The sequence below is a fragment of the Candidatus Omnitrophota bacterium genome, assembly GCA_023227985.1.
Lineage (GTDB): Bacteria > Omnitrophota > Gorgyraeia > Gygaellales > Profunditerraquicolaceae > JALOCB01.
Map to the genome: position 1 here is coordinate 1 of JALOCB010000001.1, position 57,671 is coordinate 57,671.

The 57,671-nt window shown below is 48.9% G+C and carries 51 protein-coding genes and 4 tRNA genes (1 of these 55 running past the window's edge); 6 read left to right on the forward strand and 49 right to left on the reverse strand.

Going from position 1 to position 57,671, the window contains the following annotated elements; translation table 11 throughout:
* The 45 genes from M0R35_00005 to M0R35_00225 form a co-directional block, all read right to left on the reverse strand.
* On the reverse strand, positions 1-373 hold a 373-nt coding region (locus M0R35_00005; GenBank protein ID MCK9594053.1), incomplete at its 3' end, for a GTP-binding protein.
* 205 nt (positions 374-578) lie between these two features.
* Positions 579-1,766, reverse strand: coding sequence for a KamA family radical SAM protein (locus M0R35_00010; GenBank protein MCK9594054.1), 1,188 nt, complete (start codon positions 1,764-1,766; stop codon positions 579-581).
* Positions 1,759-2,766: an ATP-grasp domain-containing protein gene (locus M0R35_00015; protein MCK9594055.1), complete on the reverse strand. Its 1,008-nt coding sequence runs from the start codon at positions 2,764-2,766 to the stop codon at positions 1,759-1,761. Before M0R35_00015 ends, M0R35_00010 begins: the two co-directional genes overlap by 8 nt.
* Positions 2,766-3,755 (reverse strand): ATP-grasp domain-containing protein, encoded by a 990-nt coding sequence (locus M0R35_00020; protein ID MCK9594056.1) that lies wholly within the window; start codon positions 3,753-3,755, stop codon positions 2,766-2,768. The genes M0R35_00015 and M0R35_00020 overlap by 1 nt, the downstream gene beginning before the upstream one ends.
* Positions 3,756-3,974: 219 nt before the next feature.
* Entirely contained in the window at positions 3,975-4,715 is a 741-nt protein-coding gene (locus M0R35_00025; GenBank protein MCK9594057.1) for a UPF0280 family protein, read from the reverse strand.
* A gap of 10 nt (positions 4,716-4,725) precedes the next feature.
* A complete protein-coding gene (locus M0R35_00030; protein MCK9594058.1) occupies positions 4,726-5,352 on the reverse strand; it encodes an HAD family phosphatase in 627 nt (208 codons plus the stop codon).
* Positions 5,353-6,318: a PAC2 family protein gene (locus M0R35_00035; GenBank protein ID MCK9594059.1), complete on the reverse strand. Its 966-nt coding sequence runs from the start codon at positions 6,316-6,318 to the stop codon at positions 5,353-5,355.
* Between the two features lie 34 nt (positions 6,319-6,352).
* Complete coding sequence (locus M0R35_00040; protein MCK9594060.1) at positions 6,353-7,504, reverse strand: M20 family metallopeptidase; 1,152 nt, start codon at positions 7,502-7,504, stop codon at positions 6,353-6,355.
* A gap of 15 nt (positions 7,505-7,519) precedes the next feature.
* Positions 7,520-7,729 carry a zinc ribbon domain-containing protein gene (locus tag M0R35_00045; GenBank protein ID MCK9594061.1) on the reverse strand — a complete coding sequence of 70 codons (210 nt, stop codon included), beginning with the start codon at positions 7,727-7,729 and terminating at the stop codon, positions 7,520-7,522.
* Positions 7,730-7,808: 79 nt separating this feature from the next.
* Positions 7,809-10,637 carry a BamA/TamA family outer membrane protein gene (locus M0R35_00050; protein ID MCK9594062.1) on the reverse strand — a complete coding sequence of 943 codons (2,829 nt, stop codon included), beginning with the start codon at positions 10,635-10,637 and terminating at the stop codon, positions 7,809-7,811.
* A complete protein-coding gene (locus tag M0R35_00055; GenBank protein MCK9594063.1) occupies positions 10,612-11,271 on the reverse strand; it encodes an endonuclease III domain-containing protein in 660 nt (219 codons plus the stop codon). Before M0R35_00055 ends, M0R35_00050 begins: the two co-directional genes overlap by 26 nt.
* Positions 11,268-13,259: a PilZ domain-containing protein gene (locus M0R35_00060; GenBank protein MCK9594064.1), complete on the reverse strand. Its 1,992-nt coding sequence runs from the start codon at positions 13,257-13,259 to the stop codon at positions 11,268-11,270. The genes M0R35_00055 and M0R35_00060 overlap by 4 nt, the downstream gene beginning before the upstream one ends.
* Before the next feature lies 1 nt (position 13,260).
* Positions 13,261-13,476, reverse strand: coding sequence for a DUF3858 domain-containing protein (locus M0R35_00065; GenBank protein ID MCK9594065.1), 216 nt, complete (start codon positions 13,474-13,476; stop codon positions 13,261-13,263).
* Complete coding sequence (locus M0R35_00070) at positions 13,470-15,479, reverse strand: DUF3857 domain-containing protein (protein MCK9594066.1); 2,010 nt, start codon at positions 15,477-15,479, stop codon at positions 13,470-13,472. Before M0R35_00070 ends, M0R35_00065 begins: the two co-directional genes overlap by 7 nt.
* Before the next feature lie 149 nt (positions 15,480-15,628).
* A complete protein-coding gene (locus M0R35_00075; protein ID MCK9594067.1) occupies positions 15,629-16,447 on the reverse strand; it encodes an exonuclease domain-containing protein in 819 nt (272 codons plus the stop codon).
* Entirely contained in the window at positions 16,440-17,339 is a 900-nt protein-coding gene (locus M0R35_00080) for a phosphatidylglycerol lysyltransferase domain-containing protein (GenBank protein MCK9594068.1), read from the reverse strand. The genes M0R35_00075 and M0R35_00080 overlap by 8 nt, the downstream gene beginning before the upstream one ends.
* A gap of 3 nt (positions 17,340-17,342) precedes the next feature.
* Entirely contained in the window at positions 17,343-17,801 is a 459-nt protein-coding gene (locus M0R35_00085) for a YkgJ family cysteine cluster protein (protein ID MCK9594069.1), read from the reverse strand.
* A 1-nt stretch (position 17,802) separates the two neighbouring features.
* Entirely contained in the window at positions 17,803-18,123 is a 321-nt protein-coding gene (gene metG, locus M0R35_00090) for a methionine--tRNA ligase subunit beta (GenBank protein ID MCK9594070.1), read from the reverse strand.
* Between the two features lie 94 nt (positions 18,124-18,217).
* Positions 18,218-19,162: a response regulator gene (locus M0R35_00095; GenBank protein ID MCK9594071.1), complete on the reverse strand. Its 945-nt coding sequence runs from the start codon at positions 19,160-19,162 to the stop codon at positions 18,218-18,220.
* Positions 19,163-19,172: 10 nt separating this feature from the next.
* A complete protein-coding gene (locus tag M0R35_00100) occupies positions 19,173-19,781 on the reverse strand; it encodes a chemotaxis protein CheC (GenBank protein MCK9594072.1) in 609 nt (202 codons plus the stop codon).
* 269 nt (positions 19,782-20,050) lie between these two features.
* Positions 20,051-20,126, reverse strand: a tRNA-Asp gene (locus M0R35_00105).
* A gap of 74 nt (positions 20,127-20,200) precedes the next feature.
* Positions 20,201-20,274, reverse strand: a tRNA-Val gene (locus M0R35_00110).
* A gap of 51 nt (positions 20,275-20,325) precedes the next feature.
* Positions 20,326-20,784 carry a V-type ATP synthase subunit K gene (locus tag M0R35_00115; protein MCK9594073.1) on the reverse strand — a complete coding sequence of 153 codons (459 nt, stop codon included), beginning with the start codon at positions 20,782-20,784 and terminating at the stop codon, positions 20,326-20,328.
* Positions 20,785-20,931: 147 nt separating this feature from the next.
* Positions 20,932-22,692: a hypothetical protein gene (locus M0R35_00120; GenBank protein ID MCK9594074.1), complete on the reverse strand. Its 1,761-nt coding sequence runs from the start codon at positions 22,690-22,692 to the stop codon at positions 20,932-20,934.
* Positions 22,689-23,306 carry a V-type ATP synthase subunit D gene (locus M0R35_00125; GenBank protein MCK9594075.1) on the reverse strand — a complete coding sequence of 206 codons (618 nt, stop codon included), beginning with the start codon at positions 23,304-23,306 and terminating at the stop codon, positions 22,689-22,691. Before M0R35_00125 ends, M0R35_00120 begins: the two co-directional genes overlap by 4 nt.
* 6 nt (positions 23,307-23,312) lie before the next feature.
* Positions 23,313-24,608, reverse strand: coding sequence for a V-type ATP synthase subunit B (locus M0R35_00130; protein MCK9594076.1), 1,296 nt, complete (start codon positions 24,606-24,608; stop codon positions 23,313-23,315).
* Positions 24,601-26,355 (reverse strand): V-type ATP synthase subunit A, encoded by a 1,755-nt coding sequence (locus M0R35_00135; GenBank protein ID MCK9594077.1) that lies wholly within the window; start codon positions 26,353-26,355, stop codon positions 24,601-24,603. The genes M0R35_00130 and M0R35_00135 overlap by 8 nt, the downstream gene beginning before the upstream one ends.
* A 21-nt stretch (positions 26,356-26,376) precedes the next feature.
* A complete protein-coding gene (locus M0R35_00140; protein ID MCK9594078.1) occupies positions 26,377-26,916 on the reverse strand; it encodes a DUF2764 domain-containing protein in 540 nt (179 codons plus the stop codon).
* 2 nt (positions 26,917-26,918) lie between these two features.
* Positions 26,919-27,524, reverse strand: a complete 606-nt coding sequence (locus M0R35_00145) for a DivIVA domain-containing protein (GenBank protein ID MCK9594079.1) — start codon at positions 27,522-27,524, stop codon at positions 26,919-26,921.
* 18 nt (positions 27,525-27,542) lie between these two features.
* On the reverse strand, positions 27,543-28,226 hold the full coding sequence (gene pyrF, locus M0R35_00150) for an orotidine-5'-phosphate decarboxylase (GenBank protein ID MCK9594080.1): 684 nt from the start codon (positions 28,224-28,226) through the stop codon (positions 27,543-27,545).
* On the reverse strand, positions 28,223-29,137 hold the full coding sequence (locus tag M0R35_00155) for a dihydroorotate dehydrogenase (protein MCK9594081.1): 915 nt from the start codon (positions 29,135-29,137) through the stop codon (positions 28,223-28,225). Before M0R35_00155 ends, pyrF begins: the two co-directional genes overlap by 4 nt.
* Positions 29,138-29,152: 15 nt before the next feature.
* Positions 29,153-30,301, reverse strand: a complete 1,149-nt coding sequence (locus tag M0R35_00160) for a glycosyltransferase (protein MCK9594082.1) — start codon at positions 30,299-30,301, stop codon at positions 29,153-29,155.
* A 73-nt stretch (positions 30,302-30,374) separates the two neighbouring features.
* Positions 30,375-31,175 carry a dihydroorotate dehydrogenase electron transfer subunit gene (locus M0R35_00165; protein MCK9594083.1) on the reverse strand — a complete coding sequence of 267 codons (801 nt, stop codon included), beginning with the start codon at positions 31,173-31,175 and terminating at the stop codon, positions 30,375-30,377.
* The gene (locus M0R35_00170) at positions 31,138-31,842 is read right to left on the reverse strand and encodes an isoprenylcysteine carboxylmethyltransferase family protein (GenBank protein ID MCK9594084.1); all 705 of its coding nucleotides are present in this window, start codon (positions 31,840-31,842) and stop codon (positions 31,138-31,140) included. The genes M0R35_00165 and M0R35_00170 overlap by 38 nt, the downstream gene beginning before the upstream one ends.
* Positions 31,842-32,642, reverse strand: a complete 801-nt coding sequence (mutM, locus tag M0R35_00175; GenBank protein MCK9594085.1) for a bifunctional DNA-formamidopyrimidine glycosylase/DNA-(apurinic or apyrimidinic site) lyase — start codon at positions 32,640-32,642, stop codon at positions 31,842-31,844. Before mutM ends, M0R35_00170 begins: the two co-directional genes overlap by 1 nt.
* A 17-nt stretch (positions 32,643-32,659) precedes the next feature.
* Positions 32,660-33,055: a secondary thiamine-phosphate synthase enzyme YjbQ gene (locus M0R35_00180; GenBank protein ID MCK9594086.1), complete on the reverse strand. Its 396-nt coding sequence runs from the start codon at positions 33,053-33,055 to the stop codon at positions 32,660-32,662.
* Positions 33,056-33,060: 5 nt separating this feature from the next.
* Complete coding sequence (carB, locus tag M0R35_00185; protein MCK9594087.1) at positions 33,061-36,330, reverse strand: carbamoyl-phosphate synthase large subunit; 3,270 nt, start codon at positions 36,328-36,330, stop codon at positions 33,061-33,063.
* Positions 36,330-37,418 (reverse strand): glutamine-hydrolyzing carbamoyl-phosphate synthase small subunit, encoded by a 1,089-nt coding sequence (carA, locus tag M0R35_00190; protein ID MCK9594088.1) that lies wholly within the window; start codon positions 37,416-37,418, stop codon positions 36,330-36,332. The genes carB and carA overlap by 1 nt, the downstream gene beginning before the upstream one ends.
* A 3-nt stretch (positions 37,419-37,421) precedes the next feature.
* Positions 37,422-37,880 (reverse strand): TIGR00725 family protein, encoded by a 459-nt coding sequence (locus M0R35_00195; protein ID MCK9594089.1) that lies wholly within the window; start codon positions 37,878-37,880, stop codon positions 37,422-37,424.
* Between the two features lie 68 nt (positions 37,881-37,948).
* Positions 37,949-38,020, reverse strand: a tRNA-Arg gene (locus M0R35_00200).
* An 80-nt stretch (positions 38,021-38,100) separates the two neighbouring features.
* Entirely contained in the window at positions 38,101-39,348 is a 1,248-nt protein-coding gene (locus M0R35_00205) for an endonuclease Q family protein (GenBank protein MCK9594090.1), read from the reverse strand.
* Entirely contained in the window at positions 39,345-40,625 is a 1,281-nt protein-coding gene (locus tag M0R35_00210) for a dihydroorotase (GenBank protein ID MCK9594091.1), read from the reverse strand. Before M0R35_00210 ends, M0R35_00205 begins: the two co-directional genes overlap by 4 nt.
* Positions 40,609-41,565, reverse strand: a complete 957-nt coding sequence (locus M0R35_00215; GenBank protein ID MCK9594092.1) for an aspartate carbamoyltransferase catalytic subunit — start codon at positions 41,563-41,565, stop codon at positions 40,609-40,611. Before M0R35_00215 ends, M0R35_00210 begins: the two co-directional genes overlap by 17 nt.
* The gene (gene pyrR, locus M0R35_00220) at positions 41,558-42,100 is read right to left on the reverse strand and encodes a bifunctional pyr operon transcriptional regulator/uracil phosphoribosyltransferase PyrR (protein ID MCK9594093.1); all 543 of its coding nucleotides are present in this window, start codon (positions 42,098-42,100) and stop codon (positions 41,558-41,560) included. Before pyrR ends, M0R35_00215 begins: the two co-directional genes overlap by 8 nt.
* A gap of 320 nt (positions 42,101-42,420) precedes the next feature.
* Positions 42,421-48,378, reverse strand: a complete 5,958-nt coding sequence (locus M0R35_00225; protein ID MCK9594094.1) for a hypothetical protein — start codon at positions 48,376-48,378, stop codon at positions 42,421-42,423.
* 315 nt (positions 48,379-48,693) lie between these two features.
* Here M0R35_00225 and M0R35_00230 point away from each other — a divergent pair, with 315 nt between their 5' ends.
* From M0R35_00230 to M0R35_00255, 6 genes are read left to right on the forward strand one after another with little or no spacing between them, the layout of a single operon-like run.
* Positions 48,694-49,095, forward strand: coding sequence for a prepilin-type N-terminal cleavage/methylation domain-containing protein (locus M0R35_00230; protein MCK9594095.1), 402 nt, complete (start codon positions 48,694-48,696; stop codon positions 49,093-49,095).
* Positions 49,089-50,456, forward strand: coding sequence for a hypothetical protein (locus tag M0R35_00235; GenBank protein ID MCK9594096.1), 1,368 nt, complete (start codon positions 49,089-49,091; stop codon positions 50,454-50,456). The genes M0R35_00230 and M0R35_00235 overlap by 7 nt, the downstream gene beginning before the upstream one ends.
* Positions 50,457-50,470: 14 nt before the next feature.
* Positions 50,471-51,232, forward strand: coding sequence for a hypothetical protein (locus M0R35_00240; protein ID MCK9594097.1), 762 nt, complete (start codon positions 50,471-50,473; stop codon positions 51,230-51,232).
* Positions 51,232-52,029: a prepilin-type N-terminal cleavage/methylation domain-containing protein gene (locus M0R35_00245; GenBank protein MCK9594098.1), complete on the forward strand. Its 798-nt coding sequence runs from the start codon at positions 51,232-51,234 to the stop codon at positions 52,027-52,029. The genes M0R35_00240 and M0R35_00245 overlap by 1 nt, the downstream gene beginning before the upstream one ends.
* The gene (locus tag M0R35_00250; GenBank protein MCK9594099.1) at positions 52,026-52,562 is read left to right on the forward strand and encodes a type II secretion system GspH family protein; all 537 of its coding nucleotides are present in this window, start codon (positions 52,026-52,028) and stop codon (positions 52,560-52,562) included. The genes M0R35_00245 and M0R35_00250 overlap by 4 nt, the downstream gene beginning before the upstream one ends.
* Complete coding sequence (locus M0R35_00255; GenBank protein ID MCK9594100.1) at positions 52,559-52,861, forward strand: hypothetical protein; 303 nt, start codon at positions 52,559-52,561, stop codon at positions 52,859-52,861. Before M0R35_00250 ends, M0R35_00255 begins: the two co-directional genes overlap by 4 nt.
* Before the next feature lie 65 nt (positions 52,862-52,926).
* Here M0R35_00255 and rsmI read toward each other — a convergent pair whose 3' ends face one another.
* The 4 genes from rsmI to gyrA all read right to left on the reverse strand — a co-directional run.
* Positions 52,927-53,580, reverse strand: a complete 654-nt coding sequence (gene rsmI, locus M0R35_00260) for a 16S rRNA (cytidine(1402)-2'-O)-methyltransferase (GenBank protein MCK9594101.1) — start codon at positions 53,578-53,580, stop codon at positions 52,927-52,929.
* Between the two features lie 10 nt (positions 53,581-53,590).
* Complete coding sequence (glmS, locus tag M0R35_00265; protein MCK9594102.1) at positions 53,591-55,429, reverse strand: glutamine--fructose-6-phosphate transaminase (isomerizing); 1,839 nt, start codon at positions 55,427-55,429, stop codon at positions 53,591-53,593.
* 115 nt (positions 55,430-55,544) lie between these two features.
* Positions 55,545-55,619 (reverse strand) — tRNA-Glu (locus M0R35_00270).
* A gap of 8 nt (positions 55,620-55,627) precedes the next feature.
* A protein-coding gene (gene gyrA, locus M0R35_00275) for a DNA gyrase subunit A (protein MCK9594103.1) crosses the window boundary here: on the reverse strand, positions 55,628-57,671 show its 3' portion. It continues 392 nt past the right edge of the window; only the last 2,044 of its 2,436 coding nucleotides appear in the window; its start codon lies off the right edge, out of view — the gene reads right to left on this strand; the stop codon is at positions 55,628-55,630.

Genomic DNA, 57,671 nt, shown 5'->3' on the forward strand with positions numbered 1-57,671 from the left:
GCAATCCGATATCTTCGAGGAGCGCCCAGGCTTTTTCCGTGCCGACATCAACCCCGGCGGCGGCGTCAATGACCACTATGGCGTTATCCACAGCGCGCACCCCGGAAAGGACCTCGGAGTAGAAATCGGAAAACCCGGGGGTATCCACTATCTGTATCCGGGTATTCTGATAATCACAGTACATGAAACTCGCGCTGATGGAAGATTTTCGCTCTATTTCATCCCAGTTATAGTCGCTGACGGTATTGCCTTCGGCGATAACGCCCTTGCGCGAAGTAGCCCCGCAGCGAAAAAGCAAAGACTCAGCCAGGCTGGTCTTACCGGATTGGGCGTGCCCCAGAAGAATAAGGCTCCTTTTGTTTTTGGCATCCATTATCCACTCCTTTTACCGCGCAGGCTACAGCGCAGCTTTCTGTAATTTCCCTTTTTCAAGCCGGATTAAATCTTTTTTAGATTTAACTGGTTAGATATTAGGGCAGATTTATATAAGCAGAAACTGGATTATCAAAAATTGTCTATCCGGGCAAACATGGATGATTTTATTATAAGTAGGATTTACAGGATGGTCAAGGAAAAAACTATTCCAGATAGGTGTAAACGGTGCCTTCGTAATTACGCAGGACGTATTTCCCCTTGGCCTGGGAAAGGATGTAATTCGGGCTGATCGGGATCTTACCGCCGCCGCCCGGCGCATCAATTACATAAGTAGGCACGCCGTATCCCGAGGTGTGGCCGCGCAGTTTTTCGATTATATTGATCCCCGCGCTTACCGGCGTGCGGAAATGCTGCGTTCCCCGGACAAGGTCGCACTGATAAATGTAATAAGGTCTGACCCTGATCCGCAGAAGATCATGCATTAGTTTACGCATAGTGCTGGGCCGGTCGTTTATCCCCTGCAGCAAGACTGTCTGGCTGCCCAACGGGATACCCGACTCCGAGAGCATATCGCAGGCTATCCTTGTCCGGCGGGTTATCTCTTTGGGATGGTTGAAATGTATGCTCATCCAGACCGGGGCGGACTTCTTAAGCGTGGCGATAAGCCCTTCAGTGATCCTCTGCGGCAAAGTTACCGGGACCCTGGTCCCTAACCGCAGGAATTCCAAATGCGGTATAGCCCTAAGTTTCCGCAATAATTCCCCAAGCACTTCGTCTTCCAGGGTAAGAGGGTCTCCCCCGGAAATAAGAACGTCGCGGACTTTTTTATTAGAACGGATGTATTCTATCGCTTTATCCCACCGGGACCCGGAGTTATCCGGCTGCTCTTCATTTCCAACCAGCCTTCTGCGGGTGCAATGGCGACAGTACATAGCGCAGGCATCGGTAGCCAAAAGCAATACGCGGTCAGGATACCGGTGCACCAAATGAGGCGCCGGCGAATCGTTGTCTTCCCCGCAGGGATCGGTCATTTCATAAGGCCCGATCTTGAATTCACTGGCCGTAGGGATACACTGCCTGCGGATAGGACAATTGGGATCATCCGGGTCGATCAAAGTAGCCCAATAAGGAGTAACGGCCATAGCCATGCGGCCCTTGGCGTTCTTTAAACCTTCTTCTTCGGCAGGAGTAAGACGGATGACCTGGCTGATCTGCTCCAGGCGGGTGATCCGGTTCTTCATCTGCCAATGCCAGTCTTCCCAATCCAAAGGATTAACATCCTTATAAAGGCTGATCTGCTGGTAATCCCGGGATTTCCTGCCTGGGCGAGTTACGGGAAGAATATTCTCGGTTTGCATCTTCTGATTCTCAGTTACCGCAGCATTACCCATTATTCACCTTCCTCCTTTGAAAGGCGCTCATTAATATGGAATCGATTATATCCTCGTATTTCATCCCCGCGGCATAGGCCATTATCGGAAAATTGGATTCCTTGGGATTCAACCCCGGCAGCGGATTTATCTCCAGGACATATGGTATATTATCTTTGCTCAACCGGATATCCGTGCGCGAAATGTCATAACACCCTACGGCCCGGTGGGTCTTTAAAGCGGCCTCTTTTACCAGACTCTCCGTCTCGCTGTCTAAACGGGCAGGGCAATGGAACGTTGGGGTAAGCCCCTGAGAATCGTCGCCCTGGAACTCCTTCATCCTCCAGGAATAGAAAAATTCTCCGGAACGCGCACAACTGGAAAAATCTATTTCCAGGATAGGCAGGATCAAAGCCTTTCCGTTCTCCAGGATCCCCACAGTCAACTCCTTGCCCTCAATGAATTCCTCAACCAACACTTCCTGATGATAAATACTGCTAAGCTCTCTTACCTTGGCGTAAAGATCGATTTCATTATTCACCACGTTAGACCTGCCTATCCCTTTAGCCGAGCCCTCCAGGTTGGGTTTTAAGATAAGCGGGAATTTTAACTGGGGATCCAGGATTTCGTCGCCCTTGCTGAAAACCTGAAAAAGCGGCGTGGGGATATTATCCGCCTTTAGTATCTTCTTGGTCATCGCCTTGTTCAAGGCCAGGGCCAGGGAAAACGTATCCGAGCCAGTATAAGGGATATTTAAATATTCAAGTATCGCCGGGATCTCCGATTCGCGGAATTTACCGTGTTTGCCCTCGGCGATATTAAAGACCATATCTACCCGGTTATGCATGAAAAAATCCATCAGGTTAGGCCGGTCCGCATCCACGGATTCAACCGTATGCCCCCGGGAACGCAAAGCGTTCCTGATCGCATTAACGGTCTCTTCCGAATCGAACTCAGAGAAATAATCCAGCGGCTTCGTATTATCGTCTTTCTTAAGATTATACGTGAGTGCGATCTTCATCAATTTGTTTTATACCTCGAGATTGCGGCTTTCAGTATCCGGCCGATGATCGCCTCATAAGAAATCCCTATATTCTTAGCGACCAGCATAAAAACATCTTCGGTAGATAGAGACGGCAGCGGGTTGATCTCCAGCACATACGGCACGCCTTTCTCATCGACCCGAAAATCCACCCTGCCGAAATCGCGGCATTCGATCGCGTTATAGGTTTTGATCGCCTGCTCCATTATCTTTTTCTTCAAGCTGTCGCTTATGGCCGCCGGGCAGACATACTCCAATTTATCGTCATGAATATGGCCGAAGGTATAAAATTTATCTTTCAGGTTAAGTTGCCCGTCGATCTTGATCTGCACGATCGGCAGGACCTCAGGAGGGTCGTTACCAACGATCGCCACGGTGAACTCTTCGCCGCGAATAAACTCCTCGACCAGAGCCGGTTGCTTATAGGTCGAGATCACATGCTCGACCTGTTTCATCAGCTCTCCCCTATTTTCCACCCGGGATGTCTCGGAAAGCCCCTTGGAAGAGCCCTCAAAACGCGGCTTGACAAAAAGAGGGAATTTCATATGGTTAAGGCCGTTAAGGGAATCGCCTGATTTTATCTCCATGAACTTCGGGGTATTGATCCCGTCGGCGATAAAGACCTTCTTGGCCATGATCTTGTCCAAAGACACAGCCAGGCTTAAAGCATCCGCCCCGACAAAGGGGATCCCGGCCATCTCCAGGAGCATAGGCACCTGAGACTCGCGGTTCCGGCCGATAAGCCCTTCGGATATATTAAAGACGATATCCACATCCAGCTTATCCATATTCCCCATAAGACGGGATGCATTGCCTATCTTTTTTACCTGAAAACCGTTGGCTTCGATAGCCTTGGCGATTATCTTAACAGTGGAAGGATGGTCGAACTCGGCGTTAGCGTCCGGCGGGTCATTTTTCTTGAATTCGTAATCTGTCTTTAAATCGTAAGTGAGTCCGACTTTTTTCATATGGTTTATATAAAAAAAGGCTCTGTTGAAAAAGAGCCTTTGACCTTATTCTGTTTTTTCAACTGCCTGCCTTTCCTCCTCAATTCCGGATGATTTCTTTCAGCTTCATTATAATTTTTATCATAACTGCTGTTTTTGTCAAGGGTTTTCTCTCGTCGATAAATACGCTTTTTAAAATAATTTTTTTAAAATTACCGCCGGAGCGCGATCTTCCGGGGGTTAACGGGACAATTCAACCTGTCCCCAGGTGGCCAGAGTATCGCTTAAAATTATCATTATCCCCCGGACCCCTTTTATAGAACTGCCGAAGGCGATAGCGCGGCCGATGTCATCCCGGGATTTTACCATATTACAGACGGCGGTAGCCAAGGCATCCGCCAATACCGCGCTGTCCGCGATGACCACCGCGCTGTCCGCGTTGCCGAAACTTACCGAATGCCCGATAGTCGCCGAAGAAGTGCAGATCCCCAGAGGAGACCGTTCCGGCTGTATCTTCACGTTTATTTTATTAAGCCTTTTGTTTTTACCCGCGTATAAACCGACCTTGACCGGGCGGGTACTCTTCATAAATATATCGCCGCCGTTCTCGATGATCACATCGCGGAAACCTTTAGCCAGCAGGTCCCGGCCCAAGAACTGGGCGATCGCCCCGGCGACAGAAGCCATCGGCCCGACATTCGCCTTTGCCGACTGAACAGCCATTTCTTTAATTATCCGGTGGCTGGTCGATTCCACGGCTATCGGTTTAAGAGCCGCAATAAACCTGCGGTCTTTATAATTGACATACTCTTCGATCTTATCCCGGTAAAAGATTATCTTTGATTCAATAAATCTTTTATCCGCCGGCTTATCGGTCAATATTAAAAGGTCCGTGTCCTTGACCGCTACGCGGATCTTGAACAAATCGCCGGCATTAACCCTGCCGCGGTAATATCGTTTCTTATATCCTTCTGTCTTCATAACGGTATTCTCAGCGGCCGGAATTAACGCCGCAATCAGCCAGGTCTTGGAGCAATTGGCTGTACCCTTTGAACACAAATGCGCGGATCCCTATCCTGCCGGCCGCTTCGATCATCTCCGGACGGTCATCCGCGTAAAAAGCTTCTGTCGGATCAACCCTTAGAATGCTCAGCGTTTTTCGGTAGATCATCGGGTCAGGCTTGACCAAACCCAGCTCATATGAAAGCAGGATTTGGTGAAAATGATCGAAAACAGGGAATTCGGATCTCAGGTATTCAAAATGCAGCTGGTTTGTGTTTGAAAGGAGGGCTACGATATAATTAGGATACAGCCGCCTGATCAATTCATAGACCCGGCGGTTATCAGGCTTAAAAAAGAATACCCCATTCCAGATATCTTTAAACTGCTCAAAACCCATCTCGAGGCAGAGCGCCGCCTTGACCTGGACGAAGAATTCTTCCGGCGGGATACTGCCTTCCTCAAAAGGCCGGATCAATTGCGGCCGGGAAAAGATCCCGTAGATATCGCCTACGCTCTTGTTCGCGCATCCGGAGAGCTTTTCTGCGGATACGCGGGGATCCAGATCGATAAGTACATTGCCCAGATCAAAGATCACCGCTTTTATTTTGCCCGCCACCTAATTATTCTTTCCTTTTGTCTTTTTAAAAAGATCCAGGAATCTGTCTTCGTATTCCTTATAAACGCTCCACTTGTCCAATTCGCTTTTTAACTCATTGGCCTTTGAAATATCCAAATCGGCCTGGGTGAAGAGTTTTTCGATCTTTTCTTTTATCGACTGCGGCAGTTTGGTCAGCTGGCTGAGAGACTTTTTGATCTTTTCTATTTCATCATCGCCTATAGGACCCGGGGCAGGGGCCAATTTCAGATGGTCAAAAAGGCTGTTGATCTGCGCCTCCATGGCACGGGCCTGAGTGATCAACTCAGACAGATCCAGCTTTATATTCAATATCTTATTTAACGCATCCAAAACCGCGTACGCGGCCTTAGGGTTCTCGATCTGTATCGTATATAAAGGGATCTCGCCTAAAAGACAGAACCCGCCCAGCCCTTCTTGTTTAGCCATACCCAGAAAAAGGCCGTTCAAGCCGCTGATCTGCCCTTCGCGCAAAAGGTTTATGTCGGATTTCTTAAGTTCAGCGATGATCTTCTGCTCGGTAGCTGTGAACCAAACGTTCGCCGGATGATTATGGTCTACAGGCTGAGGCATTGCCGCGAAACCTATTACCTTTTTTATTTTAAAACTTTTCGCAAGGGCGATTATTCTCTTGCAGTATTCTTCGGCCTTAGCCAGATCAGGCTGGGCGTCGCTGAGCATAAACACCAGGTCGCCTTTGCCGGATTTATCTTTGTGGTAATAAAACCTGCTGAAAGGCAGCGCGGGAATATCAATCACGCCTTCGCGGATAACGCTTTCGGTCAGGTAAAAGAACTCTCCCGAAGGGATCTCGGCAAATTCTTCCGCTTTTAATTTATCGATCAGATATGATACAGCTTTAAAAGCCACCTCACCCATACCAGGCCAGCCCACAATAAGGCAGGGATTTTTCAATCTTGGTCTTTTTTTTATCTTTATTCCTTCCATACATCCCTCTTGTTTCAAGACCCGGTCTTCTAACCTATTTGCCCGCATTGGTTTTCAAGACCGGGTCTTGGTATCGTTGTAAAAAATTCACCAGCACATCCGCTCCGCGGTAAAGATTTTCCACCCTGACGTATTCATCAGCCATATGCGCCTGGCCTTCCGAGCCAAAACCCGTGGCAATGGCCGGGATACCTTTATCCTGAAAAAAAGTTATTACTGTGGCGCCTTCAGACCCGCGGATCATCGGCTTTATATTCATCCGGTTCATCGCCCCGGCCAGGGATTCCACGAGTTTATGCTCCCGCGGGATAAAATAAGGCCTCTGGATACCTTCAACCTCTATTTCAAAATCACGGGTATATTTACGGACAGTCTTTTTTACGCGTTTTAGGATATCCTCGCCGTATTCCCCGGGTAAAAAACGGAAATCCAGCTCGAACTCGCACCAATCCGCCACAACATTCACCTTATCCCCGCCTTTAATGGTCCCGATATTCAGCGTCGGAGGATGAAGATATTTATTCTTTTTCTTCGCGAAACCCAGCTTCTTCAGCCCGGCAATGATCTCCAGGGACTTATCAATGGCGTTAACCCCCAGCCAGGGGTAAGCCCCGTGCGCCTTCCGGCCTTTTACCTTGACCTTAAGATGCATCAGGCCTTTTTGGGTGATCACGATCTCAAAATCATCGGCATCAAGGACGACTGCCGCGTCCGGCTTTAATATACCCTTCTTCAACAGCGGGATAAGCCCGAGCTCTGAGCCGCTTTCCTCATCAGCGGTAGCGGCAAAGATCAACTCATAATCCAGGCGGATGTTATTTTCAACGATTATATTTATCGCCTCCAGGCCGCAGGCGAGATTGCACTTGCAATCGGTAGTTCCCAAGCCGTACATTCTGGGCCCAACAATTTTGGCCCTGAACGGATCAAAACTCCAGCTTTTGCCGACAGGAACAGTATCCAGATGCGGGGTGATCAAAAGCGACCGGCCGCCCTTTTTCCCTGGAAGGCGCCCGATGATATTGCCCCTTCCCTTCGCGAAGGCATATTCCGTTGTCCTGACCCCCAGTTTATTTAGATACCCGCGGACAAAAGCCGCCACAGAGAGTTCATTGCCCGGAGGATTCTGGGAATCCCGCCTGATCAGGTCCTGCATAAGTTCAAGCAAACGTTTTTTATTAGCCATTTATTTACGCCTTAATCAGTGCCCGCAAGAAGAGCAGTTATGCGAAGAGCATCCCCCGCATTTCGATGAAGAGCTGCCCGAATCTGAACTAAAAGCGAAAACGGAGAATAACTTCTTCGGTTTTCCATGGCGGCATTTAGGGCAAACCACTTCCTCGCCTGCCCTACGGACCAGATACTCGAATTTATTCCCGCATTTTACGCATTCAAACTCATAAAGAGGCATGGTTGTATCCTTAAATATGCCCGGGCGTCTCCGGGGAAACTATTATACCAGAAGAAACTATAAAATCCAGACTGTTTACTTAAAACGCCTGGCTTATCCCGAACCAGAGATGCGGGTCTTCTTTGGGGTCATTTATGGCCCTGGCGAAATCTATTCTCAAAACGGCTTTTTCCAGGAACCCGACCATGTCAAAGTGCAGCCTCAGGCCTACTCCTGCGTCTTTCTTGAAATCCGCGCTATCAAAATCAGAATACCAGGCCTTGCCTGCATCAAAAAAAGCCACAGCCTGGACCTTATCCAGGGAAAAGATATTCCCAGGAGAATACATCTTAATATCCGTGGAAAGCGGGAGGCGGTATTCAAGGCTGGAAAGGAACATCTGCGAGCCTTCTATAGTTTTCATCCCATAACCCCGCAGCCCTTCAGCCCCGCCTAACTGGAATAATTTCTTATCCGCCGGTCCGCCGCAACCCAGCTTTATTTTACTGGCGGCAGTATGCTGATATTTCGGAAAGATCAACCGGTAATTATCCAATTCCGCGCTGCTGCGCCAGAAATCCTCAGTCCCTCCCAGAAAATGTCCGGCGAATTCCTGAGTAGGAATAACCTTCCAGCCGCGAACCGGATCGGCATACGGGCCATACCTGCCGAATGTCCCGGTTACCCCGGCAATAGCCTCTTCTCTTTTACGGTAATGGAGGTTATTAATTTCTTCTTTGCCGTTGAAACTGGCGGTGCTTTCCAGTTTTTGGTCCCGGACCAGGTATATAGTGAAATGATCGTTGGAATCGAACACCCCGTAACTTGCCGGCCAGAGCTCTTTACGCAGGTACAGTTTACCTCCGGAGACGTCGTTGCCCGCTTTGCTTGATTCATAGTCGAAAATCTCGAAACCCACGGCTGTCTGCTGGTTGAATAAATGGGGGAATTCATAGCCCAGGGTGGAATCAAAGGCCTTTCCGTTAAAATCATATACCGAACTGAGCCTGACCAGGCCGTCAAAAGGTTTTTGCGCCGAAGCCCCTAACCCAAGTGAAGAGCCGCCAACCTGCGGCCCGGCGACCAGGTTATAAGAATCCTGAGGCAACAATACCGGCAACTCATACACGAATAAATAAAGCGGCACCAGCTTAAAATGCGTTTTTTTGGGCCAGGAGTTATTTGTCCGGTCAAGATCAAGGGTAATAAGATCATCCGGGTCAATCTGCACTGACTTTATTTTATTTTCCCGAAGAGGAATAAAAAAATACTTATTTTTACCGTCCCAGTCATAATCCTTACTGCTGCCATCTGCGAATGTGACCCGCGCGGCCACAGGCATCTGGATCTGGCCCCGGTTCTCCAAGGTAACTTTATCCGGCCGCACTTCCTTTACCGCGTAATCGCAGATCTTGCTGGTCTTCAGCCACTGCTCAAAGAACCAATTTAAATCCCGGCCTGATTCCTCATTACAAATACGGATGAATTCCTTAAGGCTTATATTCTTAAACCTGAATTCCGAAGCATACCTGCCGATCACCCGGTTAAACACAGCTTCGCCTATCTGGCCTTTGAGCATATCCAGAATGGCCGAACCCTTGCCGTAGGTCAGGGCAAATATCGAAGAAGGCTCCTGAAAACTGGACAGCTCACCGATCACCGGCCGGTCAAGCCCGGATTTAGCCATAAAAATATAGCGCAGCGCTGTAGAGTCCCGGAAAGAGAAATTGGGGATGAACGGTTTAATTAATTTAGGAAGGTCCAGGACCTGGGCGTTCTTTCCGTACCGGGATTCCAGATACTCCAGGACCCAGTAGGAATTCATCCCCTCATCCATGAACATCTCACGGTATTCGTCGGAGCCGATGATGTTATAAAACCACTGGTGGCTGGTCTCGTGGGAGATAAGAAAATCGAAATAACGGTCAAGGAACCGCGGCAGTTTGTACACCCGGGTATCGATGAATATGAAAGCGGAAGACTGATCACCGCCGTAACCCAGATAATTAGGGACGATGCTGAACTGGCTGTAAGGATACTCCCCGAAACGCCGAGAATTGAATCGCATCAGGTCGCGGGCGTTTTCCGCCGCGTCCCGGGCTCTTGTTTCATCCCCTTTGAGATAATAAGAATTGATCCTGATCCCCTGATCATCAAGCGAGTGAACCAGGAAATCCGGGGAAATCCCGACGGCGAAATCCCTGACCGGAGCCTCTGTTTCAAAATACAGGCTCTTTGTCCCGTCAGCATTGAGCTGTTCGTTATTAAGAACGCCGGTCGCGGCAACCACCTCTTTCTGAGGCAGGGTCAGTTTCAGGCTGTAATATGCCGCGTCGCTGAAATAAGGATGGTGGTAAATATAAAAAGGGTAGTTGTGCCAACCCTGGTTGTCATGAACGCTCAACAAGGGATACCACCGGTTCAGGCTGATGATCTTCCTATGCCAGCCGAACCTTCCGTAGCTGTGCGGGATATCCACGTTAAAAACCAGGTTTATCTCGCAAGATTCTCCGGGATCCACCTGGCGGACTAATTCGACCTTAAGGATAGTCTGATCTTGGCCGAATTCCGAGAACTTAAGCGAATCCTGGCCTGAGAATGCCTTTTCGACCCGCAGGTCCCCTGACTGGAACCCCTCGGGAAAAGGATTAACCTTGAAATATCCGGCGTAACGATACAGAAAACTTATATCCGACTGCGTATATTCCCTGTGAGGGTAGATATGAAAGCAGGCCTCGTTCAAGGGGATATCGCTATTATTCACGAAGACCACTTTCTGCCGAGCTTTTATTTTGTGCGCGGCGGTATCGATAACGGCATCTATTTCATAGCGGGGGAATTCCCCGGCGAGGAGATAACGGGAAGGCAGTGCCAGGATAAGAAATACGAAAAACAAAACAACTTTAACTTTTATCGCGGATCCTGTCATTTTCTTTCAACGGGCATATACGGCACTTCGGATTGTTCTTAAAACAGAATTCCTTGGCCAGCCTGACGATCAGCGCGTGGTATTCCTTGAATAATCCGACATCTGCGGGGAGATTGCGCATAAATATCCCCTGAACAGAATGATACTCCGGGTCCGCGGCGATGATCTTATGCCGGGAAAAGATTCTTTTGGTATAAGCATCTACCACAAAAACCGGTTTAGCCAAAGCGTAAAGCAGGATCGAATCCGCAGTCTCCGGACCGATCCCTTTCACCGAAAGCAGCTGTTCACGCAGTATGGATGTTCTTACCGCGGCCATCCTTTTCACGCTGGCCTTGTAGTCCCTGATGAAAAAAGCCAGGAAATTTTTGATCCGGAGGGCCTTAAGGTTGTAATATCCCGACGGCCGGATAAATTGCGCCAGCCTTTTATCGCAAAGACCGTAAAGTTTCGCGGGGGACAGGACTTTATTCTTCTTAAGGCTTCTTATCGCCTTTTCTACATTTGTCCAACTGGTATTCTGGGTAAGAATAGCTCCTATCATCACCTCAAACGCGGAGTCCGCCGGCCACCAGTATTGCGGCCCAAAACGAGCGAATAATCTTTTGTAAATATCCTTAAATCCCAGCTTCATTCCTTGATTTCCAAGGGATTGTAATGATAATAAGCGAATATCGTATATGCGGTCCCGGATACGGAGCCTGTGGCTTTGCCTTTAGGAGTGGACCAGCCGTGGCCCGTGTCCACAAAATCACAACTGGCATAAGGAAGACACCCCTCCCCCTGGCCTGAAGGCGAAGGGCTGTTTATTATCATATTGCATAACTGCGACAGGTATTCATCCGCTTTTTCCTGGTAAAATTTGGCTTTGGCGGCCATATCCTTCTTATGGTAATATTCACTCATTATCCTGAAGGATATGACCATCTGCGCGGTCCATTCCGAGGAGACTACGCCTCCGCGGGCCAGATGCCGTTGCGGGGCGAAATCGAATCCTTTTATTTTCACATTCCCGCCGCCTATTCGGGGATAAAAAACCTCTACCGCGCAATTAGTCTCGGCGAATTCCATTATTTTATCCGGATTCAACCCTAATTCGCTTAATTTCTCCGGGCCTATGGCGGCTATAGACCAGGCATACGTGTCCGTGGCAATAGTAGAGTCTCCTTTGCCGCGCATGATCGGGATATCCTGCTGGTTATAGGTATTCCGGATCAACCAGTTCAGCATTTTATCCCTGGCGTCCAAATAAACCTGCTTTCCGGTCGCCTTATAAAGCATATTGAAGAACGCGTATCCGTCAAGATTATGCTCGGTGGCGTACCAAGTTACATCCGGCCCTCCGCGGATACCCCCGTCCTTATCTTCAGCCTGCAAGGCCATTATCGGCTGAGCAATCTCTTCGGCCAAATGCAGGTATTTCGGGTCCCCGGTTTTATGCCCGTACTGCAGGACCGCGATCCCCAGCCAGATATTCGGCCCGCAGTGCAGGATATATTCAGCGGGAGTGCCGTCGCTTACATAATAAGCGTTATAAAACATCCCCCCCTGCCTTTTAGCCTTTTTGACGAAAAAATCCATGAGCTTATTAGACCGCTCAAAATCGGAAAAATTAGTATATGCCTGCAAGGCCAGGGACTGGTCGTATATGAACGCCCAGTTAGCCAATTCATTGTCTCCCTCGAAACTCATCACCATTCCGGTACGCTGATTCTGATGGACAGTAAGCCAGCGGTACATCTTGTCGAAATTGGCTTTTTCCAGGACTACCTTGCGTTCATCCAAGCGCAGAAGTTCTTCGGTAACCTTATTTTCTTTATGCTGGAGGCCAAGCAATTCTTCCTGGAACGCGGATTTTTCTTTGGCCAATTTCTCTACTGTCGCGTTCAACTCCTTGAGCCGGTCCTTATTCTTCGCATCCTCGAGCCTGGCCCTTTCCTCCTCCTGTTGAACCTTAAGCTCGCCCTGCCTGGCCTTCTCCTCCAATAAGGCTTTTTCCTCATCAATGTTCTGAAGCCGTAGCTGCAGCGCCCCTATTTTCAGATGAAGATCTTCTTTTTCCCGGCTTATATCTTTTATTTTCTGCTTGGCTATACTGGATTCCTGAAGGATATTGACTAATTGCTGGACCAAAGCCTTATTTCCTTTTACCAACTGCATATTTACATATCCGCCAATAACAAAACCTGCGATCAGGACGGATATTATAGTCAGTATAAAAGGCAGGAATAGCTTCTTGGCCCGCGCGTATTGAATGATCTTTGCCTGGGCTAGCGGGTTTATTTTTTCATAACTCAATCCGATGAAAAAACGCAGGCGGTCTTCCGGGTCTTCCTTGACCCAGGCGATCCTGGCCTGCGCGTCGACTGCCGGGCGGTTCAATGGCATACGTATGCGCAATAACACGGCATAATTGCCTGTCTTTAAAAGCCCCCGGACATGGCTGTCGAGATTGCCCGAGTCCAAAAGGATACCACCCTTGCTTATATTGTGCGTAAAACCCTGTATCCAGTCGGACAAGAACTGCAGGCCGTCGATACTGACCAGCCTGAATTGCACGGGGAATACCGAATCAAGCCTTATATATTGCCTGCGTTCGGCGGATAATATCTTTTTTGCCACGTTATTTGATCCTTTCCAGGATTATCCGCTGTTTGATCTTCTTGGAAAGCTCTTCCAGGGATTTCTTGAAAGCGGGATATTCTTCTTCAGATATAATATTCTCCTTCAACTCCAGTTCCTGGCGGAGATTAATTATATTCCCCGCATATTTATAGCGGACGCTGAATTTAAGCCAAGGGTTGTCCTCATTTATATCCGGCGGCATATATTCTACCACAAAACCCGCCGGGACGATATATTTAGCTCCGCGCCTTTGATATCCAGCATATCCAGATCAAGCGGATAATTTCGCTTATCGCGGGAAACTATCCCCGTATTCACATCTACCAGTTGAGGCATTATCCTTAACCGGCCGGCGCAGGTAAAATATTCAGGGCCGTGGAACCGGTAACTTAATTCCACGGTTTTATCCAGGTCATCAAGGTTTTTTATATCGTAATCCTTAAGGGTCGCACCTATGGATATGCCCTGTATCTTCTTCTCGATCTCCGCGCGGATCAATTCGGGGAGAGTATAAAGAAGCCAGTAACGCTGGAACTGATCATACACACCCCGGGTACGGATAGTTTTCTGCGCGTCGATACTTTCATCGTTGTTGACCTTTATGCTTACAGCCTGCTTAACCGTGTTATCCTCCGCAGGGGCCAACGGCGTGTTCAATATTTTATACCCATCCTCGCCGCATAATAAAACTTTTCTCGCCTGATCACCCAGGGGGATATCGCCGAATGAACAGACCTGGGCGGTGGTATCAAAAAAAACCGTTTTGCCGTTCACCTCGGCGCAGGCTATGCAGTGGTTGAAGATCATATTAGGCAGATCCTCATTCAGGTCGTAATATTCCTTTGTCCCGATCAACACCGGCCAGGCGCGTATTCCCGCCTGCCTTAACATCCCCGCGAGAAGAATCGCCTGGTCTTTACAATCCCCGTATTTATTTTTAAAGATATCCGCCGCCCGGTGAGGCTCATATCCAGCCTTTCCGTATTCCACGGCCACATAGCGTATCTGCCGGGCGCAAAAATTATAGACAGCCCGGGCCCGCGCTTCTTCTGATCCCAGGTTTTCAGTCAATTCCTTCACCTTTAACCGTATCGCGTCATCCGCGGCCATTTTATCCTTAGCCAGCGGCCACCACCAATTATAGACTTCATCCCAGCTGTCAAAGGTAGAGATAAACAACGCCGGGTTTATCCTGGTCGACGGGATCATATCGGCTTCCGGAATGATCTGCGGTATATTCTCAAAATGCCAGCTATAAACCCTGCTGGATTTGGTTTCCTTTATGACCGGCTTTAGCTCAGCCCCGAAGTTATTATATTTTTCATTAAGATACTTCAAGTGCAGCCGCCTGTCCAAGGGCAGCTCTACGGTGAAATCAGCGCTGGCGATCGGCTCTGAGGACTGCACGGGGTAAATTTCGGCAAAATGTTTTTTGTCAACCAATTCATTACTGTATATTTTTACCTTGTATTCGATGCAGGCCCCCTTGGTCACTCCGGGAAAGGATATGATAAAAACACGGGCATTGCTGTAAAGCGGAAAGTTAAGATATTTACTGACGTCGCGGATATGCCTTGTACCCACATTGACTACTCTGCCATCGGGGGCTATGGTCCTGGCAAAATCCAACTCGACTTTCTCATAAGTAGAGTCATACTCGACAGGGGCTTCGGAAAACTCATTCTTGCCCCGGTCATTAAGGACCTTGACCACATAATGGAAAGTAGAAACCTGCCGGTTATCCGGCAGTATCCTGATCTTTTCATCGCAAAACAATATCTGAGCTCCGGCCTGGGGATACTTTTCCGCAACAGGCGCTTTTTCTATAATATCGGCTGTTTGAGGACTGATCTGCCGTATTTTTTTCGAAACGCCGGATTTTTCGATCAAGCCGGTCCGCTCGGCCGCTTCTTTGGCGAACTTCCCGGCTTTTATCTGCCCGTATATCTCCAGCGCCTTATCGAACAAATTGAGTTTTTCACAAGTAAGGCCGTGGTAATAACGGGTTTCGTCATCCGGGCTGTTATCGCGGCTGAAAAAATCAAGCGCCTCGGTAAAACTGCCCAGGCGGTAACTGGCTATCCCCCTTAATTTCATCGCTCCGGAAAGATCCGTCGATTTTAATTCTTCAACAGCCTGATGGAACTTTCCGCGGTCAAAATAAAGCCCGGCCAGTTCCAAACGCAGCGCCCCGTCATCCGGGCTCCTCTCGATCATTCCGCGATATATATCCACCGCAGCCCGATAATCCGTCTGAGATCTATTGGCGAGAAACCGCGCCTGACTCCCGGGACCATTGCCGCAACCGGCGACCATCAAAACTGCCGATAAAACTAAAAATAAATTACCGCGCATAATATATCCGCCTATTCTATTCTAATATCCAAGATGTTATCGATCCGGAATGTCCGCTCTTCGCTCTTTAAACAACAGAACCCCACCAGATAATTGCATCTTCCGTCCTGTTTGATTTGCCTGGGGATCACCCGGCGTTCGGTTGTTCCGGCATTCACGGAAGAAAGGTATTTGATCTTCAGTGTTGCTGACCCGGCGATAGCTTCTTTTATCAAAGTGAGCTTTTCTTCATCCCCTCCGCAGCCGGGGACCTTCTCCCCGAAAAACCCGACCAGATAACGGTATTCAAGGATCGACTTCTGTTTCATCACCTCAACGAGGCGGTTAAAGATATCCAGGGTCATTTCCACGTCGGACATGGCCCGGTGTTTCTGCTTTTTCTTGATCCCCAGCGCTTCAGCGACCGCCCATAACGGATAGCGCCCTAACCCCGGCAACAGCTTCCGGGACATTGTCAGGATATCCACCACATCCGTTCCCTGTGGCAATTCCAACAGGCTCAAAGCCAGTTCCTCCCTCAAGAAACCCATATCAAAACCGGCGTTGTACGAACAAAGGCAGCTCCCTTTTATGAACTCCAGGAACTTCGGCAGAACCTCCGCTGACAGGGGCGCGCCGTTAAGCATCTCCGGAGATATCTTATTAACCGCGAATGCTGCAGGAGAAACCGGCCTGCCGGGATCGATAAAAGATTGAAAACTGCCCAGCCGCTTTCCGGAACGTATGCGGATAGCGGCTATCTCCACGATCCTGTCCCCGGCTCCCGGATCCAGTCCCGTAGTTTCAGTATCATATATGGTGAATTCTGCTTCTTCGAATTTATTATTCATCTCTCCCCGCGGCTATATAATTAGCGACCAACTCTTGCGGACGATAAGATAATTTTACCCGGCGTAAGCCCTCCATGCCGCAATCGTCCATAATATTTATATACTTATACCCGCTCATATCGGCGCAGAATCTTCGGAATATATACTGGCTTAACCCCCGGATACCCAGATCAGTCACCTCAAAGAGGACACAGAAAGTCTCGTTGTTCAGTTCAAACCCGAAGGTGAACCCTTTGACTTTTCCGTCGATCAAAACCAGCCTGCCGCAAGGGTCAAGCTCATCAGATCCGGCCAAGAACTCCTCAAGGCAGGTAAGATTATCCGCGAGCATCCCCTGGTACACGCGATCGCCGCATGCCTGCCTGCGCCCTGACATCCATTCGGAGTAAAGCGCCAGGCACTCGGCTTTGCGCTCCGGAGAATACTGGACGTAATCAAAATCATACCGCTTTATGAATTGATTTGCCCCGGAACGCTTGGATTTAAAATGGTCTCCCTTAAGCTCTGCCAGCGACCGCCTCAGGTAAAGATATTCCCCGGGCTTTTCATAACAACGCAATCCCGAGTCGCGGTAAAATCCTATGTTGTTCCCTTCTATATTCTCTATCCGGGATACGGCCTTGTTCCGGTTAAGTTTATCCATTATCCCAAAAGCCTTATCCAGCGTATCCCGGGATATCTCATCGCCCAGAGGAGGCAGATACATAAATACCCCCGTATTGTCCGCAAAGAACAGGCAGAGATTATCATTGATCAAAACCCAGCTTATATCAAAGATTTTGCGCCAGATGAATATATTGACAAAAGAATAGGCCGACAGCCGATGACCGGAAAGTCCCAGGAAATCGCCAAAAAGACGCTTATCGTTCAATGATAGCTTATTCCGGTCCATAAGTTAAATGTTTATCCGGGTCAGATTTAAAACGTCTTCATAGGCCTGTATAAGGCAAGGATTGTTTTTCAAGATATTAATAAATTCGGGGCTTTGGCAAAATCCGCCCATTTCCAGCAGAGAATCAAAAAACCCTTTTTTGCCCAGGTTATCCTTAATGAAAACACAATTCGGGTCTATCCCCAGAAAAACCCCGGCCGGCGAACGGTTGATCAAAAAAGGATAAAGCCGGCAATCAAGCGGACGCTTAGCGTAAACCCGGCATTCATTGGTTTTAGTATCCAGGAACCCGCAAAGATAACTCCCTCGCCCGGGATCGGGCAAAACGGATATTTCAGCAAAGCGCTCTTCCTCTTCGGCCAGCAAGTGCGGCAGCCACACGGAATCTTTCTCGGCGAACCGGCAGCACCCCCGGCAGGAGAGGCAATATCCTTCGGGTATCAGATCTTCAAACTCAGGCATATTATTTTACAGTGCTTCCTAATCGCACTTCCTTGGCCGGGCTGATTATAACTATGCCGTTCTCGTCTTTGGCCGCCAGGAGCATACCCTGGCTCTCAACGCCGCGCAATACCGCCGGCTGAAGGTTATCCACGATCACGATCTGCTTGCCGACCAATTCTTCCTTGGCATAACCCGGCTTTATCCCGGCGACGATCTGCTTGGTCTTGTCGCCGGCATCCACCGTGATAACGTATAATTTATCCGCATCCGGATGGTCAACTACCTGCGTGATCCTGGCTACCTTTAATTCTATTTTTTTAAAATCCTCTATAGTGATCATCCCCGCCTCCTTATGAAAAAAAGCACCTCTAAAAAGGTGCTGGCCTAAAAGCTTGAATGGCGCCCCGCATATATACCCGAGGGCTGTAACCTTGCTAGTTCTTTCTCTTGTCTTTCACATAAACACTGCCGCCCAGGCTTTTTGCGTAATGCTTGAGTTCAGCGGCTATCTGGCTGATATGGGCGACATGGGTGAAAGTCCGGCATTCGTTGGTTATTACCGCTACAGCTATGCCTACCAGCGGGATCTGGCAGAGATCGCCCATCCTGTTCTTGGCTACGACGTAACCGCGTTTTTTGTCTTCTTCATTATAAAATTGCCCCTTACCCGCCTCAAATTTCTCGACGACCTCTTTGGCCACATCTTCCCATTTATCCGTAGTAGTAATAAAGATAAAATCGTCCCCGCCGATATGTCCAAGGAAATCACTGGCGGAGCCCCGGCTTTTCAAAGCCTTGATTATTATCTGGGCGGTATAATAAATGATCTTATCCCCCATCTCAAACCCATAGCCGTCATTAAACTCCTTGAATTTGTTCAGATCCACGTACCCCACGGCGAAAAGTTCTTTGGACTTAAGCCTGGCTTCCATCTCTTTCATCACTGAGATATTCCCAGGTAGTTTCGTCAGGGGATTGGCGTCCAGGTCGCGGGTCATCCGGACAAACGAAGCCTTGACCCGGGCCAGCAGCTCCGCCGGCTCAAAAGGCTTCTCCACATAGTCATCCGCGCCGGCGTATATGCCTTTTATCTTGGCCATTGAATCCCTCGTTTCCATGAGCAAAATGACATTGCTGTGTTTTAAATCAAAGCTGCTGCGGATACTCTTACAGATATCCATGCCATTGACTTTTTCGGAGGTAAAATCAGCTATGACAAGATGGAACGGCTCTTGTCCCAGGATTAAAAATCCTTCTTCCTGGTTATTAGCCACCTTGACGTTATATCCTTCGCCCATAAGCAGGGCGCTCAGGAACTCGCTGGATTCTTTTTCACTCACGATAAGCAGGATATCGCCTTCTGATGACGCAGAACTCATCTCGCCTCCTCTAATCTAAAGATTCAAGCAGTTTCTTGCACGCCTTTTGAATATAACCCATAGCCTCGTCGGTCAAAATAAGGTAGAAACTGCCGTTTATTCTCGCATTAGGTTCAACAAAAACAGCCTCGGCGAACAGAACATTGGCATCCTTGGAATAAGGGGCCATTACCATATTAAGCGATTGCTGGATCGAACCGCTGACCAGAGTCGGGATGGAAGGGATGACGATCGTTTTTAAGATCATACTCAGGGCCCCTACATACGAAGAAATAATGACGTTGCCGACTTCCTTAATTACCGACAAGCCCATTTCGGTGAATCTGCTCCCTTTCTTATCGTCGGGGTGAACGCGGTAACAAAGGTCGACAAGTTTAAACGCGCTTTTTTCTTCCAGGACAAAAATTATCTCGCCTTTAAGGCCGCTGAGAATATTACAGGCTACGCTGATTACGACAGTATTGGCGGCGATCTTCTGCGAGATCCGGCTGGTAGTAACGATATCCAGAGAAGGCATCTCAACATCTATTTTAGTCCCCAGGATCTCGGAAAGGGCGATGCTTCCGTGGCCTGCGGCGATACTGCCGACCTCTCTTAAAATATCCATTTCGTCTTTCATCAAAACTCCTTCCGGATGAAACGCCTTAGTATCTTAGAAGCAATCTTCTCAAGATACTAAATTATCACAGGAAAACCGCTTAGGCAAGCCCTTTTAACCTCCCGTCTAAAAACAAAAAGCACCCGCAAGGGGGTGCTTCGGTGTTACTTTTATCCCTCGCGTAAGCGCTCAAAACTTATTACAGGTTTTTTCGCACGCTTAGGGATCAATTCGGCCATATAACTTCCGTTCATCCGCTTCTCTTCTTTCGGAAGTTATGGTCTTATTAACGGGGTCGACGAGATTTGAACTCGCGATCTTCGCCGTGACAGGGCGACGTGTTAAACCAGGCTACACTACGACCCCATAATTTACTTTCAGGATGTTAATTGTAAGCTAAAACCGGACTAAATGCAACTTTTATTTGTTTCCGGTAAAAATGGGCGGTACAGGACTTGAACCTGTAACCTTTTGAATGTAAATCAAACGCGCTAACCAATTGCGCCAACCGCCCGCAAAAAGAGTATTTAATACTACCACATAACCCGCGGAATTTCAACCCTGTTTAAGCCCCGGTAAATTTCCCCAGTATGCCCAAAGTAAAGGCCATAACGAACAAGGCTACGGTCTCAGTCATGCCCAATACAACTATGTAGTTCCCGAACCCTTTATTTGTCTCGCCCATAGCGTCGCAGGCCGCGGCCGCGCATTTCCCCTGAAAAAAAGCGCTAAGTCCCATAGCCGCTCCGGCAAAAGCCCCGATGCCCCAGAGATATTGGCCTTGGGTAGAGATCTCATATATCTTATTCATTACGATCATGCCGTATATGGTCTGGGTAAGCGGCGCGCCCACAAAAGCTACGAGCATAAACGAAGCCGCTTTATTCTGAATATAATTCTTTTTCCAGGCGCCAATAGCCGCCATACCGGCGCTCCCCGCGCCGGCCGCAGAGCCGAAAGCCGCCAAAGCCAAAACCATTGCTAACCCCAGATCCTTGAACTGCATAAGAACGCTTGGTTCCATTTTATCCTCCTTAGGTAATTACTGTTCAGGCCTATTCTCTTCCCGCTAAATGCCCCGGCTTAGCAGTCTGCACCCGGCCGTATAGAAACGTCCGGGGTAGCCTTGTGGCTTAAGGAACTCGCGAAAAAAGAATGCCCTTGCACTATTTTATTCTTTCAACGGGCTATACGCGACACCGCTCCAAGACACTTGGGCGTGACTGGAAAATTCCAAAACATTAAGCCTAACCCCATGCACCAGCACTGACATCGGCCCCAATGCAATATTCAGGCTATGCCCGATCACTGCGATCGCCGCGCTCGCCAGAACAGCTAAAACTCCATTTCCCAGCCCGGAAGCCATGACATTGGCTGTATCGGCTATAGCTACTCCGGCCAGACCTACCGCGAAAAGACGCACATACGAAACTACGTCGGTAAAATTGTTCATCAGGCTGAGGGCTATAGTCCCCATTCCTTCGCCGATAGCCTTAAAGACATTCCGCTGGGGGTTGGTGAACAAGATCACCAGCCCGACCCCGGCGATTATCAACCATTTTACCTGGCCGGGTAACGGCTCCGAAAGGATCAAATTACGAGCCAGGAAGAACGCGCTCCAGAGCACCCCGATCCAGCCTATATCCGCCAGTGCGGACAGGGAAGGTGATTTCAAAACCGCCCTCCAGGCATGGGCGATGGACAAATGCAGCGCCCCCAGGAAGAAACAAAAACTCTGCATGAACTTTATATCGTTTAGAAGCGGGACCAGCGGTTTTACCCCGTGCCTAACCAGCCATTCCTGGCCGAAAAAAGTCCCGGTTAACATCCCCCATACAACAGCGCAGGAACTTAAAAGATAAAAAAGCGGAAAAACATTCCCGGAGGACTTATTCTTACCCGTTTTTTTATGCATCAAACCGGTCAAAATAAGATATACCAGGCCATAACCGGCGTCGCCTATTATTATGCCAAAAAATACGCTGAAGAAGATCAGGAACAAAATACTGACATCCAGCTCCCTGTACCCTGGGGTGATCCCCAAAAGGCCCAGAACAGGCTTGATCAACTCTACCCATTTGGGATTACGGATCAATGTCGGGACATTATCGTCCTGCGCCGGCTCACGGATAGAGATCGCCCATTTATTGTCCCTGGCAGTCGCCTGGAGCATCACGCACGCGTCAATAGGGGCATACCCCGCCAGATAAGCGCAGCACCCGGACCGGCCCATCCCGCTCACGGCCCGCTGGAATTCCAGTTCCTTTTCCAAAATCCTGCGTGATCCGCCTATCCCCGAATAATAACCCGCGTATTTTTTCAGCTCTTTTTCAAGCATTTTCTCCAGGCGGGAATCTTCTTCTAACTTACTGCGCATTTGGCCTAAAGACGCCTTGGGCAGAACAATTTCTTTGGCGGGGACCTCGACTTTGTCCCTGGATATAACCAAACAATTGACAATACCGTTGCGCTGCGAAATCTTTTTAACGATCACCCCCTGCGGCAGGGCATACAATTCCTTTAAAGACATCCTATATAGCCGGATCAATATATCCTTCCGGGACAGCCTTTCAATCAGCGAAGGATCAAAATCCCCCCATTCCTGCCACTCGCTGATCCGGATCTTAAGCAACCGCGAATATTCCCGGAGTTGATCTAACCGTTTATCCTGATCAATAATATGCCGGCAGATATTCCTCCAGTCCGCTGCTTGTTCTCTAGGCGCATCCTCGATATCCCGGCAATAACGGGATAAGATATCTCCCGCGGACTTTGCGAGGTTTATATCTTCCTGCAGGCTCGTAATATCTTTCCCTTGAGGCACTTGCTGATGCTCTAAGTGCATCACTCCCAATTTACGCAATTGGGAAATAGTACCGCCAGCGTCTTTCGCCTGGCAGATGCAATAGACCTTCTTCATCGCTACGATCATGCCGCCACCTCGGCCAGATCCAGCTCTTCGATCTTGCGTTTGGCGATCTTACATCTGCCTACCGCGTTAGCCATCTGGTCTCCTATATATATCTTTATCCTGCGGATAACCTCTTGCGCCTCCGGGATCTTCACCTTCTCGAAAAGATTCACCCTTTGGGCAGTGATGCGCAGTTCCTGTTTAAGGATATCCACCGCCTGTTCTATATAGCGGATCTCTTCATTCAGGCAAACCAACTCCCTTAAAAGATCGATCGCGCTGTCCACCCACGCGGGGGTCAAAAACAGATCATATTCCGCCTCGCTGAAATCCACGCGCTCAAGGACAGAAAGGTCAACCCCGGCGATATTCCTCGCGGAAGTGATCATCTTTACCGGACTGATCCATTGCGCTAAAAACACATCTTGCTCCGCCAAAAGCCCTGTCCAGGACAAAATAGAAAGCCTTTTGGAATTTTCCAGCCGGCGCTTCTCTTCGGCCAGAGAATTCCAATGCAATATCTCCATCTGTAACTGCTGTTTCTTAAGCTGGAGCGTCGGCAGGTAACGTTCGAATTGCCGCAGAGAATCGCGTTGTTTTTTTAATTCGCCTTTGGTTAATTTTATCTTGGCCATGCGATATTACCTCTTCGGCCAGTATTGTTCGATCAGCGCCTTCTTGATCGCGGTCTCTTCGGGGGTAAAGCACTCGCTTAATATCTCCCAGCCGCGGTCCAGGGCTTTTTCCAACGGAATATTGACCTTTAAAGACATCATTTCTGTCTCAAAAAGCCCTCCGTATTTTAAAAGCTTCCTGTCCCAGGCGCTCATCTGAAAGCCCATAGCCTGCTTTTCCAGGGCTTCCCGATAGCTGGCGAATAACTGGATCATAGTGTCCATAATGGTCCGGTGGTCGCAGCGGGTTTTTCCGTTAACCTGCTGCTTCAACCGGCTTAAAGAACCAAACGGCTCGATAACGCCGTTCTTCAGGTAAAACTGCCCTTCAGTGATATAGCCGGTGTTGTCCGGGACCGGATGGGTAACGTCATCCCCGGGCATAGTGGTGACCGCGAGTATCGTAATAGATCCGGCGGAATCAAAATCCACCGCTTTCTCGTACCGGCTGGCTAACTGGCTATAAAGGTCTCCGGGATAGCCGCGGTTGGAAGGGACTTGTTCCATGGTAATGGAGACCTCCTTGAGGGCGTCGGCGAAATTGGTCATATCCGACAAAAGCACCAGGACCTTTTTCCCTTTCAAGGCGAAATGCTCGGCCACCGCCAGGCTGATATCCGGTACAAGCAGGCATTCCACGGTCGGGTCAGAAGCGGTATGGATAAAGAATATCGACCGGGAAAGCGCGCCTTGTTCTTCAAGCGTTTCCCTGAAAAAAAGATAATCGTCATATTTAAGCCCCATACCGCCGAGGATGATAATATCCACTTCCGCCTGGATCGCGATCCTGGCCAGCACATCATTATACGGCTCTCCGGCGATTGAAAAAATCGGCAGTTTCTGCGATTCCACCAGGGAATTAAAGACATCGATCATCGGGATGCCTGTGCGGATCATTTTATTGGGAATGATCCTCTTTACCGGGTTTACCGGTTGGCCGCCGATATCCACGGGATTATCGGTCAAAACCGGCCCCTTATCCAAAGGCTGGCCGCTTCCATTGAATATCCTGCCTAACAGGTCTTCGCTGGCGCTGATGCGCATAGAATGGCCGAGAAAACGGACAGGGTCCTGCGTAGAAACGCCTTTACTGCCGGCGAATATCTGAAGGGAAACGCGTTTACCATCCAGGCGGATTACCTGGCCCAGAGAAACCCCGCGGGAAGTGGTTATCTCGGCGATGTCATTGTACCCGACGCCGTCGGCCTCCACGGTAATCACGTCCCCGGCTACCTGAACGATATTAGTATAGATCTTATTCATGGTTGTTCTCTTTCCCGATCTTGCGTTTTTGCTCTAAAAGAAGCGTTAATTCCTTCTCGATCTTTGCAAACTCATCAGACCTGAACTGGCTGGAATTCCACCCCTTAAAGAGCTGGCGCAGCTGTTGAAAGAACTGCAGCGACTTTTCCTTGTTTCCAAAATCGAATTCCTCCTCGAGGATATTATGGATGAAATTGAACACATATTCCTGCCGTTCCGCGGGGCAGGACTCATCTACCGGGTCAAAGGCGTTCTGCTGAAGATAGACAAAATCGAAGAATTCGCCTTTCAGGTAAACAATGTAATCCGCCAGAGAAGTGCCTTCTTCGCCGACAACCTTCATCATCTGGCTCACCTCGTGGCTTTTGCGCAGGATATCGCGGCCGCGTTCCTGCCGGTCCTGCTTAATTATGCTCGGGTATTTGCTCCAACTGATCAGCGGATCGATCGCCGGGTACCGCCGGGCATCCGAGCGCTCGCGGGAAAGTCCGTGAAACGCGCCGACCACTTTCAATGTCGCCTGGGTCACCGGCTCTTCGAAATTGCCACCGGCAGGGCTTACTGTGCCGCCTATAGTCACTGAACCTAAAGACCCGTCATTGAGCCTGACCAATCCCGCGCGTTCATAAAAAGAGGCGATGCGCGATTCCAGATAAGCGGGAAAGGCCTCTTCTCCGGGGATCTCCTCCAGCCTGCCGGACATCTCGCGCATTGCCTGCGCCCAACGGGACGTGGAATCCGCGAGCAGCAGAACATTCAACCCCATCTGGCGGTAATACTCGGATATGGTCACCGCGGTGTAAACGCTGGATTCCCTTGCCGCGACAGGCATAGAACTGGTATTACAGATAATAACCGTACGGTCGCTTAACGGTTTCTTAGTCCGGGGATCGATCAATCCCGGGAATGTCTTTAATGTCTCCACCACTTCCCCGGCGCGCTCGCCGCAGGCGGCAATGATCACGATATCCGCTTCAGCGTGGCGGCTGGTCAACTGCTGCAGCACGGTCTTGCCCGCGCCGAAAGGCCCAGGTATACAGAATGTCCCTCCCATAGCTACCGGAAAAAGCGAATCGATCAGGCGTATCTTGGTGACTAACGGCTGGCTGGAACGGATTTTTTCCGCGTAAGCCTTGATCGGTATTTTTACCGGCCAGCTCTGTTTAAGATAAGCTTCCTCTTCCTTGCCGTCCGGGCGCAGCATCCGGGCAACAGGATGTTTTAAATCATATTTTCCGGCGGGAACCACGTCCACCACTTCAGCCAGGCCGCGCAAACCGAACGGGACCATGATAAAATGCTTGAATATTTTTTCCGGGACAAACCCCAGCTTATCCCCGGCCTTTACTTTATCGCCTTTTTTAACCAACGGGGTGAAATCCCATTCTTTCTCTTCGTCCAGGGGAGATAGATAAGCCCCTCGTTTCAGAAAAAATCCGTATTGGCGTGCCAACTCCGGCAAAGGGTTCTCCAAACCGTCAAAGATCCCGCCCAGCATACCCGGGCCAAGTTCTACCGAAAGCAGTTCGCCGGTGAACTCTACCGGTTCCCCGACCTGCAGGCCGGCGGTACTCTCATAAACCTGGGTCTCCGCCAAATCCCGCCTTACCCGGATCACCTCCGCTTTCAGGGCTTCATTGCCGTGTTTGATATAAGCGACTTCATTCTGGATCACCAGAGAATCCGCCTGGGCCGTGACCATATTACCGCTGATCTTTACGATCTTGCCGCTTCTTCTATGCTGCATGATTAAACCTCTCTATGAATTTCAATGTTTTTCGCTTAATTCCATAACCCGCTTAAGCTGGGCCTGATTGTCCGCTCCGCTGATATTCGCCCAGCGCAGGAGTATGCGTAATTTCAAACAGTAGATGATCAGGGCGTCCAGATCAAAGTAATGCCCAAAAGAAAGCTCTTCCAGCTTTTTCCATCTTTCCTGGTCGAGGAACTTCTCCGCTTCCGCCGGCGAAGGGATGCGCCGGCTGTTAGCCGCAATATGGACAAGCCCGCTATCCCCGGATCCGTCCGGGCGCAGATATTTAGCAGGCTCGATCTTCCTGCGGCTGGCGCGGACTTTAACCAGTTCATTGCGCAATCCGGTCTCGAATGCCTGCCATTGTTTTAATGTCGGCTGCCTGGCCGGATGATCCAATAACGCTTTGCCGGCGCAAAGCCCTAAGGTCTGATAATCCTCTTCCGGAATAAGGTCCCGGCACATTCCCATAAAACGTTCCAAGGAATATTCTGGTTTTGCCCCGAACTGGAGCACAGGAAGACTGGAGATCAAATAAGTATAGAACTCCGGCATTGTTATTTTGTATCCTTAAGTATCTGCTCAACTTTAGGCTTAACTTGCGTTTGGAGGTATTGCACCAGGGCTTTTTCGCTGAAATCAAAATGTGACTTGCCCGCGTCGAAACTGATCATGAACCCGGCGCGGATATCATCCCCCTGCCTTAACTCTATCCCGTTCTTAAGCTCGTTTTTAAGTTTATTCAGGAAATGCCCTTCCAATTTGCTTTTATCCGGGGCGCTCAGATATACCACAGCCTGTTTCCCTCCCTGGCCGCAGCATTCCTTAATGATCCCGGAGATCATCTGCGAAAGCTCTTCGGCAGTTAAGGCCACAGCGACATCTTTGACTATAACCCGCTCCAATAATCCCAGTATACCTTCTTTAAGGCCGAGCAGAAAGTCCCTGCCTGCCTGCTGAAGCTCCGCGCGGGAACTTTCCTTCAGGCGCTCGACTTTTTCTTGAGCGTCCTCAACGATCTTCTTGGCCTGCGCCTGGGCCTTGCGCACGATCATATCGGCCTCTTCCTGCGCCTGTTTCTCAATCTGGGCCGCTTTTTCCTGGGCGGCCACAACGCCTTCCTGGTTTATTTTTTCAATAAGTTCTTTGATCTGGTCTGACATAAAACACCTTTCTATTTTTTACCCCGTCTCATTGATAATGCTTTTTGCGGCCTGAAGCGGATCTTCCGCCTCGGTTATCGGCCGACCCACTACAATGTAATTAGCTCCGGCGGCAATCGCGTCTTTTGGGGTAGCTATCCGCTTCTGATCACCCGCCTCGGCGCCTTTCGGCCTGATTCCCGGAGTAACAATAACAAAATTATTGCCGCAAGCTTTACGGACAGCCTTAGCTTCATGCACCGAGCAAACCACTCCGTCCAGACCCGCCTTCTTAGCCAGTTTCGCCCGGCGGACCACTTCGGATTTGGTGTTCATTCCCGATTTGTCGCTGGTCAGGACCGTGATCCCCAATAAGATAGGCTTCTTGATCTTCAGTCTTGCCGCCTCTTCCTGGGCTGCCTGCGCCGCCCGGCAGAGCATCTCTTCGCCTCCCGATGTATGCAGGGTAAACATCTTGACCCTTAACCCGGCAGCCTGGCGCACTGCATTAGCCACTGTATTAGGTATATCGTGGAATTTCAGGTCCAGAAAAACCTCAGCGCCTTTCTTCCGCGCCATCTCGATAACTTTCGGTCCATAGGCGGTAAAAAGCACCGGGCCGATCTTAAAGACCTTTATCCGCGGGTAAAGCATCTCAACAAAACGCCGGGCTGTTTTTAAATCTTTAGTATCTAAAGCGATGATTGTTTTAACTGCGGTCATTCTTTCAAACTCCCGGTCAAAGCTTTGATATTCTTTATCCTGTTTGCCCTTAAATATTTACCCAGGCCCTCTATGATCTCGCTGGAGCTGCCGGGATCGACAAAATTAGCCGTACCCACGCTCACCGCGCTTGCCCCGGCAATAATGAATTCCAGGGCGTCCTCAGAAGTCATTATCCCCCCGATTCCGATGATAGGTGTCTTTACTTTCTTATAAACCTCTCTGACCATACGAACTGCTATCGGCTTGATCGCCGGGCCGCTCAAACCGCCTGTTCCCATAGCGATCTTCGGCCTTCTTTTATTTATATCGATGCTCATCCCGTAAACGGTGTTGATCAGCGCAAGGCAATCGCTGCCCGCTTTTTCCGCGGCCAGGGCGATCTCGGTGATATCGGCGACATTAGGCGAGAGTTTGGTGATCAGTGTTTTTCCGCAGGCCTTGCGCACAGCCTTGACCAGGCTATAAGTGGCTTCCGGGTCCTGGGACACCAATTTGTTCTTTTTCAGGTTGGGGCAGGAAATATTCAATTCCAGGGCGGCAATACCGTCCAGCTTGTCCAACCGCCTGGCCAGGGAAACGAATTCTTGTGGATCGGTTTCCGAGGCTATGCTGACGATCACCGGAACCCCGGATTTTCTCAGAACCGGCAGTTTCTCCTCAATAAACGCTTCTATGCCCGGGTTCTCCAGGCCAATGGAATTAAGCATCCCCGCAGGTGTTTCACATGTACGCGGAGCGGGATTACCCTGCCGAGGGTTAATAGTAACAGTCTTTGAGACCACTGCGCCCAATTTTTTCAGATCAAGTAAATCCGCGAATTCCTCGGCATAACCAAAAGTTCCGGAAGCGGCCATCACCGGATTCTTTAATTTCAGTTTTCCTAAACTGACAGACATGTCTTGTTTCATTTTAAGCCCGCTTTTTTAAAAACTCGGCTCGACGCAAAACACCTTATATTTATTGAAATCCTTTAATCCGCCCTGGATAAAACTGAGGTTAGTCAGATACTTCAGCTTAAACCAGGTCCAGAATTCCGATCTCGGTTCCATATCGAAATTCCACCTGACATACAGATACGCATAGCGCCAGGTCAAAAGAAAAGCCAGCAGCGTGAAGAGCAGCCATCCTAAGCCTCCGGCGATAAAACTGAAAACCAGCCCGAGCAGGAATAAAACGGCCCAGGCGTGCATTAAATGAAAGTTCCCCAGGTATATGAACCCCCTGACCGGGGAAGGTATTTTTATCGACGGGCAGCCTTTCAAGTTCTGAAAGATCACTTGAAGGGCGTTCTTCTTCACATATTTCTCGATCAACGGCAGATGCGCCTGTCCGTAAGTAACCCAGACTTTCCTTAACGCCTTAAGGTCTGCCCGGTGCATATGATCAACCTTGGCCAGGGGAGCAAAATAGAATTTCCAGCCCTTAGACCGGTGTTGATAGCTCAAGTCCATATCCTCGCCAGTAGGCCTTTCCCAGAACTTGGCGCCGATCTCTTTCATCGCGCTCCTGCGGTAAGCCACGTTGCAAGTGCCGAAGAAATACGCCTTATGCCCGCCTATATCGCAAGGGCTGGGCTCCTTGGGAAAATCCGGGTAATAACCCTCTTTAATAAAGCCATACCGGGGAGAGACCATATTGAAGCGGAAATGCTGGCACCAGGCCTCAACCATATTATTCGGATCGACCTTCAGGGTATACACCTCTCCCCCTACCGCGGCTATCTTCGGGTCACGGTTGAAATGCTTGATCATTTCATTTATCCAGCTTTTATCCGGGGCGCAGTCTCCGTCGGTAAAGAAAAGAAATTCCCCCTTTACCACGCCCAGGGCCTTGTTCCTGGCAAACCCCGGGGAAGGACAGTTCGGGACTTCCACCAATTTAATGAACGGATATTTCTTCTGCCAATTTTGAATGATCTGTATCGTTTTATCGCTGGAGCCGCCGTCCACTATGACCCATTCCCAGCTATCATGGGAATAATCCACGTTAAGCAGGTATTCGAATGATTTCTCAATAGTGCGCTCAAAATTCTTGACCGGGATAATGATGGAAACAAACGGTGATTGAGGCATCTTTCCCCTCCTTGCATACGTATGCAACACCGGCGTTTCCAAGAACGCCGGGTGTGATTATATACACCCACCCTCACCACACTATTTCTTCGCCGCGAAAAACCGGGCCTTCTTTACAGACCCTCTTAAAACCTTCGGTTGTGTTCACCACACAGCCCAGGCAGGCGCCGATCCCGCAAGACATATGCTCCTCAAGGGACATCTGGGCTGGAATTTTATGCTTTGCGCTGATCCGGGAGACTTCTTTTAACATAGGCCTGGGGCCGCAGGCGTAGATAATCGATAGCCGATAATCGATAGTCGATAGTAATTTCTCCAGCAACTCAGTGACCCTTCCGTGAAAACCGCGGGAGCCGTCATCGGTGGCGATCTTAACAACACAACCCTTTTTCTTGAATTCTTTTTCGCAGAGGATATGTTCCGCGCTGCGGCTGCCGATAAGCACCAGCGGCAAGCGGTTTGCGGCAAGCGGTTTGCGCGAAACCAGTTCTTGCGCCAGAAAATTCAACGGCGCTACCCCCATTCCACCGCAAACAAGTATATGCCGGCGCTCAGATATATCCTTTGCCTTATAATCAAACCCCTTGCCCAAAGGCCCTATTATATCCAGTTCTTGCGCAGGCCGCATAGCGGAAAGGATCTTTGTCGCTGGGCCCAGGGCTTCATAAAGGATCTCAAGCTTTTGCCCGGAAACAGCATGGATACTCAACGGCCTGCGCAGAAGCGGCGCAGCGGGTCCATTTACCCGGAGCATAATGAACTGCCCGGGGCGGGCGATACGGCTTAAACTCCCCGCGTCTAGAACAAGACGGTAATAAGCGCCGTTGATCCGGCAATTACTTCGAATTTTTATTTTCTTTTGTAATACGTTCATATCTTTCAGCCAAGAAAACGATCACAATGAAATAAAGCAGGAATATGGCCAGCAAAACAGCCAAATCCGCCACAATGGTCCATTGGTTCCCGGCTCGGATATCCTCCCAGGATTCGACTATCAGGGCTGCGCAGAGCACTATCAGAATGCTGGGCAGCTCTCTTTTAAACCAGCTTAATTTTACCGGCAGGCAATCCGCTATATCGGTCCTGAGCAAAAAACCCGGATCAGGCAGTAAGCGCGGCACCCTGCGCATATAATCCTTATATTCTTCGCCGAAACCGTTTAATAAGACCTTTTCTTCGCTGATTATCACATGCACGTAACGCAGGATAAAAATTAACGCGAATATCGCGAATACCCAGGGATGAAAAACGAACAGGACCACGCCTGAACCGATCAGTATTATGCCCAGGTACATCGGGTTCCTGACCAGTGAATACGGCCCGCTGGTGAGCAAAGAATGCCCGCTGCGGGAAAGTTCCGCCTTATAACCGCGGCTGGAAACCCGCAACAGCTGGCCCAAAAGGATCAACCCCATCCCAAAGATCTCAACCAGATCATCCCACGGTCCAGGGGTATGCCGGATAAGTTTGAAGATAAAAAAAGAGCAGATTAAAATAGTAAAAAAGATAAAAATGCCGTTTACCTTTATGCGCTTCTTCATTATTTTTGACAGCGGGGACAAAAACAAGTCCCCCGGCCTCCCATAGCGATCTTCTTGATCACGGTTTTACATGCCATACACGGCTTGCCCTGCCTGCCGTAAACCTTGTGCTTACGGCTGTAATCTCCTCGTTTGCCTGAAACACGCACATAATCGTCGATCGAGGACCCGCCGCATTTTATCGCCTCATCCAGGACCGCGACTATCTCTTTAAACAACAGCGTTTTTTCCGCTTCCGCAAGGCTGACTGCCGACCTTTCCGGGTTTATTTTAGCACGAAATAGTATTTCTGCAGCGTAAAGATTTCCTATGCCGGCAATAAAGGTCTGATCCATTAAAAGCGGCTTGATCCGCGTCTTTCTGCCGGAAAGAAGTTTTTTAAAACTCCGGATGGTCAGATCAAACGGCTCCGGGCCCAATTCCTTGATGAATTTTAACTCTCGCCAATCATCCAAAAGCCGTAATTCCGCAAACAGCCGCTGGTCGTTAAAATCCAATGTATTATTGCCGGATAACCTGAAGCTGACCCTGCTAGTTTTTCCATTTCCGGGATAAACCAATTGGCCGGTCATTTTAAGATGAACTGTCAGGGCTTTACCGTTGGAAAGCTCAAGTATAAGAACCTTGGCCCGGCGCAGGATTCTTTTTATGACCGCGTTCCTTAAACCTGCCGCGAACTGCGTTGGCCCGGGCTGGCGGATCACCGCGGGGTTATTTATGGCCACACCGAGGATCTTTCTCCCCAGCACAGTTCCTTCCAAGTCCCGCTTTATAGTCTCTACTTCAGGAAGTTCCGGCATTGTCTTATCGGGTTTGCCTAACCGCTGATAAATTTAACCCATAGCTCTCTTAGCCGTGGCCCATCGCTCTCGCAAAAATAAATCCCCTGCCACGCGCCTAACATCAATTGGCGGTTTTCCACTATAATAGAAAGACTCTGGCCAAATATGGAAGATTTAATATGGCTGTCGGAATTACCTTCGCTATGGGTATAACCGCCGGACAAAGGGACAAGTTTAGTAAAAGCGGCGAGCATATCTTCTTTCACCGCGGGGTCAGCATTCTCATTTATAGTCAGGCCAGCGGTTGTATGCGGGCAGAACAGAACACATAGGCCATCGGGAACGGCACATTTCTCCGCTATCCCCCTTATTTTCTCAGTAATATCCACAAATTCCATGCGGTTCTTGGTCTTGATCTCTATCTTTTCCATACGGACTATTTAGACATCTTCTTATGATAATCCTGGATCGACCTTACCTCCAACTCTTTCTTTATCAGCGTTTCGATACCGTTAACCGTTGCCTGAGCCCCGGAGATCGTGGTAGTGTACGGTATATTATAAAGGACCACATACGAACGGATCTTAAGCTCATCCTGCCGGGGGATCCTGCCTGAAGGGGTATTGATGACCATTTGGATCTTGCCGTCTTTCATCAGGTCCAGTATATTCGGCCGGCCTTCGGAAAGTTTGGGCAGGATCTTCACGTCTATCCCGTTCTTTTCCAGCGCCGCGGCTGTCCCGGAAGTCGAATAAACCTGGAATCCAAGGTCAACCAGCTTCTTGGCGATGAACACCACCGCCCTTTTATCCCGGTCGCGCACTGAAATAAACACATTGCCTTTCTTAGGCAGGTTCTGCCCGGCGGCGATCTGGCTCTTTATATATGCCCTGCCGAAATCCTTGTCGATGCCCATGACCTCGCCGGTAGATTTCATCTCCGGCCCCAGGATAACATCCACTCCCGGGAAACGGTTAAAAGGGAATACCGATTCCTTGACCGCAACATGCTTAGTAACAATCTCTTTAGTGAACCCCAGATCCTTGAGCTTCTTTCCTAACATTACCTTGGTCGCCAGTTTTGCCAGAGGCAGGCCGATGGCCTTGGAAACAAAAGGCACGGTCCTGGACGCGCGCGGATTGACCTCCAGCACATAAATTTTTTCATCCTTGACCGCGTATTGCACGTTCATTAACCCGACAACATTAAGTTCTTTGGCCATTTTATAAGTGGCTTCGCGGATCTTATTCACCAGCCCCTGCGATAACGTGTATGCGGGAAGGACCATCGCCGAATCCCCGGAATGAATACCCGCCTCTTCGATATGCTCCATGATCCCGCCAATGACAAAAGTACTGCCGTCGCCGATCACATCCACATCCACCTCGATGGCGTCTTCCAGGAACTTGTCGATCAATATCGGATGTTCCCCGGAGACTTTAGCCGCCTCGATAATGAACCTTTCCAAGAGGCTTTCGTCATAAACGATCTCCATTGCCCGGCCGCCCAGGACATAAGAAGGCCTGACTAACACCGGGTACCCTATCTTCCGGGCTACTATTTTAGCCTCTTCAAAATTAAAAGCGGTTCCGTTCTCCGGCTGCAGAAGATCAAGTTTATGCAACATCTCCTTGAATTTTTTCCGGTCTTCGGCGATATCGATGCTATCCGCGGTCGTGCCCAGGATATTTACCCCGGCCTTGCGCAAAGATAACGCCAGATTTATCGGTGTCTGGCCTCCGAACTGGACGATCACGCCCATCGGTTTTTCCAGCTCGATTATATTCATTATATCCTCAATGGTCAGCGGCTCGAAATAAAGGCGGTCAGACGTGTCGTAATCGGTCGAAACCGTCTCAGGGTTGCAATTGACCATAATGCTCTCTATGCCTTCTTCCTTCAGCGCATATGCCGCATGGCAGCAGCAGTAATCGAATTCGATCCCCTGGCCGATACGATTCGGCCCGCCTCCTAAAATGATCACTTTTTTATCCTTGCCCGGCCGGCCTTCATCCTGGCTCTCATTAGTCAAGTAAACATACGGCTGCTTGGCGTTGAATTCGCCGGCGCAGGTATCTACTAATTTATACACCGCTTTCTTATTATTCTTCTTCCTGTGTTCACGCACCTTACCCTCCCTGGAATTCAATAAATAGGCCAGTTGCCTGTCGGAAAAACCGTCCTGCTTGGCCTGCCCCAGGAGATCTGCGGGAAGCTTTATCTCATCCTCAGCCCGGTTATTCCTGAAGGCCTTGATCTTCTCCTCCATCTCCACCAGTTGTTTCATGTTATCAATAAACCAGCGGTCGATCCGGGAAGCCGCGTAGATATCGTCCACGGAAAACCCCGCTTTAAGCGCGTACCTTAAATAAAATATCCTTTCATCATTAGGGACGGTTATCTTATCTTTGATCTCTTTGAGCAACCCGCTATCCGGATTTTTCAACGCTTCGTCGGATATTTTATCCTTACCATCCGCCCCGAAACCGAAACGGGATATCTCTATGGAGCGTATCCCCTTTTGCAGCGCTTCTTTAAAATTCCTGCCGATAGACATAGCTTCGCCTACGGCTTTCATGGAGGTATTCAAAGCCCGGTCTGACCCCGGGAATTTCTCGAACGCGAACCTGCAGATCTTGAATACGCAATAATCAACCGTGGGCTCAAAGAAAGAAGTGGTCTTTCCGGTGATCTGGTTCATTACCTCCGGAAGTGTATAGCCTACGGCCAATTTTGTGGCTACCCTGGCTATGGGAAACCCGGTGGCTTTTGATGCCAGCGCCGATGACCGGGAAAGCCGGGGATTGACTTCGATTATCACAATATGTCCGTTATCCGGGTTCTGGCCGAACTGGATATTCGCCCCGCCTCCGGTAATCCCGACCCTGCGGATTATTTTTTTGGAAAGATTCACAAAATTAGTGTATTCTTCGGCGGTCAATGTCTGGGCGGGGGCAACCACCATGCTATCCCCGGTATGCACGCCCATAGGATCCACGTTCTCCATCGAAGTGATCATGATCACATTATCCGCACAATCGCGCATTACCTCAAATTCGATCTCCTTCCAGCCAAGAACAGACTGCTCAACCAATATCTGATGCACCGGGCTGGTCTCAAGCCCTTTGGCCAGAAAACGCTCCAATTCCTCCTTGTTATAGACAATAGACCCGCCGCTGCCGCCAAGGGTATAGGCGGGACGAAGTATAAGGGGAAACCCTATGCCCAGGCCGATCTTCATCCCTTCTTCAACGCTGCAGGCGATGCCGCTTTTAGGAACAGCCAAACCGATCTCCTGCATGGCCTTTTTGAAGAGCAGCCGGTCTTCGGCGCAGGAGATAGCGTTGACCGACGCGCCTATTGATTCCACTCCGTACTTCTTCAATATCCCTTCCTTCATCAGGAAAAATGCCAGGTTTAAGCCGGTCTGTCCGCCCAGGGTCGGCAATATCGCATCCGGCCTTTCTTTGGCAATGATTTTGGTTACGTAATCGAACGACAAAGGCTCGATATAAGTTACGTCGGCCAACCCCGGATCGGTCATTATCGTCGCCGGATTTGAATTTACCAGAATGGTAAAATACCCTTCTTCTTTCAGGGCCTTGCATGCCTGAGAACCTGAATAATCGAATTCACAGGCCTGGCCGATAACTATCGGGCCGGACCCGATCATAAGCACCTTTTTAATATCTTTGCGTCGAGGCATTATTTGCTCCTTTCTAACATCTTCACAAATCTATGGAATACCTGATTGATCTCGCCAAGCCCGGGGCTGGACGGTATATACTGCGCCCCAATGAACCGCATCTTTTTGCTTTCGATCTCTTCAACGGTCCGGTCATTCAGATTATACTCAGTAACCTTTACATTCTTAATCTTAGCCAGGCTTTCATTGTCCACCGCATAAGAATGATTCTGACTGGTTATCTCGCCCTTATAAGAAGCCGGCTTATTTATAGGATAATTTACCCCGCGATGGCCTAATTTCATTTTCGTTATCTTAGCGCCGATACTCTGGGCTAAAACCTGATGCCCGCAGGAAATTCCCAGAACAGGGATCTTCCCGATCACCTTTTTCACGTTTTCCGCCACACCGGATAACCCGGGATCCTGCTCCGGGCCGTTCGAGATTATCAAACCCTGAAATTTAAGCCTCAGTATATCCTCGGGAACGGTATTGTACGGCAGCAAAGTTATTCCCATCCCCAATGCCTGCAACTGCCGGATCAGGCTGTTAGTCGCGCCGATATCCAATATAGCGATCTTTTTTGCTTTAGGTTTGGCTTTAGTCAAAACGGTTATTTTACCGGTGGATATTTCCGGTAAGGCGCTTTCCGTCTCAGCCTTGTGAAAAGACTGCATCTTTGCAGACAACTCTTTAAGATCGAAACAATCGGTGGAAATGATCCCGAGCATCTCGCCTTTCTGCCTTATATGCACGGTCAAAGTGCGCGTATCCACTTTTTGTATCGTAAGCAGTTTGTTCTCGGCGATAAACTGGTCAAACCCGGCTTTAGCCTGCCAATTAGAATAAATATTGGCTTTTTCTTTGATCACCAGGCCGGAAAGCCAGACTTTCTTTGATTCATTGAATTTAGGCGCTACCCCGTAATTGCCGATCAAGGGATAAGTAAGCACCAGTATCTTGCCATGGTTTGCCGGGTCAGTCATCATTTCCTGATAACCCACGACAGCGGTATTTAAAACCACCCCGGCGATCCGCTCGCCTTTTGCCTGATTAACCGACTCGCCCCAAAAAGAACGGCCGTCTTCCAGCATCAAAATAGCTTTCATAACTTACTCCTGCGTTAGAATTTTTTTAACCTTGGCTATTGCCTGATCCGCTGTTTTAGCCTTGATCACTCCTTTTATGTCCCAGGAATTAAAACTAATAACCGGTATGCCGAATTGAAGGCAGTAAGCAATCTCAGAAAGAGTCCCGGCTTTTCCGGGTAAAGCTACGACCACGTCTGCGCTGGAAACAACCAGCACGTTCCTGGCTAATCCCATACCAGTAGGAATAACCAAATCCACATATTCATTAGCATCTTTTTTGCTGTAAGTTGGTATAATACCAATCGTTACACCTCCGCCAGCCTTAAACCCATTGCAAACCGCCTTCATAGTTCCACTTAAACCGCCAGAAACGATAAAACCAGCCACTTTTGCCAATTTATAGCCTAAACTATGGGCCAATTGCTCCACTTTTGCCGTACAATCATGCCCACCTATAACACCAACTATTTTTTTACGCATTTTTCAAGACCCGATCTTCTAACTCTTTTATTTTCAGCGATTTGCAGCGCGAAGCTTTTTATTATTTATGCGCCTGACAGGAGTTGAACCTGTACCACTAGCTCCGGAGGCTAGTGCCCTATCCATTGGGCCACAGGCGCATTAATGCAGTACATTGCGGAGAATAACACTATACCACAATTCACCCGGCATTGAAAAGAACAAATTTCGATTATTTTGATTAGAATAAACTCAATTGCTGCTCGGTTCCACCAGCCGCCGGACCGGAAGCGTTGTTTTTCTTAACCGAGATTATCCCATATTCACCATCATACCCCGGTTGGGCATTAACCTGACCCAGGCGCATTTTTATTATATTCTCAGCCAAAGGCCGGAACATCCCTTGGCGCAATTCCTCGTCCTTTAAATATAAAAGTATATTGAATTCAGTCCCGAACTTGGCTAAAAGCCCCATATATTCTCTTTCTACTGCCACTGAACCCTTTTTGACCCCCTTAACATCGGCTATGATCTCATCTAAAGGAATCAGACTCTTGAACGGAATCGCATTATCCGGCGTAAGCCCTTCACGCCTGTCCGCCAGGCAATCTACGCGGTTAAGCACGCCAACAGTCAGCGGTTTATTACATTTCGGGCATATGCCTTTATGTTCTTTGGTCTCTTTGGGCGAAAAACAAACCCCGCAGTTGCGATGACCGTCAAAATGGTACTTACCCTCTTCAGGAAAAAATTCAATAGTATACAAAAACCTCTTCTTATCTTTGGTTTTGAGGACTTCCCGGATGGTCGTGTAATCCATCTCGCAGTCGAACACATTGGCTTCACGGCCGATCTTTTGCGGGCTGTGGCTGTCGGAATTGGAGATAAGGGTAAACCTGTCCAACGCGGACAGCCTCCAATTCATTGCCGGATCGCTGGAAAGCCCGGTCTCCAAAGCGAATATCTTAGACGTCTGTTCTTCAAAGCAATCCTCGATCCGGTCAAAGCCGGACATCGAGCCGAACAAAGAAAACCAAGGGGTCCATATATGCCCGGGGACGACCATACAGTTCTCGTCTATATCAAAGACGATCTTGGCTAATTCGCTGGCGTCCACTCCCAATATCGGCCGGCCGTCTGAGGCCAGATTACCCCTGCGACCCAAGGCCTCATTGATCTTGTCAACGGTCTTAAATGACGGCGCGAAAATAAGGTTGTGTATCCTGTATACCCTGCCGTTCTTGGAATATATACTGCTGATCTCGGCGGTGAGGATAAAATAAATATCTTTATGCTTAAAAAGACCGTTGCCCAGGTCTTCCAGATTTTGCTTCAATTCCTCCAGCCATAAATGATGGGTGAAATCGCCTGTGCCCATCAAGGTGATACCCTTCAATTTGGCCCATTCAGCCAAATGCCGGACATCCATATTCTTGGAGGTCGCCCGGGAGTATTTTGAATGAATATGAAAATCCGCGATAAATTTCATTGCCCCGCCTTATACGCTATTTTACCGGCGCAAATAGTATATTCCACCAGCCCTTTAAGCTTCATCCCGATAAAAGGCGAATTCTTGGATTTAGAAACGAACCCTCCTTTTTCCACGATCCATTCTTTATCCGGGTCGATTATAACGATATCCGCCGCCTTACCGGTGGTCAATGAACCTTTATCTATACCCAGGATACGGCTGGGATTAACGCTCATCCTAACCACCAGATCAGACCAATCTAATACGCCTTTGCCGATCAATTCGGTCACGCTGACGGCTAATTCGGTTTCCAGTCCGGTCGCCCCGAACTCCGCCCGGTCGAATTCAATCTCTTTTTCGCTTACCGTATGCGGCGCGTGGTCAGAAGAAATAGCATCAAGGATGCCTTTTTTCAATCCCTGGATTATAGCGTCCTTATCCTTCCTGCTTCTTAACGGCGGGTTCATCTTCATATTAGTATCATATCCCCGGGCAGCTTCTTCGGTCAGGGTGAAATAATGCGGGCAGGTTTCCGCGCTGACCTTTACGCCCTTCTTCTTGGCCTTAGCGATGATCTCTACTGACTCAGCGCAACTGACATGCGCGATATGTATCGTGCATTTTGTCTTTTCTGCAAGCTGTATATCCCTCTGCACCCTTTTATATTCCGATTCGTTTGAAATACCCCTTAACCCCAGCCGGGTAGAAACAGCGCCCTGGTTAACCACCCCCGAAGCTGAAAGAGCCTTATCCTCGCTATGACAAATAACCAATACCCTCGCCTCTTTGGCTTTTTTCATCGCTTTAAAAAATACCTCGCGAGATTCCACGGACGAGCCGTCATCGGAAACAGCGATCACCCCTTCTTTCTTTAACTTCGCGGCATCCGTGATCTCTTCCCCTATCCTCGCCCGGGTGATCGCGGCAGCGATCAAAACATTAGCGCGGGCGGTTTCTCTGATGATATCTTTCAACAAGTTAACGTTCTCTATGGAGTCAATCGCCGGCTGAGTATTGGGCATCGCCAGGATAGTGGTAAATCCGCCCTTGAGCGCGGCCATGGTCCCGGTTAAAACCGTTTCTTTATCCTCTCTGCCGGGCTCGCGCAGATGCACGTGCATATCAATTAATCCCGGGGCGACGATCTTACCCGAGGCGTCGATCGTCTCGTCCGCCGCAAAGGTTATATCCTTGGCCACCTTCGATATCCTGGCTCCTTCCACCAATATATCCCGGATATCGTCTAAATTATTCGCCGGATCAACAACCCGTCCGTTCTTAATCAGTATTTTCATTTTTTATATCGTGTGCCTGGGAGACCAGGAAAAGCACAGCCATGCGCACAGCGATACCGTTAGTCACCTGCTCCAGTATTACCGACTGCGGGCAGTCCGCTACTTCGCTGGACATCTCTATCCCCCGGTTTATCGGTCCGGGGTGCATTACTATAATATTTTTCTTGGCTTTAGCCAGCCGCTCCTCAGTGATCCCGAATTTCTTGAAATATTCCATCTGTTTAGGGAAGGCGTTCTGCTCGTCCCGCTCGAACTGCATCCTTAACACGTTGACGGCATCGGCATTCTTTAGGGCCTCGTCTATATTGCTGGTCACTGCCGCGCCCATCTCTTCTATGCCCGGGGGGATAAGCATCCTGGGAGCGCAGACCGTAACCTTGGCGCCCAGTTTGGTCAATCCCCAGATATTCGAGCGGGCGACGCGCGAATGCGCGATATCTCCGACAATGCTCACGTTCAACCCCTCGATCCTTCCTAATTTTTCCCTCAAGGTGAATATATCCAACAGCGCCTGCGTAGGATGCTCATGCCAGCCGTCACCGGCGTTAACCACGCTGATCCCCAGACTTTTGGCCAGCATCATCGCCGCGCCGGAATAACTATGGCGGATGACGATTATATCGGCTTTCAACGCCTCGATGTTTTTCCCGGTATCGATCAGGGTCTCGCCTTTTTTAACGCTGGATGTTTCAGTGGATATATTGATCACGTCGGCGGAAAGCCTTTTGGCGGCCAGCTCAAAAGAAATGCGGGTGCGGGTAGAAGGTTCATAGAAGAGGTTAACCACTGTCTTTCCGCGCAAGGCAGGGACTTTCTTGATCTCGCGGGTAGTCACCTCCTTAAAAGAATCGGCGGTATTTAAAATAAACTCGATCTCTTCCCTGGTCAGATATTCCAGTCCGAGCAGGTCTTTTTTATTCCAGATCGCGGCTTCAATCATTTTTCTCCACTATCGCCACTTCATCCTGTGCGTCCATCTCGGTCAAGCGGACTTCAACTGTCTCATTTTTCGCCGTGGGGATGTTTTTTCCGATATAATCCGGGCGGATCGGCAACTCCCTGTGGCCGCGGTCGATCAAGACAGCCAGTTGTATGCTTTTGGGCCTGCCCAAGTCGATCAACGCGTCCAGGGCCGCCCGGATGGTCCTGCCGGAATAAAGGACATCGTCTACCAGGACGACATTCTTATCGGTTATATCAAACCCTATCTCGGTCTTATGCACTACCGGCTGGGAGGCGATCAGCGTCAGGTCGTCGCGGTAAAGAGTAATATCCAGGCTGCCTACAGCCGCTTCTTTGTCTTCTATCTTCTTTATGCTCTGGGCGATCCGGTTAGCCAGATAAACCCCCCGGGTCCTTATACCCACCAGGCAAAGGCTCTCCGTCCCCTTATTTCTTTCCAGGATCTCGTGGGAGATCCGCACGATTGCCCGGGTGATCGCGTCCTTATCCAAAACCTTCGCTTTTTCTTTCATAAGTTATCTGTTTGATTTATCCCGGCCTCTCAGCGCTTCGAAAATTTTCAAGGTTAACCGCCAGAAATTTTCTCGCAGCTGCCGGGATTATTTCGCAGCCGGCTATCGCCTATAACTTACGTCCCAAACCTTTAGAGCAAACATTCCGTAAGTTATCTGCTCAATAAAAAAACCAACTTCCTCATCTCGAGTCAGTTGGCATTCCCGTTATTGTTGGTGTTTAGTTTCATATTTCCAGCCTTGCCGGCCTCTCAGGGCCAGGCTTAAAGGTCCTTTCTGATTAGTAAGAATATACCATCCAAACACCCCCTTGTCAAGAATTAATTAGCCGCGGACAGCTCCAGGAATTCCAGCATTTCCAGCAATTGCGGATCTGTGGCTTGCGCGTCAGCCTCTTCCATTCTGAGCATATCCGCTATACAGGAAGCCAGCTGGCCGGAACTTTGTTTCAAATACTGTTTCTGATAACACAGTCTAATATTGTTCTTCAAACGGTCTAAAGAAGGAATGTTCTCTGACTCTATCAGCCGCCTTATCTCCTCCAGATCCTTAGTCAATTTCAGGATGTCCTCTTTAGTAGCCTGCTTATCAATCAGCATATTATCCATGAACCCTGCCGGGATCGATCCTGCCGCCTGCCGGATATTTATCGGCAACCCGCGAAAATCTACGCCGCCCTTACCACCGTCATCATTAATTACACTTTCTTCGCCTGACAAACTATACTTATGCTTTGCCTGCAGTTTTTCTATCCCATCTTTGGCCTGCCAGAAATTAGGATGGTTTTGCCAAATATCGGTGAGCTGTTTTATTGCCCCTGGATCCCCCAATTCTACAAGGGCGTTTATAACCGCGGAAGCGACCTGATATCTCTCCCTGGCGGCATTCTCACCCCGGGCTATTTCCTCTCTCAATTTCTCTAACAAAGGATCGACCGCCCGAAGATCGCCAAATTTGCCTAACGCGAGCGCAGCCCAAACAGAAATCCAGAAATTATCATGCCTTAAACATTCCACGAGCACCTGAAATTTTTGTTCATCCGGGATACTAAGATTCAATATACCATCTATTGCCCCCTGGGCACTCTCCCATCTGACGATTTTAGGACTTAATAAACCTACTTTAGCCAGGATGTCTTTGATATCCCCGCCATTCTCTAAACCTCCGTCAGGGATAACCCGTACAGCCGGATTGCCTTTCAGGCCCCAAAAAAACGAGGGGGGCAAGAAATTCGCCCTTTCCAGGTCTTCCTTTATTATGCCGGTCATATCAAAAACCGCGTTACTCCCGGTGTTGAATATCACCGACCTTTTATAATCCGTGGTCAAATTATGTTCAACCATGCCTTGAGGCCAGAGAGAAAAATACGCACGCACTTTTGTTATAAGCTCCCTGTCCCGATTCAATCCGCCGACAATATTCACTTTTAGTTTATCGGCGTCTTTAACCCCGAACTCGTCTATCATTTGGCTAACAACTTTTTTTATCGTCTCCGCCATATCCAGGTCATTAGTTAAATGAATCAGCGCCCCGGTCCCGGTATCCTGATCCCACAGGGATACTGCTACGCAGGTATACAAACCGTAGGTTTTAAGCTTCCCTCCGGCCAGAATGGCGTAATGAGCCTCAGGGACAATAACAGCATCTTTCGTATCCGTGTTGTCGGCTTTAACCTCGAGGACGGCAAGAGGCAAACTCAACACCGCTTCAGTATGACCGTTCTTGAAAACAAGGCTGCGCTGTGCTGCGATATTATCTTTATACCTGCGCTTGTTAATAGTCGCCGCGATATTATCTGCTATCCTTAGCCCCATCTGCCCGCTTCCCGTATACAGATCCGGATTTTTCCCCTTTTCTTCGCTAATAGCCGAATATCTTCCAGCGCCGTTATCCTTAACGACGATCTCCAGGCTGCCGCCCGCATTCCCGAAGTCTTTTATTCCCACCGTTACAGTTATTTCCCCCCTATAACTACCTGGCCTGCGTTTTGAAACCAGCAGGTTATGATCATAATAAGACATGACCGCATCGAAAGCGTTATTTATCAGTTCTTTCACGGCGAAACCGGCATCATAAAAACTATCCCTCTGATGCAAGCGGTATCCTTCGGCTATTGTTATCGGCAGGCTTTCAATGAAACCCTTACGTTGTTTAGCGTAGTTTTCTTTCCATTCGCCGTAATTACTATACCCGCGGGCAAAATCAGGGAATACTATCTTAAACGTTTTAGGGTAATTCTGCAATGCCGTTCTTATTCTCTCCGCTCTCGGGTCAGGCTTATTGCTGAAGGCCCCGCTTCCCCCGTCAGATATTGTTTGTTTGTTTTTTCGGCGATTATTGACAATCTCATTCAACTCTTTTTCCTTAGGGATAATTCCCGTAAAGGACTTGATGTTTTTCCAGCTAATATCAGAACCATCCAGCACCCGGTCAGGAACAAAATAATCATTAAACAGTTTTAAGGCTATTTTGCTTGCGCAATCGATATTTATGGGCCTGCCGCCGAATTCTTTGCTTAAAACCCTGACAAAATCCCCGTATACGGAAGAGACCCACCCTTTTCCCCTCAAATCCCCATAAAGGCCTTGCAAGTCTATGGAAATATCCGGGTCGCTTACTATTTCATTCTCCTTCGGATCCCACCTGTTGGCTGTTTGACTGAACTCCCACAAGAATAGGATATCCCCGTTGCCTTTTGCCACATCTTCTTCGGGGTGTATACTATAAGCTGTCTCCAACAAACGCTCGTTCATCAAGGCCGATTTTCTGGCCACCACTATCCTGTAGACCTGGTCCATTACGGCGTATCTTACCAAACCGCCACCGGAATATCCCTGGCTGGGCAAAACAATATCCCCTTTAGGATGTTCAACAACGCCGTTATCCCGGACTACGGCATAAACATAGTCATCATCGGACACGGTTGAAAGGCCGGCTAATTTCTCTTTCCAGTTGGAGTTGATCTGTAGCGGCCACGCCCCATCCATCATATCCACATACCCGTTAATCTCATTTAAAACAGCCAGGCCTTTGCCTTTATTCCGTTTCCGGAATTCTTCATGTAATTTCCCCAGCCATTCCGGGGCAGCCAATTCGTCCAACTGCGCAGGAAGAATCTCCTGCCTACCGCCATCATATTTCAGCCTGTCGGCAGAGGAAAAATAAACATGCCTATCGGTTGATCCAAAACCCCCGGTTAAACCGAAAACTTGACCAGGGGTTAATTTTATTGACCGGGGAAGAAGCAGCCATATCGGGTAAAGATTATCGGCAATAATTGAGGCATTGCTCTTCTTAGCCCAACCCAGGATTGCGGAGGTTTTTTCATACTCAAAAACCTCCGAATCAGGAGAAAACATATCATAAGCGGCCTTGACCATCAGGGTATTGAATCTCAGCTTATCCATAAAACGCATAAACTCCGGCTTATACGCATTAATATCCTGTTGAATATACCAGAATCTCTTGACCTGCGCCGGATTCTTGGGATCGATGAATTCAATTACGGCGTTATTGCAGTCTTCTGCATTCCTCGTTTGCTCTTTATCGAAAAATTGAAGCGAGCCGTCCTTTTTAATGTGGAAATAATACACCCCTTTTATCCGCGCCTGAAGCCCGCAGATTATTCTTTCCAGGGCAATACTGCCTATCCCGGATAAATTGTATTCGCTGAGATTATACCCGGAATCAGAACCTATCAGGTAATACCTTTGCAGTATCGAATAATTGACCGGGGTAAATAGTTTATCCTCCGTGCCGAAGCTTCTCTGGTCAACTATTATAAGATCGTTCACCCCGTTTATCCCTCGTTTCAAACCGAAGAGAAGAACATCTATCCCCCCGGCGAAGGAGACCATTACCGGCCCGATATTTATTACCGGCTCATCGCTTCCGGAACTCCGCTCCATTTTATCCGCTATTTTTTCGTATCCTTCCAGCAGCCTGGGAGTGGATTTATAATACTGTTGCCTTTGCTGTAAAACTGCCCGGCTGAATTTATCTAACCGGATAGGATCAACAGCATTAAACGCACCTGCGGGAACACCCAAGACGCCGCCGTCTTTACCCCCCGGGGGTGCGCCGGGATCACTTTCAAGCCGCGCGCCATCCAAATCAAGAAACTTCTCTATAGCCTCGGCTATATCCGGCCGGGATGTTTTTTCATAGGCCTTCCGTAAGAATTCTATGCCGTCATTATAACCTAACCCTTTTACAATACCGTTTAAGATCGCCTGCCGGAACTGTTCCAGATGCATAGGATTATATATCCGGTCGAGTTGATAGACAATTGTCCCGGCGAACATCCTGAAATCGGAAGAAGAGGTGAGCCCCAAATCGATTACCGCCAGGGTCCCATCGCTGCGAAGCATAATATTCTCATCGTGAGAATCCGTGACAAAAACACCTAACACCTTGTATATATTCAACCACGCAGCCGCTATATTTTCCAGATCCCTTGTAGTAAGCTGATTATTTTTATTTTTTTCGGCGATCATTGGCCCGTCTATCCATTCCTGCAGATAATAGGTAACTCCGCCCAGGCGTGTCACACCGCTATCGTATTGCGCCGGGACCAATGTCTGAGGAGCGCCAAACATCTTTGCCTTCCTTATAAACTCCAGTTTCTTTTCCAGTTCTTCGGCAAAAGACCTGTTGTTTTCTTGCGGTTCTTCATATTCATCTTCCATCCCGGGCAACAATGGGGTCAATGCGATCAGGCAAATATTTATTACTTGCGGCAGTCCCTGTTCTTGAAGCCGGGTTTGTTCCTCGATTGGCACCCCTTCTAAAAACGCCAGCTGCGCGGAAACCTTAAAAATAGTTTTAATCCCCCCATTGACTTTATACGCGATACGTATCTTTTCGATTTTAACTTTGTCCGCCACCGAACCGCCCATTCGGTTTTTTAGGATAGTAAAAAAACTTTTCCCGAGATGCCCTGTCAATTCCGCCTTATAATTGGTAAACAAAGCCGCATACTCCTGCTTATTACCGGGATCATAAATCGCCTTATCTTTATACCCGGACAGGTCAAAAGTTAATTCTATGTTCTTAAAAGAAGGGGGGGCGCCCGTATTTGGCTGGTCTTTGGCTGATAAACCAACTGGTTTTGGCTGTGGCGCCCCTTCTTCTATTTGAATACTCGGGCTTACTGCGCTGAAGTCAGCAGTTATATCAAAACGAGCCAAATATTTGCTTTGTCTATATAGATCGTCGGCCGCTACGCGGCTTTCTATGATCTTTTTACCGGCGAGATCACCCCAGGCAACACCGCCCGAAAAATAGCTCCTTATTGTCTGGCCATAGACCGTATTCCGGGTCTCTTGGATATTGTATTCCCCGTCTTTGAAGGATTTCTGATAGGCCTTGAAATAAGCATCTTTGTCCCAGGCGGTCTTTGAGGTGAGGTTAGTAAGGTCTTTTGAGTCTATCCTTCCGGAATAAATCCCATTATTCCCCTGATACTTAATCTTGAACCACTGCGCCAATATCAGCGAGTAATATACCTGCCGCAAGGGCGCGTATCTCTTGCTGGAATTTATCTCTTTAGTCAGCTTCGGGATGATCGTTTCCCTGATTATCCGGCTGGAGTATTCATTAAGCTCTTTTGATCTTTCATCCGGGAAGTTATAGCTTGAGTTATTCTTTAAGTAGTCCTGCTCAAGCATTACCTTCAAGGTAGCCTTGTAGATATACGCGCTGCCTTGCGATTCCCTCACAATGATTTCATCGGGCACGATCCACGGCCGGGTCAAGGTCGGGATGGTGATATTCTCTGATCCGTAAAGCGATTCGGCCTTCTGGTACAGCTTATCCCAATATGCCTTACCGGCCGGGGTCTTAGGCGAAGTGGCTGCGGCAGTGTCTTTTTTAAGTTGCACGTCCGCCTCGAGCAGAATTTTGCCTACGTCTGTCCGGCCCAGATCATCATTGATCATTTCATCCGGGGAATCCGGCCTTAAATTTACCCAGAAATCCTCGTTCGGCAGGCTTAAGCCCACGAAGAAGTATTTCATCAGTTCGCTGGTGGTATCTTTTAACTGCTCCGGACGGGACTCTTTGCTATTGCCTTTATCCAGAAGCAGCCTGAAGTTACCGTTCAAGTTGTCATACGACAGATACCTCAGGTGCAGCGGGCGGTATTTCTCCGGCAGTATGCTCTTTGCCAGGCTGCCCACCATACCGGAGAGGTCGATCGCTGAGGATACCTGCGCAAAGCCTGCCTGTTCGAAACCAAAAACGAAGATTATTATCAGGCTTAAGACTCTCTTCAGCATTCTCTTATCTTTATATATATTAGCCATAATATTAACAAAGCACTTTGCAAAAGCGCTTCTTTTTTGATCATAAAAAAACTAACTATTGTATAAGGAATATTGTTTATCAGCCTCTTTAAGTATGTATTATATAGAGTGCTTTTTCAACCCTATTTTAGCTGTTTTGTGAAAACGGTTTCAATCCCATTTTCTCTGCCCTTTACCGGGGTTTTCTAAGAAAAGCTCTTAATTCCAATTTAAAAATGTGTTGCTTTTTATTGACGTGAGGGTATACTCTTAATAGAGATTTTTAAATCTCATAATCCCTGATTTGAAATGCGTAAAGCTTTTACGTTAATAGAATTCCTGGTGGTTTTAATCATTATTGGGATAGCTGCGTCTGTAGCCCTGCCTAATTTCTCCGGACGGCTCGAACAATTCAGGGCCCAGGAAGCGGAAACAACCCTTCTTTTGATCAACAACGCGCAAAAAAGATACAAAATGGTCAATGGCCGGTATTTTACCTGCGCTCCTAACTGCGACGTACAATCGATCAACGAAAACTTAACCCTGGATATCCAAGGCGATTATTATTTCAACTATTCGATCGCGGCCTGGGGCTCTTCCAATGAAGGCTTTCAAGCAACAGCTACACGCAAAGACGGGACGTGCGCGGACAAACACATGTCATCCACATACCTCAATAATACTATCTCCAAAGAATGCGCCCAATGGTAGAATCCGCCGGTTTGCATAAAACACTTCCCCGCCTGGTCAGCCTCGGTTTGTTGCTTTTTTGGGTCGGCTCCGCTTACGCCCAAGCGGAAAAGTTAAGCTATCTGCCCAGCAATGACAACATGGACACCGTAACCAAAGATTATCCCTCCCCTTTACAAGTTCTCGGGTTCGCTAAAGACGATTGCGAAGAAGCAAATGAATTGTTCCAGCAGGCCGAGGATTGCTACAATTGTATTCAGAACTTAAAACCGGCGTGCCCGGATTGCTGCTTGACAAGTGTCGACGATTTTTGGGCGGTCCGCTGCTCTGAGGATGTAGACAGAAAATATGCCTGCGCGACAAAGGCCTTCGCTCCGGCAGACTGCTCCGACACTAACTGCTCGCCGGACTGGGACGATGTGTGCAAAACAACCTCGACAATGAGCACACTGAATCACTGCCAGTATAATGGCTGCCCCAATACTGAACCGGAGCATGATACATTTGCTGAGCCCGCTGAAATATGCATCCCTTCCGGAGCCAATGCCTGGAAATGTAATTTCAGAAGGACTAAGGCTCGCCCGGCTTACCCGGGGTGCCCGGCCAACGAGGGATCAACAACCTCGCCCTGTTCCAGCACCCCTTATTACACCCTTAAGACCATTAATGAACCGATGATAGAAAAAATGCCCCCGGTCTGCCCGAATAAAGATTACCCCTGCTGGTTATACACGCCAACTTCGTATTTTCAGGATTGCATTGATTCCTGCAAACTTTATTCCAACAATTGGGACACTTGTAACAATGTCCTTTCTTGCTGTAAAAGAGGTGTCTGCCCGGATATGGGCTCAGGCGGCCGTGACGTATTCTGCGAACTGAACAAATGTCAGCAACGCCTGGAAATACCAAGATGCGCCGCGTTCACTTCTTCCGAAGCGTACACCAAAGAAGAGACCTGCGCTAAATTAAGCATAGCGGCGAATAATTGCGTGATCAAAGGCCTTTGCTCTTCCTGTTTCAAAGAGCTGGATCCGGCTTTCTTCTATAAATTCGTCGCCAGAAGCCGGCAAGGCGTGACCATAATCTGGCAGATGGTCACCCAGCCCTTAACCCCCACACAATTCCTTTACACAAAACTTAAGCTCTTTGAGATATCGCCGGCCACCGGCGCGGAAACCATTGTCCACGAAAGCATCATTCATCAAAAAAGCCTGGCCGCGGCCTTTTCTATATTTTGCGCTACCCATATACCTCCCGCGACCTTGAAACCCGGGAAGGCTTATATTGCCAGACTATATCACTTCCTTCCTTATAACGAAAAAACCACCTTAAGGGTGGATATAAAAAGCATGCGTTTGATCACAATAAGATCAAGAGAATAAAAAGGAGGCGTGTTATGCAAAAAAAGTGTTGGCTCTTATTGTTGCTTTTCCTGCCGGCAGTCTGCACAATCTGTATGGCCGCGGACAATACCTCGGAAATGCCTGTAGGCCAGGCACCCAGCGTAACCACTATCGTCGGATCGGGCGCGGCTACGCTGGAATCGGTAAAATACCCTGAATTCTACACCTACAATGCCCCGGGCTATGAAACTTGCGGCGAACACCTCAAAACCCTCAGCGGGGCATTAAAAGGGAATTACTCGACTTTTCAGGTAATCCCCGGGCTGCAAACCACTTTCAGCATTCCTGCTGAATACCGCAGCACTTCCAGGATCTTATTCACCTGGACAGTGCGTATCGAAACCGGCCGGGTTACCGCTGTCACTGTAGCGCCAACTTTTTGCGCTGATTTTTTTGGGACATCTTATCAGCGATTCACCGGCGGAGAAGTTGATACGCAGTTGTTCATAAACGGCAGGGCGATGCAGCCTACCGCGACAATGACGGTCCCGGGGACATCAACCGCAGAAATTTATCAGGAATATCATACGCCGCCTCCTCCTCCGCCTCCGCCGCCATGCTGGGGATGCGGTTGCTGGCCTTGCGGCGATCCGACCCTTACCGGAAGTTGTTTAATAGCGCCCGGCGATTTAGGCCTGGCGGCTTTTCCGGCCAGCATGCAGGTCGATGTCCGCTGGTTTAACAAGATGGGCGGTTTCCAGGCAGTCAGCCCTGATCAGATGCGCGAACTTATAATCACCATTATACCGCAATAATGAGAACCCGAAAAAAGGGCTTTACCATCCTGGAGGTGGTGGTATCTCTGGTGCTTTTAGCCATCGGATTCCAGGGTTTTATCTCTTTGGCATACTGGGGTAAATTCCTCTTTAAGCAAACCGATACTTATTCCAAAGTAATGAGCGTCGGTTTGCTTAAAATGGAGGAAACACTGGCCAAATCTTATTATGACCTTACTACTAATTCCTCCGGAGTCTACAACGGCATTTATTGGAATATTAACATCTCTGATAAAAAAGAAGGGGTGATCCCGTATAAGCTGATCGAGGTAAAGACAGCCAACGGGGACTCCTCTAACCCAAAGCGGATTGAAGGCAGGCTGGAAAATGTTGTGCCTTACCCCTACATCCATTCCTTCTCTCAAACTATAGTTGATGACGGGCTGACCTTTGTCCCCGCCGGGGCTCCTTTGTCCTCCCCGGCAGCTTCAAGTTTCAGCTCTATCGGCGGGCAAAGATTGTTTTTATCCGTTAATTTCGAAGTCCCTAAAAATATAATGATCCTCTATAACATTTCCGTGGAGCAGGAAGATATAGCCGGGGTGCTCGCGAACGACACGATCTACACAGAATGTTTCATAGACAACATCCCCAAGCCGGTAATGACCCGGACCCCCATCTGGACCCAGCCTCTTATCAGCAATGTCCTGGGGATAGATAGCATCTTGCCCGGGAGGCATACTATAGAGGTGCGCTGGTGTAAAGATACTACTTCCGGCATACTGAAATTACGGGACGCGAACCTGATCGTCCTGGCTTTTGAGAAAAACAAATGAAAAAAGGTCTCACTCTTATAGAATTAGTGGTGGCGTCGGTAATAGTGACCATGCTTCTGGTAATCGTCAGTTCATCCTATAGCCTGCATTTTAACTCGATGATCCTGGATATGCGCCTGGCCAATGTCCGCCTGCAGACGGACTACGCCCTGGAAAATATCCGCCTCCATTGCATAAATACTATCCGGATAGAACCCCTTTACTTGTTCCCAGCCGGCATTACCAGCCACAAAACCCGCTTTTGTTTCGAGGGCGAGAACAATGTATACAACATAACTCCGGACACCTTGACAGATAACTCGCAGTACTGTTATTATATAAACACGGACGGAGACCTGGTTTTATCCACCAACTCGGTCAAAGAAGAGCTCCTGATCGAAAAGGCGTACGCCCCGACGGTTTTATTCAGCTATACTGAAGGAGATGAGCCCAATCTGATGCGGGTGAATGTAACCGCGCAGATAAAAAACCATACCATCGTCAAGAACGAGGCTATATCCTTCTGGTTCACCGACATCTTAAACACACAATGATCTATATCATATCGATGACCATAACCTTGTCATTTATCCTGAGCGGAGTCTTCCTCGGGCTTGCCCCTTCTATCCACCGGGTAATAGAGTCGGATTTTCTGCGCAGGGCCTCATCCAATGCCAAGATCGAAGGCCTGCAGATAGGCACTCTCATGTCCAGGTCAAAACCGGGCGTAGACCAGACCCGACAGTTCACTTCCGACCTTATCTTCAAAGAATCCGAAACGATCAAAAAGCTGGTGACCACCATAACAATAAAATCCAACCTCATCAATGTTACCATCGACACCGGGGAATAATATCCCCTGTTACATCAAAAACATCCCCGCGTTTTTTAATTGATCCTCGGCCAGCTGTACGTCGGTTATACGACAACTACGAATTCGCCTTTAAAAGAATGGGATTTTAGGTGGGAAATGATCGTTTCGGGTTTAGCGCGCAGCACTTCCTCGAACTTTTTAGTCAATTCACGGCAAATAACAACCTCTTTTCCCGGCCAGATATCCCGGATCGCGGATAAGGTATCCAGGATCCTGTGGCAGGATTCATAAAAAACAATGGTGTAATCCATTTTAGACAATTCCTGCAGCCTGTTTCTGCGGGCAATGGGTTTATTCGGCAGGAATCCCTCAAAGACAAATTTATGCGCAGGCTTGCCTGAAAGTACCAGGGCATTGATCAAAGCGGTCGGGCCTGGGATCAAAGTCATTGGGATAGAATTGGTTATCGCCAAATTGACCAGGTTATATCCGGGGTCTAAAATGCCCGGGGTACCCGCATCCGAGACCAGAGCGATGTCTTTGCCTTCTTTTAAGATCCTCAAAAGGGATTCGCCTTTGGTAAACCGGTTATGTTGAAAAAAACTAGTGGTGGGGGTTTTAATGCCGTAATGATCCAGGAGTATCCTGCTATGCCGGGTATCCTCGCAGGCAATAAGGTCAACCGACTTCAGCACCTCTATTGCCCTTAAAGTGACATCCCCCAGGTTCCCTATTGGAGTAGCGACTACATATAACATATCTTTGATTTTATTCGACGGTCACTGATTTAGCCAGATTCCTGGGCTGATCCACGTCACAGCCTCTTTTAACCGCGATATGGTAGGCGATCAACTGCAGAGGCAAAGCCGCCAGGAGCGGAGAAAATATCTCGTCGCATCTGGGTACAAAAATAACCTCTCCGGCTTGATCTTTTATCTTTTCATCGCCGCAAGTGGCTATAGCGATGATCTCCCCTTTGCGGGCACGGATTTCTTGAAGGTTGGAAATCATTTTTTCATATACCTTGGACGCGCAGGCTATACAGACAACCGCCCGGTATTCGTCGATCAAGGCAATAGGGCCGTGCTTCATTTCGCCGGCGGCATATCCTTCAGCCGGGATATAGGATATCTCTTTCAATTTCAACGCCCCTTCCAGGGCAGAGGGAAAATTTATATTCCTGCCCAGATACAGGAACGAGCCGAAGTGCGAATGCCGGCGCGCCAGTTCGGCTATTTTATCCTGGCCTTTAAGTACCGCTTCCTGCAGAGAGGGAATCTTTTTCAGGCCTGCCAGATATTTATTTATTTTCTCCGGGGACAGGATATTCCGGATCCGGGCGAGATAAAAAGCAAATATGTACAACGCGGTTATCTGGGCGGTATAGGCCTTGGTCGAAGCTACGCCTATCTCCGGACCGGCATGCGTGTAAATGACCCCGTCGGATTCCCGGGTCAACGTAGAACCAAAAACATTGCATATAGAAAGCACCCGCGCCCCGCGCCGGCGGGCTTCCCTCACCCCGGCCAAAGTATCCGCAGTCTCCCCTGACTGGCTGATGGCGATAACCAGGGTTTTATCATCTATAAGCAGGTCCCTGTAACGGAACTCGCTGGAGACATCAACTACCGTAGATATACGGCAAAGAGATTCCAGTATATATTTGCCCGCTAACCCCGCGTGATAAGCTGTTCCGCAGGCGACTATCGCGATATTATCTATCTTCTTCAGCTGGGACAACGGGATATTCTGCTCTTCAAGCTTTATACTCCCTTTCCCGTAATCGATACTGGCATTTAGGAAATCCCGGATGATCTTGGGTTGCTCGTTGATCTCTTTAAGCATAAAATGCTTGTATCCGGATTTCTGCGCCTGGGTAATATCCCAACTGATCCGCGAGCTCTTGAAAGTTGCCGGTTTGCCTGAAAAATCGGTTATCCTGCAGCGATCCGGGGTAATGACAGCGATGCGGTTTTCTTCCAAAAAGACGATATCCTTTGTGGATCCCAATACAGCCGGGGCATCGGAAGCCAGGAAATTCTCGGACTTGCCTAGCCCCACAATAAGCGGACTGCCCATCCGCGCGCCCACCAATTTCCCTGGCTCCCGGCTAGAGATGACCGCTATGGCAAAAGACCCTTCCAGCTTAGATACGGCTTTCCTGACCGCCCCCTCAAGGTCGACCTTTTTATAAAATTTCTCTACCAGATGAACTATCACCTCGGTGTCCGTCTGGCTTACGAATTTATGCCCCTCTTTAATAAGTTCGCTTTTGAGTTTTGAGTAATTCTCGATGATCCCGTTATGGGCCAGGGCGAGCTCGCCGGTGCAATCCGCGTGTGGATGGGCATTTTCCTGATTAGGCGCACCGTGGGTCGCCCATCGCGTGTGGGCGATGCCGCTTGTTCCGTTGAGCGGTTTTTTTTTGAGGATATTTTCCAGAGCGCTGATCTTACCCGGAGATTTTCTTATGGAAAGTGTTTGTTTGTTGGAAAGGATCACCGCCATTCCGCTGGAATCGTATCCGCGGTACTCCAGCGATTTCAGTCCGTTAAGCAGGATTGGCTGGGCCTGGCGTTGCCCTACATATCCGATTATGCCGCACATATGGCTATAGTTAAACGCTGAAGGGTTTATAGTCGATAATCCATAATCGGTAAACGTTAACGGCGGTTTCTGAAACTATGGACTATAGACTATTGATTATTGACTAATAAATTTACGTCCCCAACCGGATTTGAACCGGTGTCGAGAGCTTGAAAAGCTCTTGTCCTAGACCAGGCTAGACGATGGGGACTGATCGATCTATTCTTCCTCGGCAATCACCGGCGCTACGCAGGAAACACGGTCCTTATCCTTGCCGTCCAGTTTGATAAGGCATACGCCTTGCGAAGCCCTGCCGGTTTCCCGAATATCTTTGATCGAGCAACGCAGGAACATCCCGTTCTGGGTGATCACCATCAATTCGTCGTTATCATTAACTGTCTTAAGATTTACCGCCGGGCCGTTCTTATCGGTAACTTTGATGTTAATAATACCCTTGCCTCCCCTGCGGGTCAAGCGATATTCCTTGGCCGGGGTACGCTTGGCAAAACCCAATTCGGTAACCGTTAATATAGTGGCGTCTTTCTGCACCAGGACCATAGAGATAACCTCGTCTTCTTTACCCAGAGATACCCCCTTGACCCCGCGGGCCGCCCGGCCCATATCCCGGACTTGGTTTTCCGGGAACCTAATCGCCTTTCCTTCTCTTGTCCCGATCAAAAGCTCCTGCTTGCCGTCGGTCAATTCCACTCCGATAAGCTCATCATTATCTTCCAGGGTGATCCCGATGATCCCGCCTTTGCGCGGATTTCCGTAGGCGTCAAGACAGGTCTTCTTGATCGAGCCGAGCTTAGTGACCATAACCAGGAATTTATCCGCGGAGAACTCCCGCACCGGGATGGTCGAGCTGACCTTTTCCCCGGATTTAAGCTCCAGAAGGTTAACTATGGCCTTGCCCTTGGAGACCTTGCTTGCCTGCGGGATCTCATACACCTTGACCCAGTAAACCTGCCCCTTATCCGTGAAAACGAGGAGGTAATCCTTGGTCGAGGCCACAAAAAGATGCTCGATAAAATCTTCTTCTTTCAGGTCCGCTCCGGTCGCCCCCTTGCCGCCTCGTTTCTGTTTGCGGTAGGCGCTTACCGGCAGTCTCTTTATATACCCACCGTGGCTTATGGTCACCACCACATCTTCGTCGGCTATAAGATCGTCAATCTCCAGCTCTTCCACCTCTCCGACAATATCCGTCCGTCGCTCATCCCCGTATTTCTTTTTCAATTCCGCGAGCTCTTCTTTGATGATCCCTTCTATCTTCTTTTCCGAAGCCAGGATCGCCCTGCATAATTCTATTTTCTTTAAAAGCTCCAGGTATTCGGCCTCGATCTTGTCTCGCTCCATCGCGGTCAAACGCTGCAGCTGCATTTCCAGGATCGCCTGGGACTGAACATCGGAAAGCCCGAATTCTTTCATCAGGTTCTCTTTAGCCGCAGGCACGGTTTTGGAGGTCTTGATCACCTTGATGATCCGATCAATGAATTTAAGGGCGATCTTAAACCCTTCCAGGATGTGCGCCCTCTTTAAGGCCTTATCCAGCTCGAACTGTGTCCTTCGCCGGATGATGATCTTTCTATGCCCGATATAACAATCCAGGATCTGGCGCAGATTAAGCACCCGTGGACGGTTTTCCACCAAGGCCAGCATTATAATGCCGAAGGTGGTCTCCATTTGGGTGTGCTTGAAAAGCTGGTTCAGGATTATCTGGGGTTCGACATCGCGCTTCAACTCGATAACAATACGCATCCCGTCTTTATCCGACTCATCGCGAAGATCGGATATACCCTCGATCTTCTTGTCATCGACCAGATCCGCGATAACACTGATCAGCCCGGCCTTTTGAACCTGGTAAGGTATTTCATTGACCACGATAAGGTCTTTGCCGTTCTTCTGATGCTCGACGATAGCCCTGGCCCGCACCGTAACTTTGCCCCGGCCGGTAGCATAGGCGTCTTTTATCCCTGACTTGCCGCAGATCACCCCGCCCGTAGGGAAATCCGGGCCTTTAATATGGCGTAAAAGGTCTTTGATCTCGGCTTCGGGATTATCCAAAATATAACCGATCGCGTCCGCTACTTCGGATAAATTATGCGGCGGTATATTGGTAGCCATGCCTACGGCGATACCGCTGGACCCGTTTACCAAAAGATTGGGCAATGCCGCAGGCAATAGCAAAGGCTCCTGCAAAGAGGCATCGAAGTTGGGGCCAAAATTAACGGTGTCTTTATCAATATCCGCAAGCATCGCGTCG

Coding starts and splice junctions, on each gene's coding strand:
- M0R35_00010 (MCK9594054.1), bottom strand. CDS start 1,766: ATGGGTAATGCTGCGGTAACTGAGAATCAGAAGATGCAAACCGAGAAT.
- M0R35_00015 (MCK9594055.1), bottom strand. CDS start 2,766: ATGAAGATCGCACTCACGTATAATCTTAAGAAAGACGATAATACGAAG.
- M0R35_00020 (MCK9594056.1), bottom strand. CDS start 3,755: ATGAAAAAAGTCGGACTCACTTACGATTTAAAGACAGATTACGAATTC.
- M0R35_00025 (MCK9594057.1), bottom strand. CDS start 4,715: ATGAAGACAGAAGGATATAAGAAACGATATTACCGCGGCAGGGTTAAT.
- M0R35_00035 (MCK9594059.1), bottom strand. CDS start 6,318: ATGGAAGGAATAAAGATAAAAAAAAGACCAAGATTGAAAAATCCCTGC.
- M0R35_00040 (MCK9594060.1), bottom strand. CDS start 7,504: ATGGCTAATAAAAAACGTTTGCTTGAACTTATGCAGGACCTGATCAGG.
- M0R35_00045 (MCK9594061.1), bottom strand. CDS start 7,729: ATGCCTCTTTATGAGTTTGAATGCGTAAAATGCGGGAATAAATTCGAG.
- M0R35_00050 (MCK9594062.1), bottom strand. CDS start 10,637: ATGACAGGATCCGCGATAAAAGTTAAAGTTGTTTTGTTTTTCGTATTT.
- M0R35_00055 (MCK9594063.1), bottom strand. CDS start 11,271: ATGAAGCTGGGATTTAAGGATATTTACAAAAGATTATTCGCTCGTTTT.
- M0R35_00070 (MCK9594066.1), bottom strand. CDS start 15,479: ATGATCGAGAGGAGCCCGGATGACGGGGCGCTGCGTTTGGAACTGGCC.
- M0R35_00075 (MCK9594067.1), bottom strand. CDS start 16,447: ATGAATAATAAATTCGAAGAAGCAGAATTCACCATATATGATACTGAA.
- M0R35_00080 (MCK9594068.1), bottom strand. CDS start 17,339: ATGGACCGGAATAAGCTATCATTGAACGATAAGCGTCTTTTTGGCGAT.
- M0R35_00085 (MCK9594069.1), bottom strand. CDS start 17,801: ATGCCTGAGTTTGAAGATCTGATACCCGAAGGATATTGCCTCTCCTGC.
- metG (MCK9594070.1), bottom strand. CDS start 18,123: ATGATCACTATAGAGGATTTTAAAAAAATAGAATTAAAGGTAGCCAGG.
- M0R35_00095 (MCK9594071.1), bottom strand. CDS start 19,162: ATGAGTTCTGCGTCATCAGAAGGCGATATCCTGCTTATCGTGAGTGAA.
- M0R35_00100 (MCK9594072.1), bottom strand. CDS start 19,781: ATGAAAGACGAAATGGATATTTTAAGAGAGGTCGGCAGTATCGCCGCA.
- M0R35_00115 (MCK9594073.1), bottom strand. CDS start 20,784: ATGGAACCAAGCGTTCTTATGCAGTTCAAGGATCTGGGGTTAGCAATG.
- M0R35_00120 (MCK9594074.1), bottom strand. CDS start 22,692: ATGATCGTAGCGATGAAGAAGGTCTATTGCATCTGCCAGGCGAAAGAC.
- M0R35_00125 (MCK9594075.1), bottom strand. CDS start 23,306: ATGGCCAAGATAAAATTAACCAAAGGCGAATTAAAAAAACAACGCGAT.
- M0R35_00130 (MCK9594076.1), bottom strand. CDS start 24,608: ATGAATAAGATCTATACTAATATCGTTCAGGTAGCCGGGGACGTGATT.
- M0R35_00135 (MCK9594077.1), bottom strand. CDS start 26,355: ATGCAGCATAGAAGAAGCGGCAAGATCGTAAAGATCAGCGGTAATATG.
- M0R35_00140 (MCK9594078.1), bottom strand. CDS start 26,916: ATGCCGGAGTTCTATACTTATTTGATCTCCAGTCTTCCTGTGCTCCAG.
- M0R35_00145 (MCK9594079.1), bottom strand. CDS start 27,524: ATGTCAGACCAGATCAAAGAACTTATTGAAAAAATAAACCAGGAAGGC.
- pyrF (MCK9594080.1), bottom strand. CDS start 28,226: ATGACCGCAGTTAAAACAATCATCGCTTTAGATACTAAAGATTTAAAA.
- M0R35_00155 (MCK9594081.1), bottom strand. CDS start 29,137: ATGAAACAAGACATGTCTGTCAGTTTAGGAAAACTGAAATTAAAGAAT.
- M0R35_00160 (MCK9594082.1), bottom strand. CDS start 30,301: ATGCCTCAATCACCGTTTGTTTCCATCATTATCCCGGTCAAGAATTTT.
- M0R35_00165 (MCK9594083.1), bottom strand. CDS start 31,175: ATGAACGTATTACAAAAGAAAATAAAAATTCGAAGTAATTGCCGGATC.
- M0R35_00170 (MCK9594084.1), bottom strand. CDS start 31,842: ATGAAGAAGCGCATAAAGGTAAACGGCATTTTTATCTTTTTTACTATT.
- mutM (MCK9594085.1), bottom strand. CDS start 32,642: ATGCCGGAACTTCCTGAAGTAGAGACTATAAAGCGGGACTTGGAAGGA.
- M0R35_00180 (MCK9594086.1), bottom strand. CDS start 33,055: ATGGAAAAGATAGAGATCAAGACCAAGAACCGCATGGAATTTGTGGAT.
- carB (MCK9594087.1), bottom strand. CDS start 36,330: ATGCCTCGACGCAAAGATATTAAAAAGGTGCTTATGATCGGGTCCGGC.
- carA (MCK9594088.1), bottom strand. CDS start 37,418: ATGAAAGCTATTTTGATGCTGGAAGACGGCCGTTCTTTTTGGGGCGAG.
- M0R35_00195 (MCK9594089.1), bottom strand. CDS start 37,880: ATGCGTAAAAAAATAGTTGGTGTTATAGGTGGGCATGATTGTACGGCA.
- M0R35_00205 (MCK9594090.1), bottom strand. CDS start 39,348: ATGAAATTTATCGCGGATTTTCATATTCATTCAAAATACTCCCGGGCG.
- M0R35_00210 (MCK9594091.1), bottom strand. CDS start 40,625: ATGAAAATACTGATTAAGAACGGACGGGTTGTTGATCCGGCGAATAAT.
- M0R35_00215 (MCK9594092.1), bottom strand. CDS start 41,565: ATGATTGAAGCCGCGATCTGGAATAAAAAAGACCTGCTCGGACTGGAA.
- pyrR (MCK9594093.1), bottom strand. CDS start 42,100: ATGAAAGAAAAAGCGAAGGTTTTGGATAAGGACGCGATCACCCGGGCA.
- M0R35_00225 (MCK9594094.1), bottom strand. CDS start 48,378: ATGCTGAAGAGAGTCTTAAGCCTGATAATAATCTTCGTTTTTGGTTTC.
- M0R35_00230 (MCK9594095.1), top strand. CDS start 48,694: ATGCGTAAAGCTTTTACGTTAATAGAATTCCTGGTGGTTTTAATCATT.
- M0R35_00235 (MCK9594096.1), top strand. CDS start 49,089: ATGGTAGAATCCGCCGGTTTGCATAAAACACTTCCCCGCCTGGTCAGC.
- M0R35_00240 (MCK9594097.1), top strand. CDS start 50,471: ATGCAAAAAAAGTGTTGGCTCTTATTGTTGCTTTTCCTGCCGGCAGTC.
- M0R35_00245 (MCK9594098.1), top strand. CDS start 51,232: ATGAGAACCCGAAAAAAGGGCTTTACCATCCTGGAGGTGGTGGTATCT.
- M0R35_00250 (MCK9594099.1), top strand. CDS start 52,026: ATGAAAAAAGGTCTCACTCTTATAGAATTAGTGGTGGCGTCGGTAATA.
- M0R35_00255 (MCK9594100.1), top strand. CDS start 52,559: ATGATCTATATCATATCGATGACCATAACCTTGTCATTTATCCTGAGC.
- rsmI (MCK9594101.1), bottom strand. CDS start 53,580: ATGTTATATGTAGTCGCTACTCCAATAGGGAACCTGGGGGATGTCACT.
- glmS (MCK9594102.1), bottom strand. CDS start 55,429: ATGTGCGGCATAATCGGATATGTAGGGCAACGCCAGGCCCAGCCAATC.